We start from the raw sequence: 57,313 nt of genomic DNA, 5'->3' as shown, positions 1-57,313 counted from the left end.
GTAGTACTTCCCGTGCTTGCTCGGTGCGCCGTACTTCTCGTAGTTCCAGAGGCGGGTCATCCGGGCCTCGATGGCCTTCCGCTCGGGAATCTGCGCCAGGTAAGCCTGGGTCACCTGGTTCTGGGCCGTGACCCAGGCCGCGGTCTCGGCCGAGTGGTCATCCTCCAGCCAACGGTAGGGATCGGCCACCTTGGTGCCGAAGTAGTTGTCCACCACGTCCGCCTTGCGGGTGGCGGGATAGGTCAGCGGCACCTGGGCCACCAGCGCCGAAGCGGCAAGGGCCAGCAGGCAGGATCGGGACAGGGCGAGGGGCATCAATGGGCCTCCTGAAGAACATGGGTGGGGATGCCCTTCAGGATACCTCGTAAGAAAAGGCTAAAACAAGGCTCAGGGCAGCTTCATGCCCAGGTTCTTCACCAGGAAGGCGAGGACATCGGCCCGCTCGGCGATGGCCTTGGCCGTGGGCTTGCCCGCGCCATGCCCCGCGCTGGTCTCGATGCGGGTGAGGATGGGTGCCGGGCCCGCCTGGGCGGCCTGGAGCGTGGCCGTGAACTTGTGGCTGTGGGCGGGCACCACACGGTCATCGTGGTCACCGGTGGTGATCAGCGTCGGCGGGTACTTCGTGCCGGGCTTGATGGTATGCAGGGGCGAGTACTTCATGAGGGTCTCGAAGCCCTCCTTCGTTTCGCTGCTGCCGTAGTCGCTCTTCCAGCCCCAGCCCAGGGTGAACTTGTGGAAGCGCAGCATATCCATGACGCCCACTTCAGGCACCGCGGCCCCGAAGAGGTCCGGCCGCTGGGTGAGGCAGGCGCCCACCAGCAGACCGCCGTTGCTGCCGCCATTGATGGCCAGCTTCGGCGTGGAGGTGATCTTGTGGGCGATCAGCCACTCCGCGGCGGCGATGAAGTCGTCGAAGACGTTCTGCTTCTTGGCCTTCCGCCCCGCGTCGTACCACTCCAGGCCGTACTCGCCGCCGCCCCGGAGGTTCGGCATGGCATACACCCCGCCCATCTCCAGCCAGACCATGCGGGACACGGAGAAGGCGGGCGTCAGCGACACGTTGAAGCCGCCATAGCCGTAGAGCAGGGTCGGGTTCTGGCCATCGAGCTTGAGGCCCTTCTTGTGCACCAGGAACATGGGCACCTTCGTGCCGTCCTTGCTGGGATAGAAGACCTGTTCGACCTCGTAGTCCGCGGGCCTGAAGGCCACCTTGGGCGTGCGGAAGACGGTGCTCTTGGCGGCCTTCAGGTCCAGCCGGTAGATGGTCCCGGGATAGGCGAAGCTGCCGAAGGTGTAGAAAGTCTCGGTGTCCTCGCGGCGCCCGCCGAAGCCGGTGACCGTGCCCAGGGTGGGCAGGTCCAGCGTGCCGGTCTTCTTGCCCTTGAGGTCATAGAACTCCACCACGGAGTGGGCATCCCGCATCCAGGTGGCGACGAAGCGGCCGCCCACCAGAGATACGGCTTCCAGCACGTCCCGGCCCTTGGCCTGTGGGATGATCGGGGTCCACTGGGCCGGGTCCGCCTGGCCCCTGCGGATGGCCACCAGGCGGTTGCGGGGCGCCCCCTGGTTGGTGACCACGAAGAAGGTGTCGCCCTCGTTGTCCACCACGCCGTAGGAGGCGTCCATGCGGTCGAGGAAGGGCTCCACGGGACCGTCGGGCTTCGAGAGGTCCTTGAGGAACAGGCTGCTCTCGGGGTTGGTGCCCTTGCTCCCGGTGATGACCAGCCAGCGGCCGTCATCGGTCACGGTGCCGCCGAGGTACCACTCGGGCTGATCGGGGCGCTGGTAGATGAGCGCATCCTCGGACTGGGGCGTGCCCAGCTTGTGGAAATAGAGCATGTGGTTGTTGTTCACACCGGTCAGGGCCCCGCCTTCCTTCGGCGTTTCATAGCGGCTGTAGAAGAAGCCGCTGCCATCCTTCCGCCAGGACGCGCCGCTGGCCTTGGACCAGCGGATCTCGTCGGCCAGGTCCTTCCCGGTGGCCACATCGCGGACCCGCCAGGTCTGCCAGTCGGAACCCGCCACGGACACGGAATAGGCCATGAGACCGCCGTCCTCCGTGAAGCTCGCACCGCTGAGGGCCACGGTGCCGTCCTTGCTCAGGGTGTTCGGGTCGAGGAGCACCCGGCCCGGGGCCTTGGGATCCTCCGTCACGAACAGCACTGACTGGTTCTGGAGGCCCGTGTTGTAGGAGTAGAAGTAGCGCTTGCCCCGCTTGAAGGGGGCGCTGTACTTCTCAAAATCCCACAGCCGGGTGATGCGCTCCCGGATCTTCGCCCGCTCCGGGATCTGCTCCAGGTAGGCGAAGGTCACCTTGTTCTGGGCCTCCACCCAGGCCTTGGTCTCGGCGCTGTTGTCGTCCTCCAGCCAGCGGTAAGGATCCGCCACCTTGGTCCCGAAGAAATCATCCACCACGTCGGCCTTGCGGGTGGCGGGATAGGGAATGGGGGGCTGGGCGGACAGGGCTGCGGTCAAAGCAAGGGCCATGATCAAGATCCTCATGCGGGTCTCCAGGGGGGCGGTCATTCTCCCACCTTCGGGAACCCCAATCCCAGCCGTGCAACCGGGGGAGCTTGGTGGTAGGGTGCGGGCAGAACCGGAGGTCTCTTGGTCCCGCCATCCAGCAAGAAAGTCTTCGTCCTGGATACGAATGTCCTCCTGCACGATCCGAACTCGATCCTCCACTTCCAGGAACACGACGTGGTGCTGCCCATCGTGGTGATCGAGGAAGTGGACCACTTCAAGAAGGACCAGACCGAAGTGGGCCGCAATGCCCGCACGGTCTCGCGCATGCTGGACAAGCTCCGGGCCAGCGGGAGCCTCAGCCGGGGCGTGGCCCTGGAGGGCGGCGGCTCCCTCAAGGTGGACGTGGAGAATCACCCCCTGGACATCGGCATCCTGCGCGAGGACAAGCACAAGGCCGACAACCAGATCCTGGCCTGTGCCAAGCAACTCCTCACCACCTGCAAAGAGAAGGTGGTCCTGGTCACCAAGGACACCAACCTGCGCATCAAGGCCGACGCCATCGGCATCCTGGCCGAGGATTACACCACCGACCGGGTGGAGATGGAGGAGCTCTACACCGGCCACAAGTCCTGGGAGGTGGATCCCGCCAAGGTGGACCTGCTCTACGACGGCGGTCTCCAGCCCGACCCCGAGCTGCACCTCGAGCCCAACCAGTTCCTCACCCTGGTGGACCAGACCAATCCCAGCCACACCGCCCTGGCCCGGTTCATGGCGGGCGAGGGGCTGCTGCGGCCCGTGAAGCGCATGGAGTCCTATCCCTGGGGCATCAAGCCCCGCAACCGCGAGCAGCAGTTCGCCCTGGAGCTGCTGCTGGATCCCACCGTCCAGGTGGTCACGCTGCTGGGCAAAGCCGGCACGGGCAAGACCCTGCTGGCCATCGCCGCCGGTCTCCAGCAGGTGGTGGACGACGAGGCCTACGACAAGATCCTCGTGAGCCGGCCCGTCATGCCCATGGGGCGCGATCTGGGCTACCTGCCCGGGGATATCGGCGAGAAGCTGCGGCCCTACATGCAGCCCATCTACGACAACCTCGAGTTCATCGTGGGCGCGAACACCGAAGCTAGGAAACGCACCACCATGACCGCGGGCCAACTGGAGGAGGCGGGCTACCTCAGCGTCGAGCCCCTCACCTACATCCGCGGCCGCAGCATCCCCAAGCAGTACCTGGTGGTGGACGAGGCCCAGAACCTCACGCCCCACGAGGTCAAGACCATCCTCACCCGCGCTGGAGAGGGCACCAAGGTCATCTTCACGGGCGACCCCCACCAGATCGACAACCCCTATGTGGACGCCAGCACCAACGGCCTCAGCTTCCTGGCGGAACACTTCAAGCACCTCGACATCTCCGGCCACGTCACCCTCCAGAAGGGGGAGCGCAGCAAGCTGGCGGAACTGGCGAGCAACCTGTTGTAGGAGCCCTTCATGGCGGATTCATCCTGGGACAATGGCGGGCATGGCGTTCCCCTCAAGCCGGGCCTGCCGCTCTGGGGCAAGGTGGCCCTCGGCTGCGGCATCGCCTTCCTGGTGGCTCTGGTCACTTGCGTGGGGGGGATCGCCTACGTGGCGAACAAGGCCAAGAAGGACCCCGCAGGCTTCAAGAACCAGGTCATGGGGTTCGCCCTGGAGAAGATCCGCCCGGACTGGGAAGACTTCCGCGCCGTGGTGGAGCAGCTCCGCACTCCCGAAGGCTGCCACGCCCTCTACACGGCCAATCCCGAGCTGGCGAAGACCTGGCCCACTGAATCCGGCTTTCTCCAAGCCGCTGCCAAGTGGCAGAAGGATCTCACTCCGGTCCCGGACCTCACGCCGGATCTGATGGAACACCATGGCCTCCGCATCAACCGTGATTTCGGCGGCAAGGTGGAGGTGGGCTGGAGCCCGAAGTCGGGCCGGGCCGTCTACGTCACCTTCGAAAGCGCCCGCCGCGCCGGGGACCAAGGCCCCAGGCGCGTGCTGGAAGTGGATGTCCGCTGACCCTTCCGCATTGAGCCCACGCCCGTTTTCCGCCAAGATTCAAGCATGACCGCCGCTTCCGGATCCGTATCTGATGCTCTAGCCCTGCTCACGAAGGGCACCGTGACTTGCCACAAGCTGGACCAGCTGGAGGCGAAACTCAAGGAGGGGCGGCCCCTGCGGATCAAGGCCGGCTTCGACCCCACGGCCCCGGACCTGCACCTGGGCCACGGCGTGCTCATCCGCAAGATGGCCCAGTTCCAGAAGCTGGGCCACGAGGTGACCTTCCTCATCGGCGATTTCACCGGCCTCATCGGCGATCCCACAGGCAAGAAGGCCACGCGCCCGCCCCTGTCCCGCGAGGAGGTGCTGGCCAATGCGGAGACCTACAAGGCCCAGGTCTTCCGGATCCTCGACCCGGAAAAGACGAAGGTCCGGTTCAACAGCGAGTGGCTGGAACCCCTCCACGGCGAGCAGTGGATCCGCCTGGCCTCCCGGTTCACCGTGGCCCAGATGCTGGAGCGCAATGATTTCGCCAAGCGCATGGAGGCCCGCGAACCCATCTCCCTCCATGAGCTGCTCTATCCCCTGACCCAGGCCTACGATTCCGTGGCCCTCCAGGCGGACGTGGAACTCGGCGGCAACGATCAGCTCTTCAACCTCATGCAGGGCCGCATCCTGCAGGAGGCCTCGGGCCAGAAGCCCCAGGTGGTGCTGACGGTGCCGCTGCTGCTGGGCCTGGACGGCGTGGAGAAGATGTCCAAGTCCCTGGGCAACTACATCGGCTTCATGGAGGATCCGGACACCCAGTTCGGCAAGGCCATGAGTGCCAGCGATGCCCTCATGTGGGACTGGTACCTGCTGCTGACGGACAAGCTGCCCGCCGAGATCGAGGCCCTCAAGCAGGGGCACCCGATGGATGCCAAGAAGGCCCTGGCCCGGCAGATCGTGGCCGATTTCCACGGGGCCGCCGCCGGCCGCGAGGCCGAAGAGCGCTGGGTGCGCCGGTTCTCCGAGCGGAGCCAGGAGGAGGCCCCGGAAGTCGCCGTGGCGCCCACGGACGGCGAGGTCGCCCTCAGCCGCCTGCTGGTGGACCGCGGTCTGGCCGCCAGCCGCAAGGAGGCGGAGCGGCTCATCGGCCAAGGGGCCGTGAGTCTGGATGGCCAGAAGGCCGCGGATCCCGCCCTCAGGCTCTCGCTGCTCCCCGGGCAGTCCATCCTCGTGAAGGTCGGCAAGCTCAAGCTTGAGCGCTGGATGATTTCATGAGCCTGCCCGCGCTCAAGGACCTCTTCGCGAGGCACCGGGCGGAGGCCACCGGTATTTGGCGCCTGGGCCAGGAGCCCAACCGGACGATCTACTTCGAGCAAGGGAGTGTGGTGTTCGCCGTCAGCACCCACGCGCCGGACCGCCTCACCCACCTCCTGGTGGAACGGGGCAAGCTCACCCAGGTCCAGCTGGACTACGCCATGGCCAACCTCAATCCGACCATGTCCATCGGCCGGAACCTCATCGAGATGGGGTTCATCACCCAGCGGGACCTGCTGGATGTGGCCCGGGCCCAGGTCGAACGGGTGGTCTGGGCCAGCCTGGCAGCCGCCGCCGGGGAACCCGTCTTCGAGGCCAAACCCCTGGATGCCGCCACGGTCCGCCTCCCCTTCGACACCCCCGCCATGCTGCTGGCTGGGGTGCTGAACCTGCAGGATCGGGAGCACCTGCTGGCGGAGCTGGGCCCCCTGGACCAGGTGGTCGTGCCGGAAAGCCAGCGGCCCTCCGAATGGAACCTGCCCCCCGATCTGCTTCGTATCCCCGGCCTGCTGAATGGGCAGCGGACCATGCTGGAGCTGAGCCAGGAATCCGGGGTCGAACCGTTCCGTCTGGGTGCCTTCATCCTGTTCCTGCGGGAGATGGGCCGGGTGCGGCTGCAGGGACCGCCGCCCCTCCAGGTCCTGGAATTCCCCGAGCCGGTCCCCGCCCCTCCGGCGGCCCCGCCACCCCCACCGCCTCCCCCGCCGGCCTCCTACCCCTCACTGATCGAGGCGATCCAGGCCAGCCAGGTCCCCACCACCAACCTGGACCATCTTTCCGAGGAACTGGATCAGCTGGGGCCCGAGGACGAAGTGGAGGAGCCTCCCTATTTGGCCGGCAACCAGCCGCCCCTGCCGGGGGATCGCCCGCTTCCCATCCAGCAGACCGCGGCGGGAAGCACCGAGTTTCCCGAGCCTCCCCACCTTGAGCCCAGGAGCTCCTCCCGTCGGCCCCTGGTCCTGGCCCTGATCCTCCTGGTGGCCCTGGGCTTCTGGGGTGGTCTGCGATGGTATAAACGAAACCCCATCATCCTCCCCAGGCTGACGCAATCGGCCCCGGAGAATCCGCCCCCCCAGGTGAAACCAGCGCCACCCACTACGGAGCAGACCTCCAAGCCCGAAGCCAAGGCCGCCCCGGATCCCACCTCTCCCGTTGAGGTGAAAGCCCCCGTCCGACCCGCGCCGGCCGAACCGGTCCCGGCGCCGCCCAAGCCGGCAGCCAAGCCAGCGGCCAAGCCGCCCGCGGTTCCTTCCAAGGCGGAACGGCTGAAGGCCATCCGCGAGGGGCAATGGAAGCTGACCCTCGCCCAGGGCACTGCCCTGGCCGCCACCGTCCAGGAGAAGTGGACCCTGCGCCTGGAGATCGCCTGCCAGGGCGACACGGTCCAGAACGCCGCCGGGCTGCTGAAGGGCCGGGACCCGGACCTCTTCCTCCTGCCCATGACCATGCGGAATGGGCGTACCTGCTATCAGATCTTCTTCGGGATCTACGGATCGGAAGCCGCCGCCTTGGCCGCCGCCAAGCACCTTCCCGCGCCCTTCCTGGCCGCCGGCAACCGTCCGAAGCCTTTCCGGGTGGGCGACATCCCCCGCCGGCAATAGGCATAATTACGGTCCTCCGCGCACATATTCCTATTGCAATTTATGGTCCTTTACAAAAGGGGCAGGCTCCGCCATACTTTATATGTATACGAGCGGGTCCATTAAATTTGGCCCGATGATCTTTGTGGAGTCCGATGCTGTCATCCTTCCATCCCACCAATTGGAGCAAGACCTGTGCGCTCTGGATCCACGAGATCCATGTCGCCTTCGACCCTCCAACTCCGGTGGATCCAGGCAAGGGCGGATTCCTCAGGCTCATGCGCTGGAGCACGCCCCGGGTGGCCACCCTCGTATCCCTCAGCTTCACCCTCCACTGCACCCGGCCTCCCGCGACCTACGCCTCCCCCGCCTCCGGGTCGCGCAGCGACGTCCGGCCCGCCGATGGGCAGGCCTATGTGGAGGAGGGTCTGGCCAGCTGGTACGGCGGCAACGATGACGGATTCACCGGCAGGCCTACGGCCAGCGGGGAGATTTTCGACCCCGAGCAGTTCACCTGCGCCCACCGGACCCTGCCCCTGGGCAGCTTCGTGGAGGTCGAGAACCTCGAGAACCGCAAGCGCACCGTCCTGCGGGTGAACGACCGGGGCCCCTTCGTGAAGGGGCGCGTGCTGGATCTTTCCAAGCGCGGTGCCGAGGAATTGGGCTTCATGGGTCAAGGCACCACGCGCATCCGCCTCCGTTCCGTGGACGCCATGGGCCTGCCCACCGCCCTGGATCCGTCGATGGATCGCCTGGACCCCTTCGTGGTGCAGGTGGCGGCACTTTCAGATCCCAAGAATATCGAGTCACTTACGCGCGAACTTGAAAACACCTTCGGCGTGGTGACCCTCCAGAGCGCCACCACCCGGGGCGGCCTGGCCGTGAAGCGGGTCCGAGTGGGCAGCTATACCAGCCGCCAGGACGCGGAGCAGGCGGCCCAGCAGCTCGCCAAGCTCCTGAAGGATCGCGGTGTCGAACCCTTCATCACCCGCCAGCGCTGAGCTCTTGCGCCCCTTCCTGGTCATCCCGGCCGGGGGGCGGGGCCTGCGCATGGGGGGCGGCCTGCCCAAGCAGTTCCGGGACTGGGGCGGACGCCCCCTGCTCCAGGCCACGGTGGAGGCCTTCCTCGCCCCCGGCATGCCCCAGCTCGCCGGGATCGCGTTGGCCGTTCCGGAAACCCACCTGGAGGAAACCCGCTCCTGGACCTTCAGCGCCCCCTGCTGGGTGGTCCCCGGCGGGGAGACCCGGCAGTCCTCCGTGTGGTCGGCCCTTCTGGCCTTGCCGGACCAGCCCCTCGCCCCGGTCATGATCCACGATGCCGTCCGGCCCTTTCCCCCGGCGGCCCCCCTGTGGGAAGCCCTGGAGGCCCTGAACCGGTTCGATGGCGTCCTGCTGGGTGAGCCATCCACCGACACCCTCAAACGGGTGGATGCGGACGGGCGGGTGCTCGGCACCGAGCCGCGGGAGGAGTTCTTCCGGGCCCAGACCCCCCAGATCGCCCGCCTGGGAACCTGGCTCCGGGCCTTCCGCCTCGCCAACGAGGCCGGGTTCGCCGCGACGGATGATGTGGCGCTGCTGGAGCGCCTGGGACTGGCGGTGAAGGTGATCCCCAGCCCCAGTTCCAACCTGAAGCTCACCACCCCGGAAGATTGGGAGCGGACCGAGCCCCGCTGACTACGGCCTGTGGCAGAGCCACCACAGATATCCATCCTCAAACATAAAACAAATCATGAAATGATTTATTTTATGCAATGGCACAAATCTAGCTTATGAATCTGCGAGGACGACCCATGCCCCGCAGCACCACGCCCCAGACCCTGAGCCACGAGATCACCGTCTCGGGCCGCGGCCTGCACGGCAACCGCCCCTGCTCGGTGCGCCTGATGCCCGTGGCCGAACCCACCGGGATCGTGTTCATCCACACGCCTACGGGGACTGAAATCCCCGCCCGGGCCGACCTGGCCGGCGACCTGGTCCTGGCCACCACCCTGGTGAAGGATGGGGTGCGCCTCCAGACCATCGAACACCTGCTTTCGGCGCTCACGGGGCTGGAGGTCGAACACCTGCGCATCGAGGTGGATGCCGAGGAGCTGCCGATTCTCGATGGCAGCGCCGCTCCCTGGGTCGATGCCATCCTCCAGGCCGGCACCAAGGCCCTTGAGGGCCGTCGCCGGTTCATGAAGATCACGCGCCCCATCGAAGTCCGGAACGGGGACCGATGGATCCGCGCCCTTCCTTACGACGGCCTCCGCCTGCGCTATGTCATCGACTTCCCCATCCCCGCCCTGGGCCGCCAGAGCCGCGAACTGAGCCTCACCCCGGAGAAGTACCGCCGGGAGCTGGGCGCCGCCCGCACCTTCTGCCTGGCCCAGGAGATCGACCAGATGCGCGCCCGTGGCCTGGCCCTCGGCGGCAGCCTGGACAACGCCGTGGTCTTCGGCGCCGACGGACCCCTGAACGAGTCGCTGCGCTACGAAGACGAAGCCGTGCGCCACAAGATGCTGGACCTGGTCGGTGATCTGGCCCTGCTCGGTGCGCCCCTGCTGGGCCTCGTGGAGGCCCATGCCGCCGGTCATGCGATGCATGTCGCCCTGGCCCAGGCCATCCTGTCGGATCCCAGCTGCTGGGAGTGGACCGAGGAGACGGAGCCCGCCAACGTGCACTTCTTCTTCCAGGCCGCAGACCTCAGCATCGCCGCCCAGCCGGCCTGATCCAACCCCGGTTGGATTTCTGGTTGCAGCCCATCACAGGAATCTGGCAGTCTTGATGCTTCACCTCAGAGGTGCATAGGTGTTACTTCATCTCCTTCAATGACCTGACTGACCGGGCGGACATGCCCGGGCAAGTGAGCGATTGGGTGGCCGCGCTGGCGCGGAATGGGGAGATGGAAGAGGACACGCGGAAGGCCGTCAAGGCCATCCTGGCGGACGTGCGCCGGGATGGCCTGAAGGCCGTGCTGGACTGGACTCTGCGCCTGGATGGCGTGGCCCTCGATCCCGCAGCCCTGCGCATCCCCGAGGCGGCCCTCCAGACCGCCCGCGCGGACCTGGACCAGCGCCGGCCCGAGCTCATGGGCGCCCTGCGGGAGATGATCGCCAACGTGCGTCGCTTCGCGGAGGGCCAGCGCGGCTGTCTGCGCGACCTGGAGTTGCCCCTCCCCGGCGGCGGCACGGTGGGTGAGCGCTGGTGCCCCCTGAAGACCGCGGGCGTCTACATTCCCGGCGGGCGCGCCTTCTATCCCTCCACCCTCGCCATGACCGTGATCCCTGCCCAGGTGGCCGGTGTGGGCCGCATCGTGGGTGTCACCCCTCCCAAGCCCCAGCCCACCCTGCCCGGCGCCTGGGGCGTGGATCCCCTGGTGCTGGCCTGCGCGGCCGAGCTGGGCCTCACCGAGCTCTACCCCTTCGGCGGCGCCCAGGCGCTGGCCTGGCTGGCCTTCGGGGAGCCCGCCGTGGACCTCGTCGCCGGCCCGGGCAACCGCTTCGTGGCCGAGGCCAAGCGCCAGCTCATCGGCACCTGCGGCATCGACGCCCTGGCGGGCCCCACCGAGCTGCTGGTCCTGGCCGACGGCAGCGCCGATCCCGCCTGGCTGGCCGAGGACCTGATGGCCCAGGCCGAGCACGATCCCGATGCCGCCGCCGTGCTGCTCAGCGCCGACCGCGCCCTGCTCAAGGCGGTGGAGGCCGAACTCCAGGCCCGCGTGGCCGCCTCGCCCCGCCGGGCGATCCTCGAGCAGAGCCTGGGCGCCCACGGGCGGCTGGTCTGCGCCGAGCGCGACCTGGCCATCGCCTTGGCCCAGGCCTGGGCGCCCGAACACCTCGAGCTCAGCGTGCGCGATCCCGAGGCCTGGCTGCCCTCGCTGACCACCGCCGGAGCCGTCTTCATCGGCAGCGCCAGCGCCGAGGCCTTCGGCGACTACGGCGCCGGGCCCAACCACGTGCTGCCCACCGACCGCAGCGCCCGCTACACCAGCCCCCTGGGCGTGGCCACCTTCCTCAAGCGGCAGAGCCTGCTGCGGCTCTCCGCCGCGGATGCCGCCGCCATGGCCCCCTGGGTCGAGCAGCTCGCCGAGGCCGAGGGCCTCACCCACCACGGCCGCAGCGCCGGCCTGCGCGGCCATCACCACCCCTAGGGAGCGCCTCCTCGCCGAGCGCTCCGTTCCGCTTCTTCTCCCCGGAAGCCTGGTGAAGAGCGCCCAACAAAACCCCACGAGGCCACGATGAAACCAGGCAGGATGCACCGCAAGGAAGGGCCCGCAGGGCAACGTGGTTCGTTGTTCAAGGGACCTGACGCCGCGGGGCGCCTGCCTGGCTTCATCCCTCCGGGCGAGGGGTGGCGGGCGTCGCGATGCTTCGTCAGGCGCGTCGCGCGTAGCACCCGCTACGCTACGACTCACCTTCCTCGCCTCGCTCGCCCGGCACCCCTCGCGTGACCACGCGGGGTTTTGTTGGACGCTCTTTCCTCCTACCCTCATCCCGAGTTGCCCATGTCCTTCCTCCGACCCGATCTCGCCGACCTGCCCGCCTACCGGCGGCCTCCCGAACCGCCCACGGGCGTGCGGCTGCACATGAACGAGGCCGGATCCGACTGGCCCGCGGAGGCCCGCGAGGCCCTGCTGGCGCGGCTCCGAACCCTGCCCTTCCACCTCTACCCGGAGCGGCAGGAGGAGCTCACCGAGCGCCTGCGCAAGCGCGTGGGCGCCCCCGAGGGCGGTCTGCTGCTGGGCCCCTCCAGCGGCGCCCTCCTGGACCTGGTGGCCATGGCGGGCCTCAGCTTCGGCGACACGGTGGCCATCCCGGATCCCGGCTTCAGCCTCTATCCCATGCTCGTGCGGCGAAATGGCGGGCAGGTGCGGAAGGTGCCCCAGGGCACAGGCTTTCCGCTGGAGCCCTGGTTCCAGGCCCTGGACTGCCGCCAGGTCTGGCTGACGCTGCCGAACAACCCCACCGGCGCCTGGGTGTCGCCAGCGGAACTGGAGCCGCTGCTGGCCGCGGCCGCGGCCCGTCCCGTGCCCCCCCTGGTGGTGATGGACGAGGCCTACGCAGAATTCGCCCCGGCCACCCACCGCCTGGCGGTGGACCGCTACCCGAACGTGGTGCTGCTGCGGACCTTCAGCAAGGCGCTGGCCTCCGCCTCCTGGCGCCTGGGCTACCTCCTGGGCGATCCTGCCCTGGTGTCCAAGCTGGCCACCCTGCAGCTGCCCTACTCCATCCCGGCCGCCAGCCTGGAGGCCCTGGACGTGGCCCTCGATTTCGCCCCGGCCTTCGAGCCCGCCGTGCGGGCCCTGCCAGATCGGCGCGACCGCCTGGCCGCCGCCCTGCCCACCCATCGGGCCGCCCCCAGCGCCGGCAACTTCATCCATGTGTCGCCGGACCCTTCGGACGCGCTGGAGGCCGAAGGCATCAAGGTGCGCCGCCTGCCCGGCACCGGTGCCGCGCGGCTCACCATCGGCACGGAACCGGACACTGCCCGCGTGGCCGCGACCCTGGGCGGCGAGCTGCCCGCTCCGGCGCCGCGCGCGACCCGGCGCCTGCTGGTCCTGGACATCGACGGCGTGCTCATCGACGCGGACCGCAGCTTCATGGAGGCGGTGGCCCGGGCCCTGGCGGACCTGCGCCCCGCCCTGCCCTGGTCCGACGAGGCCTACCGCGCCTTCAAGCGCCTGGGCGGCTACAACAACGACTTCCGCCTGGCGGCCGGGGCCCTCGCCCTGGCCGAAGCCCACGGTGACGTGGACCTTCGGCCCGTGATCGAAGCGGCGGACGGCCGCGGCTTCCCAGAGCTCGATGCGCGGATGGAGGCCCTGGAGCCTTCGGCCCAGATCTCCGTCCAGAAGCACTACGCCGACACCATCCGTCTCGAGCGCCCCCTCGCCACCCTGGCCGACCTCCAGGCCACGGGCTGGGAGCTGGCGGTGCTCACGGGACGGCCGCCCGAGGAGCTGGACCTGGCCTGGAGGGTGCTCGGCTTCCAGCTCCCCGCGGTCTGCGATGCGGCGCCCCACCTGCGCAAACCTGAACCGGCGGGCCTGCTCCAGCTGGCGGACGCCTTCCGGGCGGAGAAGATCATCTTCGCCGGGGACACGGTGGACGATGCCCGCTGCCTGCGGGCCGCCGCGGCGCTGAAGCCCGAAGTGGCCTGGCGCTTCGCGGCCCTGGGACCCGACCGCAGCCGCTTCGCGGTGGCGGAAGACATCCAATCCGAGACCTTGCGCGGCCTGCTGCCGATGCTGAATCAGGAGAAGCCATGAGAACCGCCACCCTGAACCGCGCCACCGCCGAGACCCGGGTAAAGCTGAGCCTCTCTCTGGACGGCGGCGAGGCGAGCATCCGCACGGGCCTGGGCTACTTCGACCACATGCTGATGCAACTCGCGAAGCACGGCGGCTTCGGCCTGGAGGTGGAGGCCACCGGCGACCTGCCCGTGGACAGCCACCACCTCGTGGAGGATGTGGGCCTCTGCCTGGGGGACGCGCTGAAGACGGCCCTGGGCGACCGTGCGGGCATCGCCCGCTTCGCCCACGCCTACGTGCCCCTGGATGAGGCCCTGGCCCGGGTGGTGGTCGACCTCTCCGGCCGCCCCTGGTGCGAGTTCCACGCGGACCTTCCGCCGGTGGTCCTCGGTGACGGCTTCCAGGTGGAGATGGTCCGGGAGTTCTTCATCGCCCTCGCCATGCGCGGCGGCCTCGCCATCCACGCGGACCTCCTCCGCGGCGTGAACACCCACCACAAGGTCGAGGCCCTCTTCAAGGCCCTGGCCAAGGCCCTGCGCCAGGCCGCCCGCGCCGAGGGCGGCGGCGGCGTACCCTCCACCAAGGGGACCTTGTCCGCATGAGCGCCATCACCCTCATCGACTACGACGCCGGCAACCTTGCCTCGCTGGAAGGCGCCCTGGACCGGCTGGGCCTGGCCTATGTGCGGGCCGCATCGCCCGACCAGGCTGCGGCCACTGGGCCCATCGTGCTACCGGGCGTGGGCCACTTCGAAGCCGCCCAGCGGTCCCTCCGTGAGCGGGGCTGGTGGTCCAGCCTGCCGACCCTGGTGGCCGAAGGACGGCCCCTGCTGGGCATCTGCCTGGGCCTGCAGCTGCTCGCCGAAGGCAGCGAAGAGGCTCCCCGCGCGTCGGGGCTCAGCCTGATCCCCGGCGTCGTGCGGCGCCTGGGGCCGGGCGTGAAGGTCCCCAACATGGGCTGGTGCCAGGTGCGCCAGGGCAGCGCCCACCCCGCCCTCCCGGATCCCGACGGCGCCTGGCTCTACTTCGTCCACAGCTACGCCCTGGAGCCCTCGGCCGACACCGTCTACCTGGCTGACCACGGCCGCCCCTTCGCCGCCGTGGAGGCCCGGGGGAAGGTCCTGGGCTTCCAGCCCCACCCTGAGAAATCCGGGCCCGCCGGCCTCGGGCTGCTGCAGTCGGCCCTGGCCTGGATGGGCGCCCTGCCCATGCCATCGGAGGCGCCATGCAACTGATCCCGAGCATGGACCTGCTGCAGGGCCGCCTGGTCCGCCTGCGCCATGGCGACCGGAAGCAGGCCACGTTCTATGACTTCACGCCCGAGGGCTGGGTCGAGCACCTGATCGCCGCCGGCGCCCGCCGCATCCACCTGGTGGATCTGGACGGCGCCTTCGGGGAGCCCCGCCAGGGGGCCTTCACCACCTTCCCCGCCCGCTTCCCCCAGGTACGCTTCCAGCTGGGCGGCGGCCTGCGGGACCGCGCTTCCATCGAGGAGGTGCTGGCCCTGGGGTTCGACGCCGTGGTCGGAACCCTCGCCGTGGAGCAGCCTTCGGCCCTGCGGGGCCTGCCCGGCGATCGCGTCGTGGCGGCCCTCGACCTCAAGGGCCAGCACATCGTCACCCGCGGCTGGCAGGCTGATAGCGCCTGCGCTTCCACGGACGTGTTCGAGGCCCTGCTCACCCTCGGCTTCGACCGGGCGCTCGTCACCGACGTGAGCCGCGATGGCACGCTGGAAGGCCCGGGCCTCGAAGCGGTCGCCTGGGTGGCCCGCGAGGGCTTCCAGGTCCAGGCCTCCGGCGGCGTGAAGGAACTGGCGGACCTCACCCCGCTCGCCACGCTGCCCGGCGTCGTGGGCGCCATCAGCGGCAAGGCTCTGATGGAGGGCTTCATCCCCCTGGACGATCCGCGCACCCGCGCCGCCCTGGCAGGAGGCGCCTGATGCCCGCCAAGCGCATCATCCCATGCCTCGACGTGAAGAACGGCCGCGTCGTCAAGGGCATCCAGTTCAAGCAGCTCCGCGACCTGGGCCATCCCGTGGAGCTGGCCCGCCGCTACGACCTGGAGGGTGCAGACGAGCTGGTCTTCCTCGACATCGCGGCCTCCCTGGAGAACCGTGGCACGCGGGAGGCCTGGGTCCGCGAGGTGGCCCGGGAGCTGAGCATCCCCTTCACCGTGGGTGGCGGGGTCTCCAGCGTCGACGATGCCCGCAGCCTGCTGCGCGCCGGCGCCGACAAGGTGGCCGTGAACACCGCCGCCGCCCTGCGGCCGGACCTGGTCTGCGAGCTGGCGGACGCCTTCGGGCGCCAGTGCGTGGTGGCGGCCGTGGACGTGAAGCGTGATCCCGACCTGGGCTGGCGCGTCTACCTCAAGGGCGGCACCGAACCCACGGCCCGGGCGGCCGTGGACTGGCTGTGGGAGCTCAACGATCTCGGCGCCGGCGAGATCCTGCTCACCTCCATGGACCGGGACGGCACCGGCGACGGCTTCGACCTGCCCCTGCTGGACCTGGCCTCGGAGCTGCCCATCCCGCTCATCGCCTCCGGCGGCGCGGGCCTGGAGGTCCACTTCCTGGAGGCCCTGGAACACGGCGCCGACGCCGTGCTGGCCGCCACGCTCTTCCACGAGGGCATCCTGCCCATCCCCCGCCTCAAGGCCTACCTGGCCCAGAACGACCTCTCCATACGGATCTGACATGGACCTCGCAGCACTGACCTTCGATTCCGCCGGTCTCATCCCCGGCATCGTGCAGGACCGCGCCGGCGAAGTCCGCATGGTGGCCTGGCTCAACCGGGAATCCCTCCAGCGCACCCTCGACACGGGCTTCGTCACCTTCTGGAGCCGCTCCCGCCAGTCCCTCTGGGTGAAGGGGGAGAGCAGCGGAAACCGGCTCAGGGTGGTCCAGATCCGCCCGGACTGCGATGCGGACGCCCTGCTCATCCTTGCGGATCCCGAAGGTCCCAGCTGCCACCGCGGCACGGAGAGCTGCTTCGATGCGGATCCGGAAGGCGGGCCCAGCGCGGCTCAGCCTTGGCCCGCCACCCTGCCCTGGCTGGGCCGCCTGGAAGCCTTGCTGAAGTCCCGCCGGGCGCTGGCGGACCTGAACGGCAGCTACACCCAGAAGCTCTTCGCGCAAGGCGTGGACCGCATCGCCAAGAAGGTGGTGGAGGAGGCCGGTGAGGTCGTGATCGCCGCCAAGAACGACGACCGCAAGGAGTTCCTCGGCGAGGCCGCGGACCTGCTGTTCCACCTCGACATGCTCCTCCTGGAGCGCGGGGCCAGCCTCCTGGATGTGGTGGAGGTGCTCCACCGTCGCCACGCCGACCGCACGGGAGGGCCCGCCTGATGGCTGTCCGCACGCCCCACTTCCCCGACCTGCTTTTCAGCGCCGCCGCCCGGCTCCGCAAGTGGGAAGGCACCCTCATGGGCCATTTCGCCGCCCACGGCTACCGTGAGCTGCACCCCTCCCTCGTCCTGCGGGAAGCCGTGCCCGACGGCGCGCTGCGCTTCTTCGATGGCGACGAGCTGGTGGCCCTGCGCTGGGACTTCACCATGGCCCTCGCGGGCCTGCTGGCCCGGACCTTCCCCGCCCCGCCGGACCGCGTGGCCTACGCGGGCGCGGTGTTCCGACGGCCCGTGCAGCCCTGGGAGGCGGTGGAGCGTTTCGAGGTGGGCTGCGAGCGTCTCCAGCCCGAAGGCGAACCCGCTGCCGAAGCGGACGTGGAACTGGCCCGCATGCTCATGGCCGTCCCGGGCCTCCTGGGCCTGAAGAGCGCCATCCTCCACCTGGGCAATGCGGCCCTGGTGCGGCGCCCCCTGGAAGCCGAAGGCCTGTTCGGCGAGTTGGCGGACGCCGTGGTGGCGGCCCTCTCGCGCCGTGCACCGCACCGCGTGCGCGAGGCCCTGGACGGGCATCCCTCCGCGGCGCGGCTGACCGCCCACGCCGAGGCGCTGCTCTCCGAGTTCGACGGCCCCGGCACCCTGGGCGCCCTGGCCGCCAGCCCCTATGCGGCCCTGCTGGAGGAGGAGCGGAGCCACATGGACCGGGCCCTCCAGGCCCTGCTCCCCATCTTGCCGCCCAACCTCGAGCTGCGCGTGGATCTGGCCGATGTGGCGGGACTCGGGTTCTATACCGGCCCCACCCTGCGCCTGTGGGCCCCTGGCGCCCAGCAGGAACTCGCCGCAGGCGGCCGCTACGACCGCCTCTTCCCGGGCCTGGGCCGGCCCTGGCAGGCCGCGGGCTTCTGCGTGCGCCTGTCCCGTCTCCTCGACCTCGCCGCCACTCGGCCCGACCTCTTCGAAGAACCCCGATGACACACTCGACCCTTCTCATCGCCTTCCCCAAGGGCCGCCTCGGTGACGAGCTGGTGCCGAAGCTGGCCCACACGCCCCTGGCCCTGGACCCCGCGGCCCTGAAGTCCCGCGTGCTGCAGATCCCCACGGCCACGCCCGGCGTGGCGGCCCTGCTGCTCAAGGGTGCCGACCTGCCCCGCTATGTGGCCGCCGGCGTGGCCTCCCTCGGCATCGTGGGCTCGGACACCCTCGACGAGATGGACATGGACCTGCTGGAGCTGGCGGACCTGGGCTTCGGCGCCTGCCGCCTATCGCTGTGCGCCAAGGCCGAGGTCACCCTGGAGGACCTGCGCGCCAGACCGCACCTGCGCCTGGCCACCAAATTCCCGAAGGCCACGGAGGCCTGGCTGTCCCGGGAAGGCCTCACGGCCGAGCTGGTGCCCCTCAGCAGCAGCGCGGAACTGGCGCCGCTCCTCGGCCTGGCCGACGCCATCGTGGACCTGGTGCAGACCGGCGGCACCCTCAAGGCCCACGGGCTCGTGGAAACGGCCATCCTCGGCCGCTCCTCCGCCCGCCTCGTCGCCGCCCGCGGCGCCTACCTCAGCGAGCCCGGACGCCTCCGCCCCCTGGCCGGAGCCCTCATCGCGGCGCTGAAGGGCCAGGACTGACCCTCGGGAAGATCCATCCCGAGGGTCACGAGGGTCCCCGGTCCGACTACCGGCGCCGGATCTGGCTGACGTCGCGCACGGCGCCGCGATCGGCGGAGGTCGCCATCAGCGCGTAGGCCTGCAGCGCCGCCGACACCTGACGCTGCCGCTTGACCGGCTTCCAGGCCGCATCACCCTTGGCGTCCATGGCAGCGCGCCGGCGCGCCAGTTCGTCGTCGCTCACCGCCAGGCGGATGCTGCGGGCGGGGATGTCGATCTCGATGGTGTCGCCGTCCTCCACCAGCCCGATGGCGCCGCCATCGGCGGCCTCCGGTGAGACGTGGCCGATGGACAGGCCCGAGGTCCCGCCTGAGAAGCGGCCGTCGGTCAGGAGCGCGCAGGCCTTGCCCAGGTCCTTGGACTTCAGGAACGAGGTCGGGTAGAGCATCTCCTGCATGCCCGGCCCGCCCTTCGGTCCCTCGTAGCGGATGACGACGATGTCCCCCGCCACGACCTGGCCGGTGAGGATCCCCCCGACCGCCTCCTCCTGGCTTTCAAAGACCCGGGCGCGCCCCGAGAACGTCCAGACGCTCTCGTCGACGCCGGCGGTCTTGACGATGCAGCCATTGAGGGCGATGTTGCCGTAGAGCACCGCCAGGCCGCCCTCGCGCGTGTAGGCGTGGGCGGAGTCCCGGATGCAGCCGTGCTCCCGGTCCAGGTCGAGTTCCGGGAAGCGGCGGTCCTGGGAGAACGCCTCCTGGGTCGGCACGCCGCCCGGCGCGGCGCGGAAGAAGTCGAGTACGGTCCGGTCGCCGCTCCGGGCCACATCCCAGGCCTCGATGGCCTGACCGAGTGTCGGCGCATGCACCGTCGCGGACTCGCGGTGCAGCAGGCCCGCGCGATCCAGCTCGGCGAGGATGCCGAGGACGCCACCCGCGCGGTGCACATCCTCGACGTGGTACTGCTGCGTGGCCGGCGCCACCTTGGCCAGGCAGGGCACCCGGCGCGAAACGCGGTCGATGTCCGCCATGGTGAAGTCCACGCCCGCCTCCTGGGCGGCCGCCAGCAGGTGCAGCACGGTGTTGGTCGAGCCGCCCATGGCCACGTCGAGCGCCATGGCGTTCTCGAAGGCGGCGCGGGTGGCGATGCCCCGCGGCAGCGCCGAGGCGTCGCCATCCTGGTACCAGCGTCGGCACAGTTCGACGATGCCCCGGCCCGCCTGGAGGAACAGGCCCCGACGGTCGGCGTGCGTGGCGACGAGGGTGCCATTGCCCGGCAGGGACAGGCCGAGGGCCTCAGTGAGGCAGTTCATGGAGTTGGCGGTGAACATGCCCGAGCAGGAACCGCAGGTGGGGCAGGCGGAGCGTTCGAAGCTGTCCACTTCGGCATCCGACACCTTGCTGTCGCCGGCCTTGATCATGGCGTCGATGAGATCGACGGCGATGGTCTGGCCCTGCCACTGCACCTTGCCCGCCTCCATGGGCCCGCCGGAGACGAAGATGGTCGGGATGTTGACGCGCATCGCGGCCATCAGCATCCCGGGCGTGATCTTGTCGCAGTTCGAGATGCACACCATCGCGTCGGCGCAGTGGGCATTGACCATGTACTCGACGGAATCGGCGATCAGGTCCCGCGAGGGCAGCGAGTAGAGCATGCCGTCGTGGCCCATGGCGATGCCGTCGTCGATGGCGATGGTGTTGAACTCCTTGGCGATGCCACCGGCCGCCTCGATCTCGCGCGCCACCAGCTGGCCCAGGTCCTTCAGGTGCACATGCCCCGGCACGAACTGCGTGAAGGAGTTAACGACCGCGATGATCGGCTTGCCGAAGTCACCGTCCTTGACGCCGGTGGCCCGCCAGAGGGAGCGCGCGCCAGCCATGTTGCGGCCATGGGTCGAAGTGCGGGAGCGGTAGACGGGCATGGCGGGACTCCGGAGGCAATGGCGGAAAGACCCCGGTCAGCCCTGGATCTCGCCGTAGATGTTGTCCCGCTGCCAGGGCTCGTAGCCGGCGGAGCGGATCATGCGGGTCATCTCGTCCTTGTTCACGCTGTAGCAGGTGCCGGCGGCGCTGACGACGTTCTCCTCGAGCATGAGGCTGCCCATGTCGTCGCAGCCGTAGTGCAGGGCCAGCTGGCCGGTCTTGCGGCCCATGGTGACCCAGCTGCTCTGGATGTGCGCGAAGTTGTCGAGGAAGATGCGGGCGATGGCGATGGTGCGGAGGTACTCGACATCCGTGGGCTTGGGCACCTTGCCTTCCCAGGGGGTGTGGCCGCTCTGGAAGGGCCAGGCGGCGAAGGCCGTGTAGCCGCCGCCGTTGTTCCGCGCCAGGGCCCGGTCCTGCTGATCGCGCAGGGCTTCCAGGTGCTCGATGCGCTCGGCCATGGTTTCCGTGATGCCGAACATCATGGTGCCCGTGGTCTTGACGCCCTCCTCGTGGGCGGCCTCCATCACTTCCAGCCACTTCTCGCGGCCGCCCTTGAGCGGGGCGATCTTCTTGCGGATGCGGTCCACCAGGATCTCCGCGCCGCCGCCGGGAATGGAACCGAGGCCCGCCTCGCGCAGGTCCGCGATGGTCTTGCCGAGCGTCTGGCCGCTGAGCTTGGCCATCATCTGGATCTCCACCGGCGAGAAGCCGTGGACCCAGATGCCCAGGTCGTGGTGGAGGTAGCGCACCAGGTCCAGGTAGTAGTCCCAGGGCAGATCGGGATTCACGCCGCCCTGCAGGAGGAAGCCAGTGCCACCGATGGCCTGGGTCTCCTCGGCCTTCTGCTTCAGCTGCTCCTTGGTGAGCACATAGCCGCGGGTGTCGCCGGGCTTGTGGTAGAAGGCGCAGAAGGTGCAGTAGACGTTGCAGATGTCCGTGTAGTTCACGTTGCGGTCGATGACGTAGCTCACGCGCCGCGGATCGTTGTGGCGGTCCCGCACGGCGGTGGCGGCCACGGCGAGGTCCGGAAGTTCCGCCCGCTCCAGGAGCAGCAGCGCTTCGGCGGCCGTGACGCGGCGGCCCTGGAGGACACCCTCCAGGATCGCTTCGGGAGTATCAAGGGCCCTCAGCATGCCTAGACCTGGTACCCCATGACCTGGAGGCAGCGGCGGCAGACGCATTCCTGGCCTGCCACGCCGTGCTGGAAGTGGTCCAGCGTGTAGGGGTTCCGGCACTTCTCGCAGATCTGGGTCGGCTCGGTGCTGGTCTTCGGGGCGTAGAGATGGGTGGGATCGGGCATGGCGGACTCCGGACCTTCAAGGATATCAAAGGCGGCCCGGATGGGCCGCCTTTGATCGGAAAAGAGGGAATGACTAATCTTCGACGGCGCCGGCCTTGGCGCTTTCATGGGGGCGGGAGTTGCGCTTGCCCTGGTGTTTGTGGGCCTGCACGTCCAGCTTCTCCACGGCCTGGGTGATGCTGGTGTACATGTCATCCGTGGTGGCCGAGGCGACGAACGCGCTGGCGCGGGTCTTCAGCGTGATCTCGGCCTCGTGGCGATGCTTCTCCACGGCCAGGATCACGTGGACGTCGATGATGTCGTCCAGGTAGGTGGCCATCTTGTCCAGCCGCTCCTTGGTGAACTGCTTCAGGGGCTCGGTGAGCTCCACGTGGCGGCCGGTGTAATGGACCTTCATGGGACACTCCTGAAAAGGGCCGGGTGGCCCGGGGATCATGGATCCGGTGCCGGAAAGGGGGCCTCAGCCCGGTTAGCGGCGCCGGCGCTGGGAGGCAGGAGGTATCTTGAGCTCCTCGCGGTACTTGTTCACCGTGCGGCGGGCCACCTTGATGCCGTCCCGCTCGAGCAGGCCGGCGATGGCTTCGTCGGACAGCGGCTTGGCAGGGTCCTCGGCCTGCACGAACGCCTTGATGCGGTGCTTCACCACCGTGGCGGAAATGTCCGAATCCTTGGGGCGCGCCGAGAAGAAATAGTTCAGGTCGTAGAGCCCTTGGGGCGTGTGGATGGTCTTCGCCTTCACCACGCGGCTGATGGTGCTCTCATGGAAGCCGGTGGCCTCGGCCACGTCCCGCAGCACCATGGGCCTCAGGCGCTCGATGCCGTGCTCCAGGAACTCCTTCTGGAGCTCCACGATCTGGGCCGAGACCCGCAGGACCGTGCGGTTCCGGTCCTCCACGCCCCGGATGAAGTCCCGGGCACTGCGGAAGCGCTCGCGGATGAAATCCTTGTCGGCCTTGGCGTCGCTGGAGGCCAGGAACCGCTGGTAATCGCCGTTCACCTTGAGCCGGGGCAGGCCCTCGTCATTGAGGTAGATCTTCCAATTGCCATCCTCGCCCTTGAGCACCACCACGTCGGGCTTCACCACCCGCTCGCCTTCGGGATCGAAGGCCCGGCCGGGCGAGGGATTGAGATGCTTGAGCTGGTCCATAGCCACGCAGAGTTCCGCGTCGGTGCAGCCCAGGGCGCGGCGCAGCTTGGCGCTGTCCCGCTGCGCCACCTGCGCGGAGTGGTCCTGGATGATGCGCACCGCCAGATCGTCCGGTTCAGCGCCCGCGTGCCGGAGCTGGAGCAGCAGGCTCTCCTGCACCGTGAAGCAACCCACGCCGGAGGGATCGAACTCCTGGAGGACATCCAGGGCGGCGCGCAGCGCCTCCTCCGTGACGCCCAGGTCTGCCGCCAGGGCTGCCGGAGTGGCCTCCACGGAGGGCTGGTCAGGATCCATCCGCAGGAACCCCTTCGGGTCGAGCCGGTCGATCAGCCGCTCCACCAGGGCCGCCCGGGGATCGTCGTTCTCCAGGGTCTCGTAGAGCTGGCCCACCAGGTGGTCCTGGAGGGACTCGTAGGCACTGAGGCGGTCCTCCCAGGAGAACCGGTCCTCCTCCGGCAGGTTGCTGGTCCGGGGCAGATCCGAATCCCAGCTGTTCTCGGCGCCCAACTCGGTCTCCTGGACCTGGGCCACGCCTTCTTCCGTGAACTTCTCCAGATCGCTTTCGGGGTTCATTTCGCCCGCCGCATCCAGCATCGGTCCCAGGTCCATGGTGTCCACCCCCTCGGGCAGTTCCACACCATCACCGGCCTGGTCGGAGGCCGCCTCGGTCACGTCAGAGTCGCGCCCTTCCTCGATGGCCTCGAGCGTCGGCACCTCGTCGCCATCGTCGGCCAGCTCCAGCAGGGGGTTGTCCTCCAGCTCGCGCTCGATGGTCTGCGAAAGCTCCTGCAGGTTCATCTGCCACAGCTTGAGCTTCAGCTGCATCGCGGGAGTGAGCGCAAGGGTCTGGCTCTGGGCCAGGCGCTGGGAGAGGAAGGGGCCAGCCACGATCAATCCAACCTGAACCGGTCGCCCAGGTAGACCCGGCGGATGTCCGGATCTTCTGCGATTTCGCTGGGCAGGCCGTGTTTCATGATCATCCCGTCCGCCAAGATATAGGCCCTGTCGGCGATCTGCAAGGTCTCGCGGACGTTGTGATCGGTGATCAGCACGCCGATGCCTCGCGCCTTGAGGTCGGCGATGAGTCCCTGGATCTCCAGCACGGATTTGGGATCCACGCCGGCGAAGGGTTCATCCAGGAGCATGATCCGGGGTTCGGTCACGAGGGCCCGCGCCAGTTCGCAGCGCCTGCGTTCCCCACCGGAAAGGCTCATGCCGAGGGTGTCGCGCACTTTGCCCAGGTGGAAGTCGGCCAGAAGCTGCTCACAGCGGTCCTTCTGCTCCGCCTTCGAGACTGGCTGCAATTCCGCCAGGGCCATGAGATTTTCCCACACTGTCAAGCCCCGGAACACGCTGGATTCCTGGGCCAGGTAGCCGATGCCCAGTCGTGCCCGTCGATGCATCGGCTGGGCGGTCACATCCTGGCCCAGCCAGCGGATGTCCCCCCGGTCGGGCGCCTCCACCCCCACCACCATGTAGAAGGTCGTGGTCTTGCCCGCCCCGTTGGGTCCCAGCAGCCCCACCACCTCGCCCATGCCGACACAGAGGCTCACGTCCCGCACCACGGTGCGGTCGCCGTAGCGCTTCTGGAGGTTGACGGCCTCGAGACAGGTGGTCGGTTCGGTCATGGATCTATCAGAACATACTGCCCGCCCGATCGCGCCGGTGGCCGCGCGCCGTCACCGGCGCGCGGCCCGAAAAGCCGCTAGCGGACGAGCCGGCCGGGTGTGTACGGGGCCTTGGCCGCATCCAGGGCGTCCTCCAAGGCCTTGAGCGCGCCCGAGGCAGCCTCGAACCGTCCCTGGAAGGCCTTCAGGCTCTCCTCGGCCCAGCCGAGGTCCTGGCGCTGGGAGGCCGTGGGCAGCTGCGTGGTGGACCACACACTGCCGGTCACGGCGCGGATGCGGCCCAGGATGCCCGGAGCCGTGGGCTCCTGATACTTGGCCACCGTGGCGTCTCCGCTGAGGAGGATGCGCAGTTCCTTCAGCTCCGCGTGCAGCTTCCTGGCCTGGTCCAGCAGAGCGACCTCGGCAGCAGGCGTCTCCAGGAGGGCCTTCCGGACGAAATCAAGGCGGTTCTGGACCTCGCCCAGCCGCTCGGAAGCACCCACGGCCCGGCGCTGGGCATCGCCCATCCGGGCGCAGAAGGCGCTGTATTCGGTCCACTGGGCTGGCGTCAGACGGTCGGCATCCAGGGGCTTCACCTCGAAGGCGACGGGGCCGGCCACGGGCCTTAGCACGCCATCCACCTGGAAGGACAGGGTGGCCTGGTAGCGCCCCGGCGCCGTCAGGGCACCGTGGTCGCCGTAGTCCCAGGGATCCCGGTCGCCGGAGGTCTTCAGGCGGATGGGCGCCGGATCCTGGAGACGGAGATCCCAGGCCAGGCGGTGGAGGCCCTTTTCGGGTTTCGCAGCGAGGCGGCGCACCACTTGCCCATCGCTGGCGGCGATGGTCAGCACCACCGCCGGGGCCGCCTCGCGATCCTCGGCCCGGAGGGCGTCCCAGCTGGGGATCACCGGATCCTGGCCAGCCTTGGCGGCCTCTTTCTCCTTCTCCTGACGCTGCTTCTTCAGCGACTTCGGCTCGGCCTTCACGTGGTAGGTGAAGACGGCGCCGAAGGGCGGATTGGGCGACAGGAAGAGGGCGTCGCCCTGGAAGGACTTTCCGGGCCCGCCAAAGGGGACCGCGGGGATGTAGGCCTGGCCGGGCCGGAGGCCGAAGAGGTGGGCCTCGGCCGTGAAGTCCTCGGCCCGCGCCTCGCGCAGGGCCGTCAGGTCATCGAGGATGTAGAAGCCGCGGCCGAAGGTGGCCACCACCAAATCGCCCTCCCGGTTCTGGATGGCCAGATCCTTCACGGCGATGGTGGGCAGCTGGGTGAACCGGGACCATGTCTTCCCGGCATCGAGGCTGAAGAAGAGGCCGAACTCGGTGCCGCAGTAGAGCAGGCCCTCCCGGGCCGGATCCTCGCGCAGGGTGTAGATGCTGCCCCGCTCCGGCAGCCCATCGGCGATGGATTCCCAGGTGCGGCCACGGTCCCGGGAGCGCAGCAGGTAGGGCCGGAAGTCGCCGGTCTTGTGGTTGTCGAAGGCGGCATACACCGTGCCGGGCTGATGGGGGCTGGCCGCCAGGCAGGAGACATAAGTCAGGTCGGGGATGCCCGGGAAGCGGTCCAGCTTCCGCCAGGCCTTGCCGCCGTCCTCGCTGATCTGGATGAGGCCGTCATCCGTGCCCACATAGAGCAGACCTTCCATCCTGGGGCTTTCGGTGAAGGCCACGATGTTGCCGTAGAAGCTGGTCGAGGCATTGCGGGCCACCGCGTCCACGCCCCACACCTTGTCCATGATCTTCAGCCGGCTGCGGTCGATCTTCCGGGTCAAGTCGGGGCTCACGGCCGTCCAGCTGTCCCCCCGGTCCTCGCTGCGGAACAGCTTCTGGGCGGCGAAATAGAGGCGCTTGCCGTTGTGGGGGCTGAGCATCAACGGGGCATCCCAGTTCCAGCGGAAGGGCTCCTCCCCCGGTGCGGGCTGGGGTTGGATCTCCACCCGTTCGCCCGTGCGGCGGTCGAAGCGGGCCAGGCCGCCGTACTGGCTTTCCGAATACACGGTGTTCGGGTCGTCGGGATCCACCTGGCTGTAGAAGCCGTCCCCACCCTGGGTCACGAACCAGTCGAAGTTCGTGGAACCGTGCAGATTTCTGGTCCGGCTGGGGCCACCCATGGAGAAGTTGTCCTGGGTGCCGCCGTACACGTTGTAGAAGGGACGCGCGTTGTCCACGGCCACCCGGTAGTACTGGATGACCGGCAGGTTGGCCGCGAAGGCCCAGGTGGCGCCGCGGTCCCGGCTTTCGTACAGGCCGCCGTCGCAGCCGGAGAGCAGATGCTCCGGGTTGGCGGGATCGATCCACAGCGCGTGGTTGTCCACGTGCTTGTACTTCTCGCCCACGCGGCGCCAGGTCTTGCCGCCGTCCTCGGTCACCTGCATCCAGGTGTCCATGGAATAGACGCGCTTGGGATCCTTGGGGTCGCAGAAGAGTTCCTGGTAGTACTGGGCGCTGCCGGAGACCTGCTCGCTCCGGCGCTCCCAGGTGCGGCCGCCATCCTGGCTGCGGAAGAACCCCCCGGCCTTGCCGGAGGCCTCGATCGTGGCGTAGACGGTGTCGGGCTCGCCCGCGGGGATGGCCAGGCCGATGCGGCCCAGGTCCTCCTTGGGCAGCCCTTCGGTGAGTTTCGTCCAGGTCTGGCCACCGTCCAGGCTCTTGTGGATGGCACTGCCGGGCCCTCCATCCAGCATGCCCCAGACATGGCGGCGACGCTGGTAGGTGGCCGCGTACAGCACATCGGGGTTGCGGGGATCGGCCACCACGTCGGTGACGCCCGTGTGGGCGTCGACCGTCAGCACGGCCTTCCAGGTCTTGCCGCCATCGACAGTCTTGTAGAGACCGCGCTCGCCACCCTCTTTCCAGAGGGGGCCCTGGGCGGCCACGAAGACCACCTGGCTGTTCCGGGGATCCACCAGGATCTTCGCGATGTGCTCGCTGGTCTTCAGGCCCAGGTTCTCCCAGTGCCTCCCGCCGTCCAGGCTGCGGTACACCCCGTCGCCGTAGGCCACGGAGCGCTGCGAGTTGTTTTCACCGGTGCCCACCCACACCGTGTTCGAGTCATGGGGGTCCACCGTCACGCAGCCGATGGAGAACGAACCTTCCTTGTCGAAGAGCGGCGTCCAGGTGGTGCCGCCGTTCACGGTCTTCCACACGCCGCCGGAGGCCACCCCCACATACCAGGTATCGGATTTGCGGGGGTCCACGGCGATGTCGGCGACCCGGCCCGAGGTGACCGCCGGCCCGAGGTTCCGGAGGGGGAGCCCCGCCAAGGGCGATTCCACCTTCTCCGCAGCTTTGGCCTTCGCCGGCGGCGCCGCCAGGACCGGCAGGGCGGCGAGAAGCAGGGCCAGAGGCGAGAGAGAACTGAACCGGGGCATGGTGCCTCCTGTTACGAGGTTTGCACCATGATGCCCTAGAACGAGCGCAGCTTCACCATCCCGGACCGGCGCCCTTGCCGCGCACACGGCCTTGCCACTTGACCGTCTGGGTGCCCGGTTCGAGGTCCAGGGCCTCGCCCTGGCCTTCGCCAAGGCGCCCCCGCAAGGTGACCGCGCCCTTGGCCTGGATCAGCTTGGCGGTGCGGTCCGGACCCACGGTGACGGTCACGGAGTCCGCGGCCAGGCGCCATCCCTGTCCCTGGCACTCCACTCCGCCCGTGAGGAGGATCCTCTGCCCTTCGCTCTGCCCTTGTTCTGCCCTCAGGGACAGATCCCCGTCCGCGGCGGCCAGGGTGCCGCTGAGCCCTTCCGGGAAGCTCACCGCCTCGCCCCTCCGGACAATGCGGGGCCCGGACAGCCGCTCACGCAGGCGGCTCCAGGCCGCGGGACGGCCGGTGAGGGTCCACAGGGCCTCCTCCCACACGAGCCTCGCCCCGCGCAGGCTGCCACCGGAGAACAGGTTCACCTGCACCGGCCCTTCGATGGTCCAGGACCTGGGATCCCCCTGCCCCGCGCCTCCGCTGAAGGTGCCATCCTCGCCGCGGCCCAGCACCGGGGCCTGGAGTTTCCAGCGCCGGGTGGCCCGCTCCACCTGCATGCGGGGCGAGGCCAGGTTCCGCCGGCCCCAGGTCAGGAGGGCCTGGCCTTCCGCCACGGCATGGCCCACGGGCAGAGATTCGGGCAGGTCACTGCCCGGCCCTTCCCGCATGAGCACCCGTGGTGCCCGCAGCACGAGGCGCTGGCCATCCAGGGGCTGATCCCAGACCACACTGCCTTCCAGGCGCAGGCCCGCCGGCGTCCACCGGGCTCCGTCCGTGGACAGGCGCTCCTCTCCCGCAGGCCCCGCCCGATGGGCCTGGAAGGTCCGGAACTCCACCTGCTGGAACTTCGCCCCAGGTGCGGGACGCGGCGCCACCCCGCCCTTCGCGCTGCCCCGCCACCCATCGGCCCGCTCGAAGGCGAGGGGCCCGGGCCAAGTGACCGTCTCCGGCGTCAGGTCCGCCACGGAGGCCTGCAGGGCCCCTTCCGCCAGACGGGCCTTCACCCCTTCCAGGTGTCCCGTCTGGAAGCCCGGCATGGCCCAGAGCCGCTCTGCGTCCATGCCCTGGAGGGTGGCCGGGGCGGTCCCGTCCGCCGGGGCCTGCCAGCGCACGGGACCCTGGTCCACACGAAACCGGCCGTCGGCCTCGCGGCGCCAGCCCGTAGGCAGGTTCCAGACGCCCCGGGCGGAGCCTTCCAGGGCCTCCCAGCGCAGCGGAGCCAGCCCTTCCCATTCCCCCCCGGCCCAGCGGAGGGCCGGGCCCTGGTTTTCCACGCGGCCCTTGCCCAGGAGCACCTTGGTGCCAGGGTCCGCCACTTCCAGATCCATGGGGCCCTGGAGGGTCCAGACACCGGCCTGGCGGCGGGCCTTGGGCGACAGCATGCGCCACTGGCCGGTCGGCTCGTCCAGGCTCCCCTTCACCGTCTCCAGGCGCAGGTCCTCTTCCGCCCCTTCGATGGTGCGGTAGGCCAGGACCATGCGGTTGGACCCGAGCTGCTCCGTGAGCGTCCCCACACTGCCCTTGGTGCCCGTGCCGAACAGAGGATCGACCCCCACAGTGCGGCCCGGCATGCCGTCGGAACCGGAGACCAGGAAGCGCAGCGTGAACCCCAGGGTGCTCGCCACCAGGCCCCAGCCCAGGCCCCGCCAGAGCGGATGGCGGGCCGGCGGCAGATCCTGGAGCAGGGCCGCAACCTTCATGGCACCGCCTCTCCGAGCAGAGTATCCACCAGCCAGGAACGGCCCCAGCGGGCACTGCCCTGGGGCGCGGCAGCCACACAGAGGTGGTGGCCCGCGACCGGCTGGACGGGGCGCTCCCGCCCCGCGAACCAGGTGAGGGGATCCGGAGTCCCCGTCAGGCGGAGCTTCCAGTGGTCCGCCCCGAACACCGCCGTGGACGCCACGGCGCCTTCGAGCCGCGCCAGCGGCGGCGCAAACCCCTGCCCGAAGGGCTCCAGGCGAACCAGATCCGCGTCCTCCGGGAGGTCGCCGGGTCCGCCATCCAGCAGCAGGGGCGGAACCTCGCGACCGCCGGCCTGCTCAGAGGCGCCGCGCTGCAGCGCCTGGCGGACGAAGGCGAGCCGGGAGGCCTCGAAGCTGAGCCCCGCCGCCGCGCGATGCCCGCCCCCACCCAGGATGAAGGGCTGGGCCAGGGCCAGCAGGCCGCCGAGGTCGTAGCCCTCCGGCGCCCGCAGGCTGCAGTGGGCCACGCCGTCGATGACGGTGCAGACGCCGGCGGGACGCCCCGTGGCGCGCATGCGGTGGCCGGCCACGATGCCGATGACGCCCTTGTGGGCGGTGGGATCCAGGACCAGGTCGAAGGCCGCCCCGTCGGGTGCGGGCAGCCGCGCGGCCAGCTCCTCCTGGATGGTGCGGCGCTCCTGGTTGAGCGCTTCCACCCGGGCCATCAGGACCTCGGCTTCGGCCGGATCGCGGGTCAGCAGCAGGCGCACCGCGTCTTCCGCGCCGCCCATGCGGCCCACGGCGTTGAGCCGGGGGGCCAGACCGAAGGCGATGTCCTGGCCGCCCAAGGCGCCCTCTTTTTTCGCGGCGCGCAGGAGGGCCGCCAGTCCGGGGCCGTTCTTTCCGCCCAGGGAATCGAGGCCTCGGCGCACCAGCAGCGCGTTCTCAGCCACCAGCGGCATCACGTCCGCCACGGTGCCGATGGCCACCAGCTTCAGCATCCCGTCCAAGAAGGCGGCGTCCGCTCCCGTGGGGTGTGGCACGGCACCGAGCAGGGCCTGGGCCAGCTTGAAGGCCACGCCCACGCCCGCCAGGAAGGGGTTGGCGTAGCCGTCGAGGTGGGGATGCACTACGGCGCAAGCCGGTGGCAGGTCCGGGCCCAACGCGTGGTGGTCCGTGATCACCCAGTCCAGGCCCAGGTCTGCGCTGGCCTTCACCTCGTCCACGCTGCGCACGCCGCAGTCCACGGAGATCAGGAGCCCGGGATTGCGGGCTTCCTTCAGCTCCCGGATGCAGTCCAGGTGCAGGCCGTAGCCGTCGGAGAAGCGGTTGGGGATGAAGAAGGAGACCTCCGCACCGAGCCGCTCCAGGGCGCGCACCAGCAGGGCCGTGGCGGTGACACCGTCCACGTCGTAGTCGCCGTAGACCACGATGCGCTCACGGGCCTCCACGGCGCGGCGGATGCGTGCCACGGCCGCGTCCACGCCCGGCAGCAGGTGAGGGTCCGTGCTGCGGACCCAGGAGGGATCGAGGCGCCAGGCGAGGTCCTCGGGCTGGTCCACGCCGCGCAGCCAGGCCAGCCGCGCCAGGCGGGGCTCCAGCTCCCAGGCCGACGCCAGGGCCCGCCAGGGCGCCGGACCCGCCGGGATCTCCCGGCGGAGGCGCCACACCTTGGCGTCCATATCAGCCGACACTGCCCATGCGGGCGAACTTCTGGTACCGCTCTTCCACCAGCTGCTCCGCCGACAACTCGGACAGCTCCGAGAAGGCCTCCACGACGGCCTCCTTCAGGGCGGCAGCCGCAGCATCGAAGTTGGAATGGGCTCCGCCGAGGGGCTCCTTCACGATGCCGTCGATGATGCCCAGCTCCAGCAGGTGCGGGGCCGTGAGCTTCAGGGCCGCCGCGGCCTTCGGGGCCTGGCTGGCGTCCTTCCACAGGATGGAGGCACAACCTTCCGGGGAGATCACGGAGTAGATGGCGTTCTCCATCATGAGCACGCGGTCGGCCACGCCCAGGGCCAGGGCCCCGCCGCTGCCGCCCTCGCCGAGGACCACGGCCACCACCGGCACCTCAAGCTTGGCCATCTCCAGCAGGTTGCGGGCGATGGCCTCCGCCTGCCCGCGCTCCTCGGCGTCCACGCCCGGGTAGGCGCCCGGCGTGTCGATTAGGCAGAGGACAGGGCGCTGGAACTTCTCGGCCAGCTTCATGAGGCGCAGGGCCTTGCGGTAGCCCTCGGGCTTCGGCATGCCGAAGTTCCGCAGGATCTTCTGCTTGGTGTCCCGGCCCTTCTGCTGGCCGATGACCATGACGGGATTGCCCTCGATCCAGCCCATGCCCGCCACGATGGCCGCATCATCGCCGAAGCGGCGGTCGCCGTGCAGCTCCTCGAAGCGCTCACAGATCCGCTCCAGGTAGTCGAGCGTGTACGGGCGCTTGGGGTGGCGCGCCAGCTGGGCGCGCTGCCAATCCGTGAGGTTCGTGAACAGCTCGGCCTTCAGCTTCTCGAGTTTCTTCTCCAGCTTTTCCCGCTCTTTGGACTGGGAGGGGTCCATCTCCATGGCCCGGATCTGGGCCTCCAGCTCGAGTACCGGCTTTTCCAGCTGGGACAGATCCATGGCCTGTTCGGGAGTCGCGTCTTTCATGTGACCTCGGGTCAAAAAGCGGGGCAGACCAGTGTAGCCGATCAGGGCTGGATCGGCCCGCACCGGACGCCTACTGCAGCACCTTGAACGCGAGGGCCTCTTCCCGGAAGGTCTTGAACAGGTTCCGGTCCTTCTTCCAGGCCTGGAGGCCCGCTTCCCGCTGGTCGAAGCCGAAGTTCGCCTCCTTCCACCGATGCTGGAACCGGAAGGTGAGGGTGGATCTGGACCCAGCCTGCTCGGTTGCCGCCTCCCAGGAGAAGGCGCAGAAGGCCGTCTCCCCGGCTCGGCTGGGGGCGATCGGTTCGACGCTCTCCGGGATCTTCAGCCGCGCCTTCACGGTCCGCTCGCCGAAGCTGCGGGCCTGGACCGGATACCGTCGGGCCTCACCCACCTTCTGGATCAGGCCCCGGGGCCAGGGAATGCCCCAGCCGACGAGCTCGCGTTCCGAGCCGTTCACGCGGAAACCCTGGGGGTGATCCACCCGGAGCTTCACATGGAAGGGCTTGGTGAGGTCCAACGGATCACCCAGCCCCTGCACCACCACGGTCCCGGTGGGTGGAAGGTCCAGCAGATCCCGCACGAGCCTGTCGTGGACGCCCTTGGTCCCCAACGCCTTGGCGGTGGAACGCAGGTCCCAGGCATCCCCGGTCTCATCAATCTGGAGGGTGGCCACGAGCCGCCCATCCCGGGCGGCCTCCCCTTCCAGATCCATCTCAAGCCGGCTGGGCTGGATCGCGGCATCGGGAATCCGCACCCACTGGGCACCGTCCCCCAGGCAGAGCATCACATGGCGCCCGTGGTGGGCCTCGTTGAGCAGGCCCAGCGGGGTCAGCGGGTCCGTGGGGTCCACCAGCAGGAAGCGGCCCCGCGGGGTGACGACTTCGGCCGGGAACCCAAGGCTCTGCTCCAGCTTGAGGGCCACGATCACATGGTTGAACACAGGATAGGGCGAATCCGCCGGATTGATTTCAGCGCCTCCGATGGAGGCGAGCGCGGGGAAGCCGGGAAAGCCCATGGCCGAGGCCTCCGCGATGAGGAAGCAGCTCATGTCCTTGCAGTCGCCATAGCGCTTGCGCCCCACCTCGTCGGAGCGCTCGGGAACCCATCCCCGCTCTGGCGTGAGGTAGATCTGCTTGTAGGTGAGGGCCCCCCCCATCCAGGCGTGGAGCGCCTTCAATCCGCCGACGCCCGACCATCCGCGCGCGGCGGCGGTGGCAGGCACCTGCTTGGCCACATAGTTCTGTTCCGCCCAGGTCGCCAGCCCATTCCAGCTGCTCCACATCCGGGAGGTGGCGAGCTCAGGGTCGAGGAACCAGACCCGGACCATGGGCAGGAGCCCGGACAAGTCCGGGTGGCCCCCTTCGTCCTTGGGCAGGGCCGGAAGATCCGAAAGGGCCAGGCGGGAGCCCTGGACCTCTTCGACCTTGGTGATCCAGGGCTGGAAGTGGTACTTCTCCATGGAGATCGTCACCGCCTTGAGGTTGGTGAACCAGCCATCCTTCTTGGCCACCTCCAGCTCCCACCGACGGACCGGGGTGGACTCCATGATCCACTCCTGGGCGACGGGTCCCAACGGGCTTTCCACCGATTCCAGGGATTCGAACGCCAGGAGACTGCCCGGCACCACCCGATCCAGCGAGGCTCCGGTGAGCGTCTCGGTGCTGAATTCCGAGCTCCCGGCGTCGTGGATGGTGACCACCTCGTCCTGGTCCAGCTTCACCATCTCGCCGTCCGGCCGGAGATTCCATCCCTTGAGCTTCTTCACCTTGCTGGCCTTTCCCCCCAGGCCCCGCAGGGTGAAGGTCCGATGGCCCTGCCCCCGTTCGGAGATCACCTTCACCAGGCGGAACCGGCGCTGGCGGATCTCCCCGCTGCCCACATAGGCGATCTCAGTGCGGTCGAGGAGGACCCAGGCATCGGCCTGATTCGGAGCCGTCTCGCCCTGGGCGGCCCGGGCAACGGTGGCCGCCCAATCCGGCAGCTTGCGGAAGGCATCCTGGGCCGACAAGGTCAGGGAGAGGAGCAGCAGCGGGAGGACCCTGGACATGTCAGCCCTCCCTGGTCAGCACGACCGTGCGGCTGCAGGCCTCCTGGATCCAGCCCAGGAACTCCCGGAAGGCCGGCCAGTAACCCGACCCCTGGTTGATGGAAGCCACTTCCGTGCTGAGCTGGATCGTGACCTTGCGCGCCTGCGAGTCGTACCTGGTGGTCCAGATCACCGTTCCGAAAGGGTTCCGGTTGCGCAGTTCGTTCGGGGGGTCGAAGCGGTACCCGCGCGGGACTTCGAAGGTGCAGACCGCGGTGTGGGACGCCAGGTAGGGCAGCACGATGGGCACCGTGCGCGGGACGTCCAGCTTGTCGGGCACCCACAGGGGCCAGGGCATCCCCGGGAAGGGCAGCACCTCCCGGCGGCGGCCGGACTCGCGCTCCAGGCTGCCGCCGACCTCCCAGGAGACCGGTTTCCCGGGGTTGGCGGCATCCAGGACGACCGCCTTGGAGATGATCAGGTTCTTCCCGTGCTTCTCGAACTCCTCCTTCAGCAGGCGGGACTGATCCGCCGCTTCGTGGGAAAGATAGCGGAAGCGCTCGGAATATTCGGGATATCCGCCAAACTGGGCCCGGACCTCAAACTGGTCGGAATCCTCCCCGAGGTGCAGTTCATAGGCATAGGAGCGGGTGTTGAAGGTGGGTTTGGTGGCCTGGAGCATGCCCCGGACCGGCTTCCAGGTCTTCCAGTCCTGGGACTCGAAGACCAGCATGGGGACCGCCTGGTAGTCGGGATGGATCACGCCCGGCGCGGCGTAGCGGTTGCCGGGGTCGAGCCAGAGGTCATCCTTCCCGGGCTCGGCGATCCCAAGGATGTCGTGGTGGAATTGCCAGGCGTTCAGACGGCCGTAGTTGAACAGGTTCTGGTCCCGGTCCACCAGCTTGGCGATCTTGGGGAGGATCCCCGCGGCCTTGAGCAGATGGTAGTACATCAGCCGCATGCCGCTGGCACTGGCCAGGCCAGAGGCCGCCGCCTTGTCCAGCCGCTTGGACTCGTAATCGTCCCAGAAGTTCTTGGGAAGGGCCTTCTTCTCTGAGGCGGTGGGCACCGACACATTCTTGATCCGCGCCTCCAGGCGGGCGAGCAGCTCCTTCGCCCGCGCCTGGGGGGCCTCCGGGAGCCCTTTCACCAGCTCCGCGGCCAGCCGCCGGAAGGCGCCGCCGGTGTCCACGGATTCCTCGTAGTCGCTCTTGAAGATCCGGTCGAAGGCCTCCGTCCAATAGGCGTCATTCCCGTTGTGGATCGCCCGGATGAGGTCATCGGGCTGCCAGAAGATCTCCATCCGGGGGAATCCGTTCGTCGGAGGGATGGAATAGGGGATGTTCTCCATCGCCGGCAGGTTCCGGTAGGAGATGATGCGGAACCCGCCCCGCTCCGTGTCCTCGGCCATGCCGACCCTTCCGCCGGTCATGTAGAAGGCGAGCGGGAAGTGCTTGGCGATCTCGACCGTGGCCACCCGCGTCGGATAGGGGTTCCCGAGCGTCCAGGCGCCGTACAGGCCGTTGACCATCCGCTTCGGCAACCCGGACAGGTAGCCGTCGGAGCGCTCCCTCCACCGGACCTCGATCACACAATCCGAAGTGACCCCCGGAGCCACCATATGCACCTGGGAATAATCCCGTCCGCCCGCTTCGACCTTCCGCTCGGCGAAGTCCTTCCGGCTGTCGAAGGTGATCTCGCGGCCATCCGGATAGGCGGTGCGGCCCTTGATGCCCTGGGCGTTCTTGGGCAGATCCGGCAGGGCGGCCGCGCCGCGGCCCTCCTCCGAGAAGATGCGGACGCGATAGACCGTCTCCATCTCCATGAGCTGGAACCGGTAGCGTTCCTCAATCACCACGGCCCCCTTCGGGCCTTCCTTGATCGCCCAGATTTCCGGCGGGATGGGCGGCCAATCGCTCCCCGCCCAGGCGTGGATGGCTAGACAGAGTACGGCAATGAAATGACGCAATTTCAAACCGACCTCCTGGAGGGCAATTCCGGCATGCTGACAGACGACGACAGAAGGCTGCAAGAGACGCAAGTCACGCCTCCCACCGGATTCCTCCATTCCGACCCTTGAGAATTCCCGCCAACCCGACCATGTCCCCTGTTCCATCGTCCCCCTTCCCCATCCTCGGCCTCAGCGGCGGCATTGCCGCGGGGAAGACCTTTGTGGCGGGGCTGCTGGCGGCCCGGGGCTGGGCCGTGATCGATGCGGACGCCCTGGCCCGGGAGGTGGTGCGGCCGGACAGTGAGGGGCTGGCGGCCGTGGTCGCCGCCTTCGGGCCCGCCTGCCTCCGGCCGGATGGCGCCCTGGACCGCGCCTGGATGGCCGCCCACGTGTTCACGGACAGCGCCGCGCGGGCCCGGCTGAACACCCTCCTCCACCCCCGCATCGAGGCCCTCCAGGCCGCCCGGCTCGCGACCCTCCCCCCGGGCACCCATGGGGCGGTGCTGGACGCGGCCCTCTGGGTGGAAACCGGGAGATCCCACCATTTCGATGCCTTCTGGACCGTGGATGCCCCGGAGGATCTCCGGCTGGCGCGCCTCATGGCCCGGGACGGGATGCCCCGCGAGGAGGCCCTGGCCCGCCTGCGAGCCCAGGCCACGTCCCCGGAGCGTGCCCTCCATGCGGACCTCGTGATCCCCAACGATGGCAGGGACCTGGCCGGGATCCTGGCGGGAGCCGAAGCGGCCCTTCTGTCAAACTGGAGGGTCCGCCGCGCGCGGACGTGGAGAGCCCTGATGCCCGCACCCTTCACCCCCGACCAGCTCCGCGACGTCCTGACCGCCCTCCTCAGCCGCGGCGGCGACTACGGCGAGGCCTTTGCGGAGCGGCGCCGGGCCCACGCCCTGGGCATGGACGATGGCCGCATGGAAGATGTGCTGGCCTCGGAGACCTTCGGAGCCAGCCTGCGCCTGGTGGATGGCGAGACCACCCGCTTCGCCGACCTCATCGCCCCGACCTTCGAGGAGCTGCTGGAGGCCGCCCATACCCTGGCCGCCCCCGGTACCGGCACGATGGCCGCCATCCCAGCCCTGACGCTGAAGGTCCACCCCACGCCCAGCCCCGTCGAGCGCGACCCGGGCGGCGTGCCCCTGGATGAAAAGGTCGCCCTGGTCCGTCGCGCCGAGTCCCTGGCCCGCGCCGAGGCGGAATCCCTGCGCCCTGGTGCCCTCAAGCAGGTGTCCGTGGGCTACGGCGACAACACCCAGCGGGTGTGGATCGCCGCCGCCGAGCGCGAAAACGGGACCTGGACGGGGCGGCTCACCGAGGACCACCGCACCCAGAGCGTGCTCCGGGCCAATGTCACCGCCGGGGATGGCACCCAGCTCCAGACGGGCTACCAGGCCCTGGGCGAGACCCGTGGCTTCGAGCTCTTCACGGACGAGGCCGTGGCGCGCACCGTGCGCGAAGCCGTCCGCCTGGCCATCCAGGCCCTGGACGCGCAGCCCGCGCCGGCCGGCACCTTCCCGGTGGTCCTCAGCAGCAGCGCCGGCGGCACCATGATCCACGAGGCCTGCGGGCACGGTCTGGAGGCGGACCTCGCGCTCGCGGGCATGAGCGCCTTCGCGGGCAAGCTGGGCCAGAAAGTGGCCGCCGAAGGGGTGACGATCATCGACGACGGCACCCTGCCCCACAAGCGCGGCAGCCAGGCCATCGACGACGAAGGCAATCCCGTGAGCCGCGTGGTCCTCATCGAGAACGGCGTGCTGAAGGCCTACCTGCAGTCGCGGAAGACTTCCCGGAAGATGGCCACGGAGCCCACGGGCAACGGCCGCCGGGAGAGCTACCGCCACCTGCCCATCCCCCGCATGCGCAACACCTTCCTGGCCGCGGGGAGCGAGGCGCCCGAGGCCATCCTCCGGGACCTGGACCGCGGCCTGCTCGTGAAGCACATGGGCGGCGGCCAGGTGGACACGGTCACGGGCAACTTCGTGTTCCAGGTGACGGAAGGCTACTGGGTGGAGAACGGCGAACCGAAATACCCCGTGAAGAACGCCACCCTCAGCGGCTGCGGCCCCGACGTGCTGAAAGGCCTCACCCGCATCGGCTCCGACCTCCACCACTTCGACATCGGCACTTGCGGCAAGGACGGCCAGGGGGTGCCCGTCAGTGACGCCCTGCCCACCATCCTCTGCCCCGCCCTCGTGGTCGGCGGCACCGCCGAGCCCCTGCCGAGCGTCATTTGACCTCCGCGCGCCTGCAGGTGGTGCAGGCCGACATCACCACCCTCGCCGTGGACGCCATCGTCAATGCCGCGAACCGCAGCCTCCTCGGTGGCGGCGGGGTGGACGGAGCCATCCACCGGGCCGCCGGACCGGGCCTGCTGGACGAGTGCCGGGCCCTGGGCGGCTGCCCGCCGGGGCAAGCGAAGGTCACCGCCGGCCACCGCCTGCCCGCCCGCTTCGTGATCCACACCGTGGGCCCCGTCTGGGACGGCGGGCGGCAGGGCGAGGACGAGACCCTCGCCTCCTGCTACCGGGAGAGCCTCCGCCTGGCCGAGTCCCGCGGCTGCGGAAGCGTGGCCTTCCCCGCCATCAGCACGGGCATCTACGGCTTCCCCGCCGACCGGGCCGCCGCCATCGCCATGGCCATCTGCCGCGCCTGGCTGGCCGCCCACGACCTCCCGCAGACCATCACCCTCGTGGCCTTCGACGCCCCTGCCCTGGCCATCCTGCGGTCCGCCTTCGAGAAAGAGCCCTGACATGACTGATCCCTTCCGCACCTTCATCCCCGAAGCCCTTGAAGCCCGCCTTCAGGACGGCATCCGCCACGCGCTCAGCCTGGGTGCGGAAGGCGCCGAGGCCTTCGTCTCCGTGTCCCGCAGCCGCAAGGCCAAGGTCCAGAACGGGGCGCTGGAGGATCTCACCGCCAGCAAGCGCGGAGGTCTGGGGGTGCGCGTGATCCGAAACGGCGGCAAGGGCTTCCGCACCGGCCTCGCCACCACGACCGACCTCGCCGCGACCGATTTCCGCACCCTCTTCGCCCAGGCCTGGGAACTGAGCGCCTTGGGGGACGAGGACCCCTGGCTGCGCCAGGCCGATCCCGAGGGCACCGATGACCTCCCCAGCCGCTTCGACCCGTCCGTCGAGGCCCTCACCCCCGAACAGCGCATCGGGTGGGCTCTGGAACTGGAGGCCGAAGCGCGGAAGGCCTCCTCGAAAGTGGCCGCGGTGCGGGAATCCGCCTGGAGCGACGGCACCGGCGCCAGCCTGCTGCTCACGCAAAAAGGCGTGCGGGCCCCGGATGCATGGTCCAGCTGCTCGGCCGCCATCGAGCTGGCGGTCGCCGACGGCGAGGAACGCCAGGCGGCCTGGCACTGGGATGTGGCCCGCCGTCCGGGGCTCGATCTCGCCGCCATCGGCGCGGAAGCGGCCCTCAAGGGCGAGCGCAAGCTGAATCCCCAGCGCCTCCCCGCCGGGAAATACGCCGTGGTGCTGCATCCGGAAGTGGCCGTCGATCTGCTGGGCATCGTGGCCGGCATGCTGGACGCCGAATCCGTGCTCAAGCAGCGCAGCCTCTTCACCGGCAAGCTGGGTCAGGCCATCGCCTCCCCCCTGCTCACCCTGGTGGACGATGGCCGCCTGCCCGAGGCACCCGGCCGCCCAGCGCTCGGCACCGAGCCCTGGGACGCGGAGGGGCTGCCCACGCGCCGCAATGTGCTGCTCGAAGGCGGCGTGCTCAAGACCTACCTCCACACCCTCAAGACCGCGGCGGAAATGGGCATGGCCCCCACCGCCAGCGCAGGCCGGGGCTTCGGCAGCCAGCCCGGGGCCACGACCTTCAACCTGTTCCCCCTGCCCGGCGCGACGGCGCCCGACGCCCTCTACCGCCTGGCCGGGAATGGCGTGCTCATCACGGAGATCATGGGTCTCCACACGGTGGATCCCGTCAGCGGTGACCTCAGCGTGGGGGCCAGCGGCATCCGCATCCGCGGCGGCCTCCTGGCCGAGCCCGTGGACAAGCTCACCTTCGCCGGCAACCTTCGCGATTTCCTCACCCGCATTGCCGCCCTGGGCAGCGATCTCCGCTGGTACGGCAGCAGCGCCGGCCTGAGCATCCTCCTCGAGGACATCGCTCTGGGAGGCGCCTGATGGGACGCGAGTTCTGGGATGAGCGCTACGGCCAGCCCGAGCTGACCTACGGCGCCGAACCGAACGATTTCCTGCGGGACATGGCGCCGCGCATTCCCCTGGGCCCCGTGCTGGGATTGGGTGAAGGACAAGGACGGAACGCCGTATACCTGGCCACCCTGGGACACGGGGTCACGGCCGTGGACCTGTCCCCGGTCGGTCTCGCCCGGGCCCAGGAGCTGGCTGCCAGCCGCGGGGTGACCCTCCACACCGTGGTCGCCGATCTCGCGGAGTTCGACCCCGGGATCACAGCCTGGAGCGGCATCATCTCCATCTTCTGCCACCTGCCCCCGACGCTCCGGCGGGACCTCTATCCGCGCTGCGCCGCCGCCCTCGCTCCCGGGGGCGTCCTGATCTTGGAAGCCTACACGCCCGACCAGTTGGAGTACGGTACCGGCGGGCCGAGAGAACCGGGCCTGCTGAACACCCTCCAGGAATTGAGGGAGCTTCTGCCCGGGCTGGAGTTCGAAGTCGGCCGCGAGGTGGTGCGCGAGATCCGCGAAGGCGCCCATCATCACGGCCTGGGCGCCGTGGTCCAGGTGGTGGCCCGCAAGGCCTCCGGGTCGACCTCGGTCGATTGATCTGCAATCCTCGAATGTTCCCACAGGACCTTCCATGAGCCTTGAATCCGCCCACGCCTACCTCGCCTTCCCCCATCTGGAGCCGGAGCTCCGGGCGGAGCTCGAGCCCCTGCTGAGGGCCGCGGAGGCGGGGGACGCCAGGGCCGCAGCCGAACTGGAAGACCGCTTCTCGGAGCCCCTCGCCTTCGGCACCGGCGGACTCCGGGGCTTCATGGCCGCGGGACTCCGCCGCATGAACCTCCCCAACATCCGCCGCGTGTCCCTGGCCTTGGCCAGCGTCGCCAGCCAGAGGGCCCCCGGGAAGAAGATCGCCGTGGTGGGCTTCGACACCCGCCTCAACTCCCAGGCCTTCGGAAGGGCCTGCGCCGAGGTCCTGGCGGCGGCCGGCTACCAGGTGTTCCTGGGCGACCGTCCCCTGCCCACCCCCTTCCTCTGCTTCGCCATGAAGCGCCTGGGCGCCGGCTGTGGCGCCATCGTCACCGCCAGCCACAATCCGAAGGAATACAACGGCTTCAAGGCCTACAACGACCTGGGTGGCCAGGTCGTGGAGCCCTGGGATGCGGAAGTCGAAGCGCACATGGCGGGCCTGCCCCTGGTGCCCGAACCACCTGTCGTACCGACGGGCCGCATCCAGCCGATCCCCGCCGAGGTCGAGGAAGCCTACATCGCCATGGGCCAGGACCTGCTCCAGCGGCCCAAGTCCTTCGAGGCCGCGCGCATTCTCTACACGCCCTTCCACGGAACCGGCATCGCCTTCGTGCCGGCCCTCTTCGAGCGGGCGGGCCTGCCGCTCTCCATCAGCCCCAGCCAGGGCGTGCAGGACGGCACCTTCCCCACGGCGCCGCGCCCGAATCCCGAGGAGTTGGCGGCCTATGCCGCCCCCCTGAAGGAGGCCGAGGCCATGGACGCCGAGATCATCCTCGCCAACGACCCCGACGCGGACCGCATCGGCGTCGTCGCCCGGCGGAACGGGGCCTGGGAGCTCATGTCGGGCAATGATCTGGCCGCCCTCACCCTGGACTATCTCTGCACCCAGAAGGGGCGCAAGGGTGCCGTGGTCAGCACGGTGGTGACCTCCGACTTCATGGCCGAAGTGGCCCGGCACCATGGGCTGCCGGTGGTCTGGACGCTCACGGGCTTCAAGAACATCGCCGTCTGCATGGATCGCCTCGAGGCGCTGGGCGAGCCCTATGCCTTCGGCGCCGAGGAAAGCTACGGCATGCTGCTCCCCCCCGACCTCCGGGACAAGGACGGCGTCACAGCGGCCCTGGTGGTGGCTGAGATGGCGGGCCATCACAAGGCGAAGGGACAGACCCTGTTCGAGGCCGTGGACGCCCTCATGGCCAAGGTCGGCACCTTCCGCAACCGCCTGGTGAACCTGGAGGATCCCCGGCCCGGTGGCGCCAAGCGCTTTGCCGAGGCCATGGGCCGCATCCGGGCGGCGGGACTCGCCACCCTGGGCGGCGAGAAGGTCGTCAGCTGGGAGGACTTCCAGACCGGCCTCTGGCATGGTGATGGCCTCAGCGAGCCCATCCTGGACCGGCCCGATGACCGCAGCGTCGCGCTGCCCATCTCGCGCAGCAATGTCCTGAAGTTCCGGCTGGAGAGCGGCGCCTTCGCCGCCTTCCGCCCCAGCGGCACCGAGCCCAAGCTGAAGGTGTACCTGCAGGGCCGGGGCGGCGAATCGCAGCTGGACCGCCTGGAGACGGAAGCCCGTTCGCTGCTCGGCCTCTAATCAGGTTCCAGAAACGAGAAGGCGCCGGAGATCCGGCGCCTTCTCGTTTCTGGAGAGTGGAACGACTACTTCTTCTTGGTGACGGTCAGCTTGCCATCGGCGAAGCCGTGGCAGTCCTTGCACTGGGCTTCCTTGTACTTCGCGACCATCTTGGTGGCTTCGGCGTTGAACTTCTTGTCCTTGGGGGCGCCCACGTGGCAGGCGGTGCACTTGGCACCCTTGACGGTGGTCGGCTTGGCGGAGGCCATCGGAGCCACGGCCAGGATCAGGGCGGCGGTGAGGAGGGTGATGCGGCGCATGGAAACTCCTGTTGAGGGTAGGGGTTCGAATCCGATCCGAGCAGGGCTGAATCGATGAGTTGAGTGTCATATGACGGCCCGGGTTCGTCAGTGATGGCAGTCACAGCTTTGTCATGATCCAAAACGCGCTGATTCCAAATAACTTGAGAACACACATGATCGGGTGCGACTAGGAACAAGAAGAGGGGCTCCGGCGCAAACCGGAGCCCCTCCTCCTGGTGTCACCTCGTCAGTGCGCGAGACGGGAGGTCATGGCGTAGATGATGAGGAAGAGCAGGACGAGGCCCACGCCGAAGAAGATGTAGCCGGCGCTGCGGGCGATGCCCTTCCAGGCCTCCCACTCATCCTTGACGCGGAAGCTGTCCAGGCGGCCTTCGGACACCAGACGGTCATACCAGCGCTTGCGCTCGTGGAGCATCTCGGACTTGGAGATGCGGCCCGAGAAGATCACCGTGTCCATGGGGAACTTCTCCAGCCGGAAGTGCGTGTTGAAGAAGTGCACGGTGAAGATGAAGCCGGCGGCCAGCAGGGCTTCGTCCGAGTGGACGATGAGCGACACATTGATCATCCAGCCTGGCATGAAGCGGCTGAAGAACTCAGGGAACCACATGATCAGCCCCGAGACGCCGATGGCGAAGACGCCCCAGAACACGGCGAGGTAGTCGAACTTCTCGAAGTAGGTCCAGCGGTCGAACTCGGGGCGCGGTCCCTTGCCGAAGAACCAGCGGTTGTGCGCCACGAAGTCGTTCAGATCCTGCTTGGTGGGGATCATGGAATCCGGGTGGGCCATGGCCGTGAAGATGCGGCCCGGCTTGAAGGCGCCGGTCTCGGGGTCCTTCAGGTAGCCGCGGTTCTTCCAGAGGTGGCTCACGGTGCTGGTCACATGCAGCACGAAGTAGGTGAAGGTGATCACCGCCCCGAAATGGTGGAGGGTGCGGGCCACATCGGCTCCGCCGAAGAACCGGAAGATCGCCTTCGCCCAGTCGGTGTAGTAGAACTTCAGCGGCATGCCGGTGATGGTCAGCAGCAGGAAGCTCGTCACCACCAGGATGTGGAGGAACCGCTCGAAGGGCTGGAACCGGGTGAACTGTTCGTCATCCTCCTGGATCTTGATCTTGGCCTCGCGGAACTGCTTCGAGTCGTGGCGGTAGAGCCAGATGGACCGGAACAGCCACAGGAGGGTATGCGCACCGAACAGGGAGAAGGTCCCCACGAGCAGCGCGGTCATGATCAGGAAGACGTAGTGCAGCACCGGGTAGTTCTTGCGATCCATGGGATTCGCGTGGGGTGCGTACTTCGTGAAGCTGACCGAGGCGTTGGCGTGGCACTGCTTGCAGGTGTTGACGATGTTCGCGGGAGAGAGCCGGGAATTGGGATCCGCAGCCCGCAGGACGTCGTGGTGGCCGTGGCAGTCGTAGCAGGCGGCCACCGCACTGGCGGTGTTGGCCTTGCCCAGGGCCATGGCCTTGCCGTGGTAGGTGTCGCGGTAGTGCTCCAGGCGGTCGGCGTGGCACTTGCCGCAGACCATGTCGCTGCCGGCCTTGAAGTGGCCGCTCACCGGGGTCTCGATCTGGTGAGCGGAGTGGCACTGAATGCAGACGGGGCCACGGGGATCGCCCTTGGCCAGCAGCTGGCCGTGGACGCTCTTGTTGTAGACCTCCTCCACCGTCACATGGCACTTGCCGCAGGTCTTGGCCACGTTGGCATGGTTGATGGGGGAGCTGCGGTCCACGCTCCGCTTGATGTCGTGGACACCATGGCAGTCGTTGCAGCCCGGCGCGACGATGAGCCCCTTCACGAGGAGCGCCTTCCCATGGATGCTCTCCTGGTACTGGGAGGCCACCTGCGGGTACTTCATCTTGTATTCATCGGTGAGGTTCTTGTTCGCGTGGCACTTCGCGCAGGTCTGCGAGAGGTTCATCTTGTAAACCGGCGAATCCGTCTGCTTCACGGGGACGATGTAGTGGTTCCCATGGCAGTCCGTGCAGTTCGCCGCGGCGGAGGCGCCCATGGCCTTGCTCATGCCATGGATGCTGCCCTGGTAGACCTTGTCCTGCTCGGTGTGGCAGGTCCCGCACTTCACCTTCGGCACCGGGTTGCCATCCCCTGGATGGTCCTTGTGGATGTCGGCATGGCAGGTCTTGCAGGAGAACGAGGCATGCACCGAGCCGCCGAACCGTCCCGCATCCACGAAGAGCGGCACGGTGGTCCCGTTCGGCCCTTCCTTGGTGAGGTCCTTGTCGCTATGGCAATCGAAGCAGCTCTCCTTGGCCGCCGCCTTGGCGGGGGCCGCCTGCAGGGGCGCGGTGGCGAGGAGGAGGCCGGTGATCAGGGCCAGCAGCAGGCTTCCGCCGCGCCGCTTGGCGGCGGCGGGAGCCTGAGTATCGGTAGAAGTCCAGGTCATGGGGAGGGTTCCTATGGGGTGGGGAGGGGTCAGTAAAGCGCCAAGGGGGTGGTCTCAGGCGTCGGGGTGGTCGGTTCCGTGCTTCTCGATCGTCTTCCGGTAGTACTCGGGCCGGGTCTCGCGCATGTGGTCAGCGGAGGCCTTGCCGTTCAGCCAGGCCAGGTCCATGGGGTAGACATCGGGGTCGAAGATCACCAGGTACCAGTGCCAGACGAGGATGGAGAGCGTGGCCAGGATGGCTTCATACCAGTGGGCGGCCGTGGCGGCGTCCAGCACCCATTTCGGGAGGTGGCGCAGGCTCCAGTTCTCGGCCCAGAGCAGGAGGCCCGTCACGGCCATCACGACGGTGCCCCACATGAAGGCCCAGTACTCCATCTTCTCGGCGTAGCCGAACATGCCGAAGGTCGGCCGCTCCCGGATCAGGCCCAGGTTGAACCGGAGCATGTTGAAGATGTCCTTGGCGTCCTGCCAGGAGGGCAGCAGCTCCACGAGGATCACCCGGTCCCGCTTCGAGAGGGCCAGGTGGATGAAATGGAACACCGTCCCCGCCATCATCACCACGGCGGCGATGCGATGCACCACACCGCGGAGGCTGGAGGTCGGGTCGAAGGACTGGAAGAGCTTCACCCAGGCCGAGTCCGGGAACTTCAGCGCAAATCCCGTGATGACGAGGGAGACGAAGCTCACGATCACCATGGCGTGGGTGAGCCGGAACGTCTTGTTCATGCGGGGGAAGCCCTCGTGCGTGCCGCCGTGGTGGGGTCCGCGCCGCAGCTTGGCCAGCCAGTCGAGGAAGTTGTGCAGCAGCATGAACCCGATGGTCAGCGGGATGAGCACCAGGTAGGCCAGGCGGATCCACCGCACGGAGACATGCTCCGTGATCGTGGCGGTGCGCACATGGATGGGCGCCGCTGAGAGCTTGGAGCCAGCACCGGGATGGCATTTCCCGCAGGTCTGGGCCAGGTTGGCCGGGTTCACCGTGGAGCGGGAATCCGCAGAGGGCAGGATGTTGTGCACCCCGTGGCAGGAGGCGCAGTTGGCCGCGGACTTGCCGCCACCGCGGACGGAAAGGCCGTGGAAGCTGTCCTGGTAGGCGGGCACCTTGTCGCCGAATCCGTAGCGGGTGTTCAGGCGTTCGTCCCCGTGGCAGCGGCCGCAGGTGATGGTGGACACGCGGGCCGCGTTCACCAGGGAGCCGGCTTCCGAAGGCGCCAGGATGTCATGCTCGCCGTGGCAGCCCGTGCAGGTCGGGGAATCCTTGGACCCCCGCTTCACGGCCAGCCCGTGCACGCTGTCGGCGTAGATGGCCTGGATGTCGCTGTGGCAGACGCCGCAGGTTTCCGCCACGTTGGCGCGGTTCACCTTGGCCTTGGGGTCCCGGGAGGCCAGGATGTCGTGGCTGCCGTGGCAGTCGGAGCAGGATGCCGCGCCCGCGTTCCCCTTGGCGACCTCGCGGCCGTGCACGCTCAGGCGGTACGCCTCCACCGGCTTCACGAACGGGATCTGGTGCTTGGCGAGGAAATCCGGATTGGAGTGGCAGCTGCCGCAGGTGTTCGCCAGGTTCTGCTTCGCCACCTTCGACGCGGGATCGCCCGCTCCGAGAATCTGGTGCGCGGGCCCGTGGCAGGAAGCGCAGGTGGCCGCATCGGTCATCCCGTTCTGCTTGGCGACCCCATGAACGCTCTTGCTGTAGGCCTTGACCTGGTCCTCGTGGCAGGTGGCGCACTTCACGGGCGCAGGCTTGTCCGCGTGGGGCAGCTTCGTGATGCTGCTGTGGCAATCCGTGCAGCCCATGCTCCCGTGCTTCGTGGTCGCGAACTTGGCCAGATCGATGTCGTGGCAGCCGGTGCAGTCCTGACCCGAGGGAGGAGCGGCCGCAAGGAATACGGAAAGCAGTCCGGCGATCAGCAGACGCATAGCTACCTCACATGTCGCCTATCAGCCTAGCGCGGTTACCTCCCATTAAGATACCTGGTGGTGATCTAGATCACGGCCCGTTGTAAATCCCAAGTCGTTGCATGTCTGCCTATTGATGTCGCTACAGGTGTCGTGATCTATTGCGGGCACGCCTTCTGGGTACAGAAAAAACCGGGCGGAAAAGCCGCCCGGTGACCTTCAGGAACGCTTCAGCGGTTCACTTGCCCTTGTAGTCCTTCAGCCAGTTGAGATCGACCTCGGCGGCCTTCTTCTTGGCCTTGGTCTCTTCGAGGAACTTGCCGCGGGCGGTCATCTCGCCACCCTTCTTGGGAGCGCCGACATGGCAGGCCTTGCAGTCCTTCACCTCGGCGAAGCCCAGCTCCTGGGCCTTCTTCACGAACGGCACTTTGGCCTGGGCGGGAACGGCGAGGATCAGCGCCGCAGCGGCGATGAGGATGGCGATACGCATGGTGCCTCCGGTTCAGGGTCCCGCGGGGAGGCGGGACGGGGTTGGTCACTGCGAAGCAATAAGGGTACCCGGATCGCCCAATCTCACAAGATATTATGGTGTTTTGAAAAATCAGAGCACCAGATGCTCCTGGTACTCCCCGAAGACTGCGCGGAGGGCATCGCAGATCTCCCCGACCGTGGCCTCGGCCTTCACTGCGGCCAGGATGCGCGGCATCAGGTTCTCCGTGCCCTTGGCCGCGGCGGCGAGCTCGGCCAGCCGGGCTGAAGTGGCAGCCTGGTCCCGCCCCGCCCGCACGGCCGCCACCTGGCGGCGCCGGGTCTCGCCCAGGGACTCGTCCACCCGCAGAAGGTCGGGCGTCACCTCGCCGCTGATGGCGAAGCGGTTCACGCCGACCACGATCTGCTCGCCCTTCTCCACGGCCTTCTGGTAGGCATAGGCGGCGTTCTGGATCTCCCGCTGGGGAAGTCCCTTCTCGATGGCGGCCACCATGCCCCCAAGCTCGTCCACCTTGGCCAGCAGCGCAGAGGCTCGCGCCTCCAGCTCGTCCGTCAGGGATTCGATGAAATAGCTCCCCGCGAAAGGATCCACCACGTCCGCCACGCGCGATTCATGGGCCAGGATCTGCTGGGTGCGCAGCGCGATCATGGCGCTCTGCTCGGTGGGCAGGGCCAGCGCCTCATCCCGGCTGTTGGTGTGCAGGCTCTGGGTGCCGCCGCAGACCGCGGCCATGGCCTGCACGGCGGTGCGGACGATGTTGTTGTCCGGCTGCTGGGCCGTGAGCGTGCTGCCGGCTGTCTGCGTGTGAAAACGCAACATCTGGCTTTTTGCATCGGTCGTCTTGAAACGCTCCTTCATGATCCGCGCCCAGAGCCGCCGGGCCGCGCGGAACTTGGCCACCTCCTCGAAGAACTGGTTGTGGGCGTTGAAGAAGAAGCTGAGGCGGGGGGCGAAGGACTCGAGTTTCAGGCCGGCGTCGAGGGCGGCCTGCACATAGGCGATGCCATCGCCCAGGGTGAACGCGATCTCCTGTGCCGCGGTGCAGCCGGCCTCACGGATGTGGTAGCCGGAGATGGAGATGGTGTTCCAGTTGGGCACCTGGCCCGCACAGAAGGCGAAGATGTCCGTGATGAGGCGCAGGCTCTGGCGCGGCGGGAAGATGTAGGTGCCGCGGGCCATGTACTCCTTGAGGATGTCGTTCTGGATGGTGCCGCTCACCTGGTCGAGACGGACGCCCTGCTCTTCCGCGACGGCCAGATACAGCGCCAGCAGCACGCTGGCCGGCGCATTGATGGTCATGCTCGTGCTGACCTTGTCCAGGGGGATGTCCCGGAACAAGGTGCGCATGTCGTGGATGGAGCTGATGCTCACACCGACCTTGCCGACTTCGCCCAGGGCCATGGGATGGTCCGGGTCCATGCCGATCTGCGTGGGCAGGTCGAAGGCCACCGAGAGGCCCGTCGTCCCCTGTTCCAGAAGGTAGCGGTACCGCGCGTTGCTTTCCTCCGCCGTGGCGAAACCGGCGTACTGCCGCATGGTCCAGAGGCGGCCGCGGTAGCCCGTGGGCTGGACATGCCGTGTGAAGGGGTACTGCCCTGGCGCGCCGAGATCGCGCAGAGGGTCATGGTCCGCGAGGTCCGCCGGCGTGTAGCTGTTCTTCAGGGGGATGCCCGAGCTGGTCTCGAAGGACCGCTGCCGAAGCTTCGCCGGATCTTCCGACACCGTGAGCTGTGCGCGCACCTGATCCAGGAAATCCTTCTGGTACATGGGGCCTCCATGAGATCCACCTTATCGCCCACGCGAGGGGGGACGCTACACTGGCCCTTCCCCCTTCGAGAGATCCCCATGCCCCTGCCGCCCCCGCCGCCAGCTTCCATCCAGATCTTCACCGGGGCCGACCTCTGGACGCCCCAGGGCTTGCAGCACGGCCAGGCCCTGGCCATCGGGAAAGGGAGGATTCTGGCAGTGGGCAAGCCGGAGGCCCTCGCCAAAGCCCACCCGACCGCCCGGCGCGTGGACCTGTCCGGCGGCACGCTGCTGCCCGGGCTCATCGAGGGCCACGCGCATGTCGGCGGCCTGGGCGCCCTGAGCCGGAAGGTGGACCTCACGGGACCGGCGGACCTGGAGGGAACCCTGGCGCGCATCCGCACCTGGGCTGCCGCCCATCCCCAGGGCTGGGTGCTGGGCCGGGGCTGGGACCAGAACCGGTGGCCGGCCAAGACCTTCCCCAGAGCCCTCGATCTGGATGGTTTCACCGGCTCCCGTCCCGCCTTCCTCCAGCGCGTGGATGGCCATGCCGCCTGGGTGAACAGCGCGGCCCTGGCCCTGGCGGGCATCGGCCCCAAGACGCCCGATCCCGAAGGCGGCCGCATCCTCAAGGACGCCGCCGGGCGCCCCACGGGCATCCTGCTCGATGCGGCTGTGCAGCTGGTGGAGAAGCACATCCCTGAACCCACCTCGGCGGAACTGGAAGCCCGCCTGAAGGCCGGGCTCACCGCCCTGCGCGCGGACGGGTTCACGGCCGTGGCGGACATGGGCGTGGGCGCCCGCGAGCTGGCGGCCTACCGGCGCATGGCTGCCGCAGGCGCCCTGCCCATCCGCGTCTTCGCCTACCTGAACCATGACCACGCCCTGATGCTCCGGGAGCTGAAGCAGGGCCGGGCGAAGAACCTGTCCTTCTTCCAGGTGCAGGGCGTGAAGTTCTACCTGGATGGCGCCCTGGGCAGCCGCGGCGCCCGGCTCCTGGCCCCCTATTCGGACGAGCCGTCCACCCAGGGTCTGTGGGTCACCGATCCGGCCAAGGTCGCCCTGGATGCCTCCATCACCCTGCGGGCCGGATTCCAGCCAGCCATCCACGCCATCGGCGACGCAGCCAACCACGCGGCCCTGGACCTGCTCGAAAAGGCCATGAAGAAGGGCAGGGGCGCCCTGCCCCCGCGCATCGAGCATGCCCAGATCGTCACCGCCGACGACGCCGCCCGCTTCGGGAAGCTCGGCGTGGTGGCCAGCATCCAGCCGACCCACTGCACCTCGGACCACAGCTGGACGCCCGCCCGCCTGGGCCCCGGGCGCGTGAACGAGGCTTTCCCCTGGCGCAGCTTTGTGAACGGCGGCGCCCTGCTCGCCTTCGGCAGCGATGCGCCGGTGGAGGACGCCAACCCCTTCATCGCCCTCGCTGCCGCCGAGACGCGCCAGGATCCCGACGGCAACCCGCCCGGCGGTTTCCTGCCCGCCCAGCGCCTCACCCGCGCCGAGGCCGTCCGGGCCTATACGGCCGGGAATGCCGCGGCTCTGGGCCGCGCCAAGGACCTGGGCGCGCTCCAGAAGGGGGCCGTGGCCGACCTGCTGTGGGTCCAGGCGCCCCTGGGCTCCGTCACACCCGAGGCGATGCGGAAAGTGAAGCCGGGCCGGCTGTGGGTGAATGGGGTCGAGGTGCCCCTGGGCCACCCGTAATCATTGGAGCTGAGTGATGACGATTCGTCTCCGAGGCGACACATGGATCTCGATCCTGCTCGTCGTGAATTTGGGATGTGGCCCCTCGAAATTTCGGAGTACGACGAGTGACTGCGTCAGATTCTCGCAGCCCGAGTTCCAATCGACATTGGCAAGGCTTCGAAGCTACCGGAGCGCGGCATCGAGGGTAGCCCGATACGATCGGCCACTTGATTCGGCATCCTGGATCGTCCCGTTCCGCGACCCGATGGCGATCCTCTGCCAGTTCTCATCGATTCACTTAAACGAAACGTTCACCCTCGTGGCGTACGACTGGGGGCCTGCGGTTGGGAGTTGTTGCCATCCGTGTGGATTCACCAAGGTCTATGGCATCCATCGGGGCATTACACTTAGGCTTTCTCCTCTGGCGACACCGAATAATCAACGCAGATTCCCTCCACAACCAGCGGAACCCCTGAATCTGCCGAACGATGATCCAGCCTGGTTCAGCCGCGACTACATGTCCCTCCTCGCGGGAGACCTCTCCCTGAAATCGTATTTCGAGGCCTCCCTCTTCCGGTTGGAAATTCAGGACTTCCCCGGAACATGGGATCAGGCCGATGCGCAAAATTTGGGCGCATGGAATTTCCAGCACATTCTCTGGACCAGTCCTAGCCATTACCGATTCAAAGAGGATCAGTTCGAAGAAGACCTACCCCAAACCAATCCTGCGCCACTCACTTACCTGACAAAGGCAGAGCGTCTGCCCTCGGGATGGACTTGGGTGAGATCAGCCCCGACTGACTGGCATCCGAAGGTTTGCCGCAGCGGGGGGGATATTGTGGTGGAGTTCTTCACCTATACAGCTCAAATCCGCCAACGCATCATCCATTACGAAGTCACGTTCAGCGCTGGACAATACAGCCCGAAAAAGTGGAAGCGGCAAGTCATCGCTGAGGGTCGAGATGGGTGGCAGTTGAGCTGACCCTAACTCCAGCCTCCCGCTGGTACACGGAATACCGACCTCGGTGATACTAGGCACATGACCCTCCGCCCCGCATCCCCCCTGCTGGCCCCTTCCCTGCTCTCCGCAGACTTCACGCGGCTGGGCGAGGAGTTGCGGATGATCGAGTCCGCGGGGGCCCAGGTGGTGCATGTGGACGTCATGGATGGCCGCTTCGTGCCGAACATCACCATCGGCCTGCCGGTGGTGGAAGGCCTGCGCAAGGCCACGACGCTGCCCCTGGACTGCCATCTGATGATCGTGGAGCCCCTGCGCTACGCGGCGGATTTCGTGAAGGCCGGCGCCGACTGGGTGAGCATCCACCAGGAGGCGGATCCCCACCTGCACCGCACCCTCGCCGCCATCCGTCAGGCGGGCGGCAAAGCCGGTGTGGTGCTGAATCCGGGCACACCCATCGAGACCCTCGTGGACCTCATCGGCGACTTCGACTTCGTGCTGCTCATGAGCGTGAACCCGGGCTTCGGCGGGCAGAGCTTCATCCCCCGTGTCCTGGACAAGGTGAAGCGCCTCAACGCCCTGCGGGCGGCGCGCGGCGTGCCCTTCTTCATCCAGGTGGATGGCGGCGTGAGCCTGAAGAACGCTTCCGATCTCGTGCGGGCCGGAGCCGACTGCCTCGTGGCCGGCAACGCTGTGTTCAAGGCCGAGGCCCCGGGGACGGCCGTGGCTTCACTCCTGCAAGAGATGGGTGCGGGGCGGCAGGCATGAGGACCGACCTCCAGCGCTACAACCACCTTCTCTGGGCCGTGAACGGAACGCTCCTGCTGGTCGGCCTGGTCGTCCTGCTGATCGTCGGCGCCACCGCGCTCTGGCCCGCTCGCGACCGGGGCCAGGGCCTTCCGGCCGGAGCCTCGGCGTCCACCACGGACACTCCCTCCCAAGCCGCCATCCTGCGCCTTGGGGTTCCGAAGTCCCTGAAGGGCACGGACACCCTGCTCGTCCCCGTGGAGGGTCTCCCACAGGAACCCGAGGAGCCTCGGGGCATCGGGAGCTACAACAAGAGCGCCCCGAACGTCCCCCTCTTCAACCTCCTCTTCGTGGACGCCAAGACGCTGGCCTCCCGGCCCCTGCTCACCCGGAAAAGCCTCATCCTCCGCTACGACACCCTCGAGGATGGGGACGAGGGCCGGAGCGCCCGAGTCGACGGCCTGGTGGTGAGCATCGTCGATTCGGACACGAACGGGAATGGCCGCCTCGACGAAGGCGACGAGGCCCGGATCTGGCTCTGCGACGCGTCGGGCCGGAACCTGCGCGCGGTCACCGCCACGGGGACCGCGTGTGCCAATTGGCACTACGACAGCCTCCGTCGAACGGTCTACCTGGTCGTGGAGACCCGGAGCGATTCGCGGAAGGCCGAGTCCGCGGAGGTGCTCGCGGTACCCCTGGATGGGTCCCAGCCAGCCCGCCCGCTGGCGTCGAAGGCCCAGATGGACGACCTGCGGAACCTGCTGCAGCACTGATGGCGGCCTTGGAAGGCCAGGCTCCGAAGGGCTGGAACACCCCCTCCGGAAGGCGGAGCTGCCTGGGCTGGCACTGATCCTGCTTTTCCAGCATCTTATCCAGTGCCTCCATCGAGGATGTGGAAAGGAGGAGTCCATGACGCGCCATCGAACGTCCAGCCCCCTGGTTCTGTTGCTTCTGGCCGTCCTGACCGTGCCGGCCCCGGCCCAGCACGACCGCCGGGAGGAAGGCCCCCGGCCGGATCGCCCCCGTGAGGGCCGCGCCCCCGAACGAGGCCCCGAGCGGGGCCGGGAACAGCCCTCACCCACGAGAGCCGCCCCCCAGGCGCCCCGCCCTTCGCGGGACATGGAACGGGTCCGTCCCATGCCTGGGCCCGAGCGCCAGGCGCGGCCGGAACGATTCGCCCGGCCTGAAGGACGCTCCGAGGGACGCATGGACCGACGCGAGGCGCCCGGCGCTGTGAGGCCCCCCTCCGACCGCCGGGAGTCCTCCCGTCCGCCGGTTCGGGACGCTCGCCCCTCCCCGCGGGCCGCTGAAACGGCCCGCGCCTGGCAGACCCGGGACACCTGGCGCCGGAATGCCTGGCCGGCCCACTCGAGCTGGCGGGAACATCGCGCCCAGCACTGGGAGCGGGACCACCGGACCTGGGCCCAGCGCGGAGGCTACGGCGGCTACCGCATCCCCGAGCCGCAGTTCGTCTCCCGTTTCGGGTACGGGCATCCCTTCCGCATCGGCAGCCGCCCGGTGATCTACCAGGGCTATCCCCGGTTCAGGTGCGGGGGCTACTGGTTCCTCATGGTGGATCCCTGGCCGGAGTTCTGGGTGGACGACTGGTACCTGACCGATGAGGTGTATGTCGACTACTACGGCGACGGCTACTACCTGGTCAACCCCCGCCACCCGGGCATCCGGCTCGCGATCACGGTCTTCCTGTAGTGATCAGCGCTTCCTTGGCCGGGCGCTTCAGGCGCTTGAGGGTCCGCTCCCTCCGCAGGGCCTCGGCTTTCGAGCCGCAGGCTTCGCGATACACCAACTCCAGGGGGCTCCGGCCCCGGGTGTACTTGGCACCCTTTCCCTCGCGGTGCAGCCGGAGGCGTGCCTCCACATCCAGCGCGATGCCGCAGTAGAGCGTGCCGTCCCCGCAGCGGAGCAGGTAGACCCACCAGATCATGGTGCGACCCGCCACGAGGCCGGGAACGCCTCCGCCAGGATCTGCTCTGCGCTGGCGCCCTCGCCCGCGCGGAAACGGGCGGTGGCAAGGCAGAGGCCCACGTTGTGGCCCCAACCATAGCCGCTCAGCCGCAGCGATCCGTCAGGGCGGACCTCCGCCGCGCAGACATTGCTGGGCCAGGTGGTCCAGCCGAAGCGCCGGCCTGCGGCCAGGCGCAGATCCTCGACCGCATAGGGCCCGGAGTCCCCCAGGCGCAGGCCGCGTTGCCCTGCCTTCACGCCTGGCCGCACAGCCTGCTTCAATGCCTCGACCTGGGCGGCGCTGAGGTCCCGTTCCCAGGCCCGCCAGCGGTCGCCGGGGACCTCCGCGGCCTGGCCGGAGCCGACCGGTCCCTCGCCCCATACCTCGCGGGGGCTGAGGGCGTGCCCACCCGCAGAGCCGGTGAAGAAGGCCCAGCGGGGATCCAGCTCCAGACCCGGAGCGGCCGCCACGGCCTGGGCCGTGTCTGCGGAGGCACTGCCCCGCACCACGGCGCAGTGCGTCAGGGGGCAGAGGACGCCGCCGGGATGTTGCTGACGGTGCCCCTCCAGCCAGCGGCGGAGGACCGCCGCCAAGGCCCGCCGGGCCTCGAACGGCGCCCCGGCACCCAGCTCGCCCTCGGTGGCGGCGGCGATCCAGGCAGCGTGGGAGGCCGTCCAGGCCAGGCGCCATCCCTTCGCCTCGGCCCGCACCACCACGCGGCCGGTCAGCTGGTGGACGGGGAAACCCGGGCCGAACCGGACCGGACCGCGGAACCGCCAGGTCTTCCCGGCCACATGCGACAGCCGGTGTCCATTCACTTCCATGCCGTGGCGGAGGCGCTCCGGCGGCCACACCACAGTGATGGTCTCGGCCAGGAGGGGGGCTTCCCGGACCCAGGCATCGCGCTCGGCCGCCTTGGCGCTGGGCGGTGCAGGCAGGGGCTCGCCCCGGAGCCAGGCCCGCAGCCAGCGGTACGCCCAGGCCTGCTCGCGGGTGGTGCCCCCGGCGAGGGCGCGGTCGAGGCGCGCCTGCAGCCCGGAGGGAGGCGTGGCGGGCCAGGCCTTCGGCGGCCTCGGGTGACGCTCCGCCCACAGACACCGGGCCTCCTCGGCCCAGCGGCGGAGGCCCGCATCCCGCAGGCGCCGGTGCGTCAGCTCATGCCGCAGAACCAGCCCCGCGTCCCGCCTCTGCAGCTGCTCCCAGGGGCGCAGATGCAGGGTTCCGCCCACCCACTGGGCGCTGCGGCCGGTGGGGGCCCCGGTAGCCTGCTCGAAGGCGGCGGCATCCGGGTGGATGACCACGCGCCAGGGCCCGGAAGGCCAGGCGCCATAGCCTGCCGTGGCCGCGAAGGACTGCCGCAGCGCCTCTTCCACAGCCGGCCGGACAACCGGATCACCCTCGACCACGGGTGGCGTGAACGGTGGCGCGGGTGCCGCGACCGCCAGAGCGATCAAGGTTTCAGCCCCAGGATCTCCCGGATGCGCACCATGCCCTCGTGTTTGCCCCGACCGCGCGGCAGGTGGAGCACCACGAGGGCGGAACCCCGCCCACCCGCCACCCAGGCGCTGGTGGCGGCAGGCTCGCCGGGCACCGGGCCGGTGCCGGTCTTGAACCACCAGCCCTCCTTGCCGAACAGGTCCATGAACTCCACCCAGTAGCCCGCCAGGTAGCGCTTCCCGAAGGTCACCACCTCCGCCTGGTCCGGTTCCATGAGCCAGCGGAGGAAGGCCTCGGGGCTGGTCCGCAGCAGATCCCCGTCCCCGACCCAGGCCGGCGTCAGGGGAGGCAGGCCTTCCCCCGGAGGCATCCGGTGGCCCAGGAAGGGCTGGAAGACATCCTCCAGGCGCGCCCGGGCCGCATCCGGGCCGTAGTCCTGCAGCCAGCGCTCGCGGGAGCCCGCGATCCAGAACAGGAAAGCCAGGTTGCAGCTCTCCTGGAGGGCGCGGCCCAGATCCACCCGACCATGGCCCTCGCGGTTCCAGCACACGAAAGGCCCGTCCGCCCCCTTGCACCGGTACTGGACGCCCGAGCTGGACCACTCGGCCCCCTCCAGCCGCGTCCAGACCAGCTTGGCGAGGCTGCCCATGGGGGCCTCCCGGCGGGCCTCCCCGAAGGCCCGCACCTCACCGTCCCCCAAGGTGATGGCGAAGCCCTCGCCCGGCCGGAGGACCGGCGCCCGCGAAGCCGCCAGCAGCGCGGGATTGGGCCCGGCTTCCGGCGCAGGCTGGGCGGTCAGCAGCCGGAAGGCCAGGAGGACAGCGGCGAGCCTAGGGTTCCACATCGAAGGTCCCCAGGGTGACCGGTCCGGCGCCGGGCAGAATGAGGCGCTCCCA

At 68.8% G+C, this 57,313-nt stretch carries 49 protein-coding genes (2 of these 49 only partly in view); 26 read left to right on the top strand and 23 right to left on the bottom strand.

The window, feature by feature from the left end; translation table 11 throughout:
* On the bottom strand, positions 1-315 hold the 5' end (the start) of the coding sequence (locus tag MLE43_RS01220) for a prolyl oligopeptidase family serine peptidase (RefSeq protein WP_243300926.1). Its footprint begins 1,827 nt before the window's first position; only the first 315 of its 2,142 coding nucleotides appear in the window; the start codon lies at positions 313-315; the stop codon falls past the left edge of the window.
* A gap of 72 nt (positions 316-387) precedes the next feature.
* Complete coding sequence (locus MLE43_RS01215) at positions 388-2,487, bottom strand: prolyl oligopeptidase family serine peptidase (protein ID WP_243300925.1); 2,100 nt, start codon at positions 2,485-2,487, stop codon at positions 388-390.
* A gap of 120 nt (positions 2,488-2,607) precedes the next feature.
* Between MLE43_RS01215 and MLE43_RS01210 the strand changes: the two genes are divergently transcribed.
* The 16 genes from MLE43_RS01210 (at position 2,608) to hisG (ending at position 18,553) form a co-directional block, all read left to right on the top strand.
* The gene (locus MLE43_RS01210) at positions 2,608-3,939 is read left to right on the top strand and encodes a PhoH family protein (RefSeq protein ID WP_243300924.1); all 1,332 of its coding nucleotides are present in this window, start codon (positions 2,608-2,610) and stop codon (positions 3,937-3,939) included.
* A 9-nt stretch (positions 3,940-3,948) separates the two neighbouring features.
* Positions 3,949-4,500, top strand: a complete 552-nt coding sequence (locus tag MLE43_RS01205) for a hypothetical protein (RefSeq protein WP_243300918.1) — start codon at positions 3,949-3,951, stop codon at positions 4,498-4,500.
* Between the two features lie 45 nt (positions 4,501-4,545).
* Complete coding sequence (gene tyrS / locus MLE43_RS01200; RefSeq protein WP_243300917.1) at positions 4,546-5,745, top strand: tyrosine--tRNA ligase; 1,200 nt, start codon at positions 4,546-4,548, stop codon at positions 5,743-5,745.
* Positions 5,742-7,385 carry a DUF4388 domain-containing protein gene (locus tag MLE43_RS01195; protein ID WP_243300916.1) on the top strand — a complete coding sequence of 548 codons (1,644 nt, stop codon included), beginning with the start codon at positions 5,742-5,744 and terminating at the stop codon, positions 7,383-7,385. The genes tyrS and MLE43_RS01195 overlap by 4 nt, the downstream gene beginning before the upstream one ends.
* A 134-nt stretch (positions 7,386-7,519) precedes the next feature.
* Entirely contained in the window at positions 7,520-8,365 is an 846-nt protein-coding gene (locus tag MLE43_RS01190; RefSeq protein WP_243300915.1) for an SPOR domain-containing protein, read from the top strand.
* 4 nt (positions 8,366-8,369) lie between these two features.
* The gene (locus MLE43_RS01185; protein WP_243300914.1) at positions 8,370-9,038 is read left to right on the top strand and encodes an IspD/TarI family cytidylyltransferase; all 669 of its coding nucleotides are present in this window, start codon (positions 8,370-8,372) and stop codon (positions 9,036-9,038) included.
* Between the two features lie 116 nt (positions 9,039-9,154).
* Complete coding sequence (lpxC, locus tag MLE43_RS01180) at positions 9,155-10,075, top strand: UDP-3-O-acyl-N-acetylglucosamine deacetylase (RefSeq protein ID WP_243300912.1); 921 nt, start codon at positions 9,155-9,157, stop codon at positions 10,073-10,075.
* A 122-nt stretch (positions 10,076-10,197) separates the two neighbouring features.
* On the top strand, positions 10,198-11,496 hold the full coding sequence (gene hisD / locus MLE43_RS01175) for a histidinol dehydrogenase (RefSeq protein WP_243300910.1): 1,299 nt from the start codon (positions 10,198-10,200) through the stop codon (positions 11,494-11,496).
* A gap of 354 nt (positions 11,497-11,850) precedes the next feature.
* The gene (locus tag MLE43_RS01170; RefSeq protein ID WP_243300908.1) at positions 11,851-13,614 is read left to right on the top strand and encodes an aminotransferase class I/II-fold pyridoxal phosphate-dependent enzyme; all 1,764 of its coding nucleotides are present in this window, start codon (positions 11,851-11,853) and stop codon (positions 13,612-13,614) included.
* Complete coding sequence (gene hisB, locus MLE43_RS01165; RefSeq protein WP_243300907.1) at positions 13,611-14,198, top strand: imidazoleglycerol-phosphate dehydratase HisB; 588 nt, start codon at positions 13,611-13,613, stop codon at positions 14,196-14,198. The genes MLE43_RS01170 and hisB overlap by 4 nt, the downstream gene beginning before the upstream one ends.
* Positions 14,195-14,830 (top strand): imidazole glycerol phosphate synthase subunit HisH, encoded by a 636-nt coding sequence (gene hisH, locus MLE43_RS01160; RefSeq protein WP_243300905.1) that lies wholly within the window; start codon positions 14,195-14,197, stop codon positions 14,828-14,830. The genes hisB and hisH overlap by 4 nt, the downstream gene beginning before the upstream one ends.
* Positions 14,821-15,534 carry a 1-(5-phosphoribosyl)-5-[(5-phosphoribosylamino)methylideneamino] imidazole-4-carboxamide isomerase gene (locus MLE43_RS01155; protein ID WP_243300903.1) on the top strand — a complete coding sequence of 238 codons (714 nt, stop codon included), beginning with the start codon at positions 14,821-14,823 and terminating at the stop codon, positions 15,532-15,534. Before hisH ends, MLE43_RS01155 begins: the two co-directional genes overlap by 10 nt.
* Positions 15,534-16,286 carry an imidazole glycerol phosphate synthase subunit HisF gene (hisF, locus tag MLE43_RS01150; RefSeq protein ID WP_243300902.1) on the top strand — a complete coding sequence of 251 codons (753 nt, stop codon included), beginning with the start codon at positions 15,534-15,536 and terminating at the stop codon, positions 16,284-16,286. The genes MLE43_RS01155 and hisF overlap by 1 nt, the downstream gene beginning before the upstream one ends.
* Before the next feature lies 1 nt (position 16,287).
* Complete coding sequence (gene hisIE, locus MLE43_RS01145; RefSeq protein ID WP_243300896.1) at positions 16,288-16,938, top strand: bifunctional phosphoribosyl-AMP cyclohydrolase/phosphoribosyl-ATP diphosphatase HisIE; 651 nt, start codon at positions 16,288-16,290, stop codon at positions 16,936-16,938.
* On the top strand, positions 16,938-17,906 hold the full coding sequence (locus tag MLE43_RS01140; protein ID WP_243300894.1) for an ATP phosphoribosyltransferase regulatory subunit: 969 nt from the start codon (positions 16,938-16,940) through the stop codon (positions 17,904-17,906). The genes hisIE and MLE43_RS01140 overlap by 1 nt, the downstream gene beginning before the upstream one ends.
* Positions 17,903-18,553, top strand: coding sequence for an ATP phosphoribosyltransferase (gene hisG, locus MLE43_RS01135; RefSeq protein ID WP_243300892.1), 651 nt, complete (start codon positions 17,903-17,905; stop codon positions 18,551-18,553). Before MLE43_RS01140 ends, hisG begins: the two co-directional genes overlap by 4 nt.
* A 46-nt stretch (positions 18,554-18,599) precedes the next feature.
* Here the strand turns inward: hisG and ilvD are convergent, their stop codons facing one another.
* The 12 genes from ilvD to MLE43_RS01075 all read right to left on the bottom strand — a co-directional run bounded on the left by ilvD (position 18,600) and on the right by MLE43_RS01075 (position 36,186).
* A complete protein-coding gene (gene ilvD, locus MLE43_RS01130) occupies positions 18,600-20,453 on the bottom strand; it encodes a dihydroxy-acid dehydratase (RefSeq protein ID WP_243300891.1) in 1,854 nt (617 codons plus the stop codon).
* Between the two features lie 36 nt (positions 20,454-20,489).
* The gene (mqnC, locus tag MLE43_RS01125; RefSeq protein ID WP_243300888.1) at positions 20,490-21,590 is read right to left on the bottom strand and encodes a cyclic dehypoxanthinyl futalosine synthase; all 1,101 of its coding nucleotides are present in this window, start codon (positions 21,588-21,590) and stop codon (positions 20,490-20,492) included.
* Positions 21,591-21,592: 2 nt separating this feature from the next.
* Entirely contained in the window at positions 21,593-21,757 is a 165-nt protein-coding gene (locus MLE43_RS01120; RefSeq protein WP_243300886.1) for a hypothetical protein, read from the bottom strand.
* Positions 21,758-21,830: 73 nt separating this feature from the next.
* A complete protein-coding gene (hpf, locus tag MLE43_RS01115; protein WP_243300885.1) occupies positions 21,831-22,154 on the bottom strand; it encodes a ribosome hibernation-promoting factor, HPF/YfiA family in 324 nt (107 codons plus the stop codon).
* A 72-nt stretch (positions 22,155-22,226) separates the two neighbouring features.
* The gene (rpoN, locus tag MLE43_RS01110) at positions 22,227-23,792 is read right to left on the bottom strand and encodes an RNA polymerase factor sigma-54 (RefSeq protein ID WP_243300884.1); all 1,566 of its coding nucleotides are present in this window, start codon (positions 23,790-23,792) and stop codon (positions 22,227-22,229) included.
* 2 nt (positions 23,793-23,794) lie between these two features.
* A complete protein-coding gene (gene lptB / locus MLE43_RS01105; RefSeq protein ID WP_243300883.1) occupies positions 23,795-24,532 on the bottom strand; it encodes an LPS export ABC transporter ATP-binding protein in 738 nt (245 codons plus the stop codon).
* A gap of 77 nt (positions 24,533-24,609) precedes the next feature.
* Positions 24,610-27,879, bottom strand: coding sequence for a WD40/YVTN/BNR-like repeat-containing protein (locus MLE43_RS01100; protein WP_243300878.1), 3,270 nt, complete (start codon positions 27,877-27,879; stop codon positions 24,610-24,612).
* Positions 27,880-27,931: 52 nt separating this feature from the next.
* Positions 27,932-29,680: a hypothetical protein gene (locus MLE43_RS01095; RefSeq protein ID WP_243300876.1), complete on the bottom strand. Its 1,749-nt coding sequence runs from the start codon at positions 29,678-29,680 to the stop codon at positions 27,932-27,934.
* Positions 29,677-31,332, bottom strand: coding sequence for a single-stranded-DNA-specific exonuclease RecJ (locus tag MLE43_RS01090; RefSeq protein ID WP_243300875.1), 1,656 nt, complete (start codon positions 31,330-31,332; stop codon positions 29,677-29,679). Before MLE43_RS01090 ends, MLE43_RS01095 begins: the two co-directional genes overlap by 4 nt.
* A 13-nt stretch (positions 31,333-31,345) precedes the next feature.
* Positions 31,346-32,305, bottom strand: coding sequence for an acetyl-CoA carboxylase carboxyltransferase subunit alpha (locus MLE43_RS01085; protein WP_243300873.1), 960 nt, complete (start codon positions 32,303-32,305; stop codon positions 31,346-31,348).
* Between the two features lie 70 nt (positions 32,306-32,375).
* Positions 32,376-34,352, bottom strand: coding sequence for a hypothetical protein (locus tag MLE43_RS01080; protein ID WP_243300871.1), 1,977 nt, complete (start codon positions 34,350-34,352; stop codon positions 32,376-32,378).
* 1 nt (position 34,353) lies between these two features.
* Positions 34,354-36,186 (bottom strand): hypothetical protein, encoded by a 1,833-nt coding sequence (locus MLE43_RS01075; RefSeq protein ID WP_243300869.1) that lies wholly within the window; start codon positions 36,184-36,186, stop codon positions 34,354-34,356.
* 245 nt (positions 36,187-36,431) lie between these two features.
* Between MLE43_RS01075 and coaE the strand changes: the two genes are divergently transcribed.
* The 5 genes from coaE to MLE43_RS01050 are packed head-to-tail and all read left to right on the top strand — an operon-like array spanning position 36,432 to position 42,785.
* Positions 36,432-38,525 (top strand): dephospho-CoA kinase, encoded by a 2,094-nt coding sequence (gene coaE, locus MLE43_RS01070; protein ID WP_243300867.1) that lies wholly within the window; start codon positions 36,432-36,434, stop codon positions 38,523-38,525.
* On the top strand, positions 38,522-39,040 hold the full coding sequence (locus MLE43_RS01065; protein WP_243300866.1) for an O-acetyl-ADP-ribose deacetylase: 519 nt from the start codon (positions 38,522-38,524) through the stop codon (positions 39,038-39,040). Before coaE ends, MLE43_RS01065 begins: the two co-directional genes overlap by 4 nt.
* 1 nt (position 39,041) lies before the next feature.
* Entirely contained in the window at positions 39,042-40,430 is a 1,389-nt protein-coding gene (locus tag MLE43_RS01060) for a TldD/PmbA family protein (protein WP_243300865.1), read from the top strand.
* Positions 40,430-41,050 (top strand): SAM-dependent methyltransferase, encoded by a 621-nt coding sequence (locus MLE43_RS01055; RefSeq protein WP_243300864.1) that lies wholly within the window; start codon positions 40,430-40,432, stop codon positions 41,048-41,050. The genes MLE43_RS01060 and MLE43_RS01055 overlap by 1 nt, the downstream gene beginning before the upstream one ends.
* 34 nt (positions 41,051-41,084) lie before the next feature.
* Positions 41,085-42,785 (top strand): phospho-sugar mutase, encoded by a 1,701-nt coding sequence (locus tag MLE43_RS01050; RefSeq protein WP_243300862.1) that lies wholly within the window; start codon positions 41,085-41,087, stop codon positions 42,783-42,785.
* A gap of 65 nt (positions 42,786-42,850) precedes the next feature.
* Here MLE43_RS01050 and MLE43_RS01045 read toward each other — a convergent pair whose 3' ends face one another.
* The 5 genes from MLE43_RS01045 to MLE43_RS01025 form a co-directional block, all read right to left on the bottom strand.
* Positions 42,851-43,084, bottom strand: coding sequence for a cytochrome c3 family protein (locus MLE43_RS01045; protein WP_243300859.1), 234 nt, complete (start codon positions 43,082-43,084; stop codon positions 42,851-42,853).
* Between the two features lie 229 nt (positions 43,085-43,313).
* Positions 43,314-45,488, bottom strand: coding sequence for a cytochrome b/b6 domain-containing protein (locus MLE43_RS01040; RefSeq protein ID WP_243300858.1), 2,175 nt, complete (start codon positions 45,486-45,488; stop codon positions 43,314-43,316).
* Between the two features lie 54 nt (positions 45,489-45,542).
* Positions 45,543-47,405 (bottom strand): cytochrome b/b6 domain-containing protein, encoded by a 1,863-nt coding sequence (locus tag MLE43_RS01035; RefSeq protein ID WP_243300854.1) that lies wholly within the window; start codon positions 47,403-47,405, stop codon positions 45,543-45,545.
* Between the two features lie 217 nt (positions 47,406-47,622).
* Positions 47,623-47,874: a hypothetical protein gene (locus tag MLE43_RS01030; protein WP_243300852.1), complete on the bottom strand. Its 252-nt coding sequence runs from the start codon at positions 47,872-47,874 to the stop codon at positions 47,623-47,625.
* A gap of 111 nt (positions 47,875-47,985) precedes the next feature.
* Positions 47,986-49,641: an acyl-CoA mutase large subunit family protein gene (locus MLE43_RS01025; RefSeq protein ID WP_243300850.1), complete on the bottom strand. Its 1,656-nt coding sequence runs from the start codon at positions 49,639-49,641 to the stop codon at positions 47,986-47,988.
* A 78-nt stretch (positions 49,642-49,719) separates the two neighbouring features.
* Between MLE43_RS01025 and MLE43_RS01020 the strand changes: the two genes are divergently transcribed.
* The 5 genes from MLE43_RS01020 (at position 49,720) to MLE43_RS01000 (ending at position 54,724) form a co-directional block, all read left to right on the top strand.
* Positions 49,720-51,327, top strand: a complete 1,608-nt coding sequence (locus tag MLE43_RS01020; protein WP_243300848.1) for an amidohydrolase — start codon at positions 49,720-49,722, stop codon at positions 51,325-51,327.
* 16 nt (positions 51,328-51,343) lie between these two features.
* Positions 51,344-52,291, top strand: a complete 948-nt coding sequence (locus MLE43_RS01015; protein ID WP_243300847.1) for a hypothetical protein — start codon at positions 51,344-51,346, stop codon at positions 52,289-52,291.
* A 57-nt stretch (positions 52,292-52,348) separates the two neighbouring features.
* Entirely contained in the window at positions 52,349-53,035 is a 687-nt protein-coding gene (gene rpe / locus MLE43_RS01010) for a ribulose-phosphate 3-epimerase (RefSeq protein WP_243300845.1), read from the top strand.
* Positions 53,032-53,787: a hypothetical protein gene (locus MLE43_RS01005; protein WP_243300843.1), complete on the top strand. Its 756-nt coding sequence runs from the start codon at positions 53,032-53,034 to the stop codon at positions 53,785-53,787. The genes rpe and MLE43_RS01005 overlap by 4 nt, the downstream gene beginning before the upstream one ends.
* Before the next feature lie 136 nt (positions 53,788-53,923).
* A complete protein-coding gene (locus MLE43_RS01000) occupies positions 53,924-54,724 on the top strand; it encodes a hypothetical protein (RefSeq protein WP_243300841.1) in 801 nt (266 codons plus the stop codon).
* Here MLE43_RS01000 and MLE43_RS00995 read toward each other — a convergent pair.
* The 4 genes in view from MLE43_RS00995 to MLE43_RS00980 are tightly spaced (each overlapping or abutting the next) and all read right to left on the bottom strand, a layout consistent with a single transcriptional unit that may run on beyond the window.
* Positions 54,708-54,974, bottom strand: a complete 267-nt coding sequence (locus MLE43_RS00995) for a GIY-YIG nuclease family protein (RefSeq protein WP_243300837.1) — start codon at positions 54,972-54,974, stop codon at positions 54,708-54,710. The genes MLE43_RS01000 and MLE43_RS00995 overlap by 17 nt on opposite strands.
* Positions 54,956-56,434, bottom strand: coding sequence for a hypothetical protein (locus MLE43_RS00990; RefSeq protein ID WP_243300835.1), 1,479 nt, complete (start codon positions 56,432-56,434; stop codon positions 54,956-54,958). The genes MLE43_RS00995 and MLE43_RS00990 overlap by 19 nt, the downstream gene beginning before the upstream one ends.
* On the bottom strand, positions 56,431-57,261 hold the full coding sequence (locus MLE43_RS00985) for a hypothetical protein (RefSeq protein ID WP_243300833.1): 831 nt from the start codon (positions 57,259-57,261) through the stop codon (positions 56,431-56,433). Before MLE43_RS00985 ends, MLE43_RS00990 begins: the two co-directional genes overlap by 4 nt.
* Positions 57,248-57,313: the 3' end of a hypothetical protein gene (locus MLE43_RS00980; RefSeq protein ID WP_243300831.1), read on the bottom strand. It continues 795 nt past the right edge of the window; the window shows 66 of its 861 coding nt (coding positions 796-861); the start codon falls outside the window, past its right edge; it ends in the stop codon at positions 57,248-57,250. The genes MLE43_RS00985 and MLE43_RS00980 overlap by 14 nt, the downstream gene beginning before the upstream one ends.

The sequence above is a fragment of the Geothrix oryzisoli genome, from assembly GCF_022808865.1.
Lineage (GTDB): Bacteria > Acidobacteriota > Holophagae > Holophagales > Holophagaceae > Geothrix > Geothrix oryzisoli.
This window is presented reverse-complemented; position numbering and strand designations above follow the sequence as displayed.

Excerpts from the sequence above, each read along its gene's own strand:
- MLE43_RS01215 (WP_243300925.1), bottom strand. The coding sequence starts at position 2,487 with ATGGCCCTTGCTTTGACCGCAGCCCTGTCCGCCCAGCCCCCCATTCCC.
- MLE43_RS01205 (WP_243300918.1), top strand. The coding sequence starts at position 3,949 with ATGGCGGATTCATCCTGGGACAATGGCGGGCATGGCGTTCCCCTCAAG.
- tyrS (WP_243300917.1), top strand. The coding sequence starts at position 4,546 with ATGACCGCCGCTTCCGGATCCGTATCTGATGCTCTAGCCCTGCTCACG.
- MLE43_RS01195 (WP_243300916.1), top strand. The coding sequence starts at position 5,742 with ATGAGCCTGCCCGCGCTCAAGGACCTCTTCGCGAGGCACCGGGCGGAG.
- MLE43_RS01190 (WP_243300915.1), top strand. The coding sequence starts at position 7,520 with ATGCTGTCATCCTTCCATCCCACCAATTGGAGCAAGACCTGTGCGCTC.
- lpxC (WP_243300912.1), top strand. The coding sequence starts at position 9,155 with ATGCCCCGCAGCACCACGCCCCAGACCCTGAGCCACGAGATCACCGTC.
- hisD (WP_243300910.1), top strand. The coding sequence starts at position 10,198 with ATGCCCGGGCAAGTGAGCGATTGGGTGGCCGCGCTGGCGCGGAATGGG.
- MLE43_RS01170 (WP_243300908.1), top strand. The coding sequence starts at position 11,851 with ATGTCCTTCCTCCGACCCGATCTCGCCGACCTGCCCGCCTACCGGCGG.
- hisB (WP_243300907.1), top strand. The coding sequence starts at position 13,611 with ATGAGAACCGCCACCCTGAACCGCGCCACCGCCGAGACCCGGGTAAAG.
- hisH (WP_243300905.1), top strand. The coding sequence starts at position 14,195 with ATGAGCGCCATCACCCTCATCGACTACGACGCCGGCAACCTTGCCTCG.
- MLE43_RS01155 (WP_243300903.1), top strand. The coding sequence starts at position 14,821 with ATGCAACTGATCCCGAGCATGGACCTGCTGCAGGGCCGCCTGGTCCGC.
- hisF (WP_243300902.1), top strand. The coding sequence starts at position 15,534 with ATGCCCGCCAAGCGCATCATCCCATGCCTCGACGTGAAGAACGGCCGC.
- hisIE (WP_243300896.1), top strand. The coding sequence starts at position 16,288 with ATGGACCTCGCAGCACTGACCTTCGATTCCGCCGGTCTCATCCCCGGC.
- MLE43_RS01140 (WP_243300894.1), top strand. The coding sequence starts at position 16,938 with ATGGCTGTCCGCACGCCCCACTTCCCCGACCTGCTTTTCAGCGCCGCC.
- hisG (WP_243300892.1), top strand. The coding sequence starts at position 17,903 with ATGACACACTCGACCCTTCTCATCGCCTTCCCCAAGGGCCGCCTCGGT.
- ilvD (WP_243300891.1), bottom strand. The coding sequence starts at position 20,453 with ATGCCCGTCTACCGCTCCCGCACTTCGACCCATGGCCGCAACATGGCT.
- mqnC (WP_243300888.1), bottom strand. The coding sequence starts at position 21,590 with ATGCTGAGGGCCCTTGATACTCCCGAAGCGATCCTGGAGGGTGTCCTC.
- MLE43_RS01120 (WP_243300886.1), bottom strand. The coding sequence starts at position 21,757 with ATGCCCGATCCCACCCATCTCTACGCCCCGAAGACCAGCACCGAGCCG.
- hpf (WP_243300885.1), bottom strand. The coding sequence starts at position 22,154 with ATGAAGGTCCATTACACCGGCCGCCACGTGGAGCTCACCGAGCCCCTG.
- lptB (WP_243300883.1), bottom strand. The coding sequence starts at position 24,532 with ATGACCGAACCGACCACCTGTCTCGAGGCCGTCAACCTCCAGAAGCGC.
- MLE43_RS01100 (WP_243300878.1), bottom strand. The coding sequence starts at position 27,879 with ATGCCCCGGTTCAGTTCTCTCTCGCCTCTGGCCCTGCTTCTCGCCGCC.
- MLE43_RS01095 (WP_243300876.1), bottom strand. The coding sequence starts at position 29,680 with ATGAAGGTTGCGGCCCTGCTCCAGGATCTGCCGCCGGCCCGCCATCCG.
- MLE43_RS01085 (WP_243300873.1), bottom strand. The coding sequence starts at position 32,305 with ATGAAAGACGCGACTCCCGAACAGGCCATGGATCTGTCCCAGCTGGAA.
- MLE43_RS01080 (WP_243300871.1), bottom strand. The coding sequence starts at position 34,352 with ATGTCCAGGGTCCTCCCGCTGCTGCTCCTCTCCCTGACCTTGTCGGCC.
- coaE (WP_243300867.1), top strand. The coding sequence starts at position 36,432 with ATGTCCCCTGTTCCATCGTCCCCCTTCCCCATCCTCGGCCTCAGCGGC.
- MLE43_RS01060 (WP_243300865.1), top strand. The coding sequence starts at position 39,042 with ATGACTGATCCCTTCCGCACCTTCATCCCCGAAGCCCTTGAAGCCCGC.
- MLE43_RS01055 (WP_243300864.1), top strand. The coding sequence starts at position 40,430 with ATGGGACGCGAGTTCTGGGATGAGCGCTACGGCCAGCCCGAGCTGACC.
- MLE43_RS01050 (WP_243300862.1), top strand. The coding sequence starts at position 41,085 with ATGAGCCTTGAATCCGCCCACGCCTACCTCGCCTTCCCCCATCTGGAG.
- MLE43_RS01045 (WP_243300859.1), bottom strand. The coding sequence starts at position 43,084 with ATGCGCCGCATCACCCTCCTCACCGCCGCCCTGATCCTGGCCGTGGCT.
- MLE43_RS01040 (WP_243300858.1), bottom strand. The coding sequence starts at position 45,488 with ATGACCTGGACTTCTACCGATACTCAGGCTCCCGCCGCCGCCAAGCGG.
- MLE43_RS01035 (WP_243300854.1), bottom strand. The coding sequence starts at position 47,405 with ATGCGTCTGCTGATCGCCGGACTGCTTTCCGTATTCCTTGCGGCCGCT.
- MLE43_RS01030 (WP_243300852.1), bottom strand. The coding sequence starts at position 47,874 with ATGCGTATCGCCATCCTCATCGCCGCTGCGGCGCTGATCCTCGCCGTT.
- MLE43_RS01025 (WP_243300850.1), bottom strand. The coding sequence starts at position 49,641 with ATGTACCAGAAGGATTTCCTGGATCAGGTGCGCGCACAGCTCACGGTG.
- MLE43_RS01020 (WP_243300848.1), top strand. The coding sequence starts at position 49,720 with ATGCCCCTGCCGCCCCCGCCGCCAGCTTCCATCCAGATCTTCACCGGG.
- MLE43_RS01015 (WP_243300847.1), top strand. The coding sequence starts at position 51,344 with ATGACGATTCGTCTCCGAGGCGACACATGGATCTCGATCCTGCTCGTC.
- rpe (WP_243300845.1), top strand. The coding sequence starts at position 52,349 with ATGACCCTCCGCCCCGCATCCCCCCTGCTGGCCCCTTCCCTGCTCTCC.
- MLE43_RS01005 (WP_243300843.1), top strand. The coding sequence starts at position 53,032 with ATGAGGACCGACCTCCAGCGCTACAACCACCTTCTCTGGGCCGTGAAC.
- MLE43_RS01000 (WP_243300841.1), top strand. The coding sequence starts at position 53,924 with ATGACGCGCCATCGAACGTCCAGCCCCCTGGTTCTGTTGCTTCTGGCC.
- MLE43_RS00985 (WP_243300833.1), bottom strand. The coding sequence starts at position 57,261 with ATGTGGAACCCTAGGCTCGCCGCTGTCCTCCTGGCCTTCCGGCTGCTG.